Origin of the sequence: Streptomyces sp. NPDC002701, from assembly GCF_042889045.1 — a bacterium.
Classification (GTDB): domain Bacteria; phylum Actinomycetota; class Actinomycetes; order Streptomycetales; family Streptomycetaceae; genus Streptomyces.
Genome location: NZ_JBIAQL010000003.1, coordinates 802,927 through 859,417 on the forward strand (window position 1 = coordinate 802,927; position 56,491 = coordinate 859,417).

General features: G+C 71.2%; 47 protein-coding genes, 1 tRNA gene and 1 pseudogene (2 of these 49 running past the window's edge). 28 read left to right on the plus strand and 21 right to left on the minus strand.

Annotated elements, in window-relative coordinates; all coding sequences use genetic code 11:
- A protein-coding gene (locus tag ACFYXC_RS11960; RefSeq protein ID WP_389549762.1) for a 5-formyltetrahydrofolate cyclo-ligase crosses the window boundary here: on the plus strand, positions 1–530 show its 3' portion. 106 nt of this gene lie to the left of the window's left edge; the window shows 530 of its 636 coding nt (coding positions 107–636); the start codon falls outside the window, past its left edge; the stop codon is at positions 528–530.
- A 113-nt stretch (positions 531–643) separates the two neighbouring features.
- Here the strand turns inward: ACFYXC_RS11960 and ACFYXC_RS11965 are convergent, their stop codons facing one another.
- On the minus strand, positions 644–3,493 hold the full coding sequence (locus tag ACFYXC_RS11965; RefSeq protein WP_389549764.1) for a penicillin acylase family protein: 2,850 nt from the start codon (positions 3,491–3,493) through the stop codon (positions 644–646).
- Positions 3,494–3,824: 331 nt separating this feature from the next.
- On the opposite strand from ACFYXC_RS11965, the gene ACFYXC_RS11970 reads away from it, so the two are divergent.
- The 6 genes from ACFYXC_RS11970 (at position 3,825) to mscL (ending at position 9,591) form a co-directional block, all read left to right on the plus strand.
- Positions 3,825–5,330, plus strand: coding sequence for a potassium/proton antiporter (locus tag ACFYXC_RS11970; RefSeq protein WP_389550047.1), 1,506 nt, complete (start codon positions 3,825–3,827; stop codon positions 5,328–5,330).
- A 317-nt stretch (positions 5,331–5,647) separates the two neighbouring features.
- Positions 5,648–6,964 (plus strand): MFS transporter, encoded by a 1,317-nt coding sequence (locus ACFYXC_RS11975; RefSeq protein WP_389549767.1) that lies wholly within the window; start codon positions 5,648–5,650, stop codon positions 6,962–6,964.
- Positions 6,965–7,032: 68 nt separating this feature from the next.
- A complete protein-coding gene (locus ACFYXC_RS11980) occupies positions 7,033–7,383 on the plus strand; it encodes an FmdB family zinc ribbon protein (protein WP_389549770.1) in 351 nt (116 codons plus the stop codon).
- A 97-nt stretch (positions 7,384–7,480) separates the two neighbouring features.
- Complete coding sequence (locus ACFYXC_RS11985; protein WP_389549772.1) at positions 7,481–8,323, plus strand: S-methyl-5'-thioadenosine phosphorylase; 843 nt, start codon at positions 7,481–7,483, stop codon at positions 8,321–8,323.
- Between the two features lie 140 nt (positions 8,324–8,463).
- Positions 8,464–9,057, plus strand: coding sequence for a hypothetical protein (locus ACFYXC_RS11990; protein WP_389549774.1), 594 nt, complete (start codon positions 8,464–8,466; stop codon positions 9,055–9,057).
- 33 nt (positions 9,058–9,090) lie between these two features.
- Positions 9,091–9,591, plus strand: a complete 501-nt coding sequence (gene mscL, locus ACFYXC_RS11995) for a large conductance mechanosensitive channel protein MscL (RefSeq protein WP_389549777.1) — start codon at positions 9,091–9,093, stop codon at positions 9,589–9,591.
- Positions 9,592–9,633: 42 nt separating this feature from the next.
- On the opposite strand, the gene ACFYXC_RS12000 is transcribed toward mscL, so the two are convergent.
- The gene (locus ACFYXC_RS12000) at positions 9,634–9,819 is read right to left on the minus strand and encodes a hypothetical protein (RefSeq protein ID WP_389549780.1); all 186 of its coding nucleotides are present in this window, start codon (positions 9,817–9,819) and stop codon (positions 9,634–9,636) included.
- A 78-nt stretch (positions 9,820–9,897) separates the two neighbouring features.
- On the opposite strand from ACFYXC_RS12000, the gene ACFYXC_RS12005 reads away from it, so the two are divergent.
- The 3 genes from ACFYXC_RS12005 (at position 9,898) to ACFYXC_RS12015 (ending at position 13,242) form a co-directional block, all read left to right on the plus strand.
- Positions 9,898–10,926 (plus strand): P1 family peptidase, encoded by a 1,029-nt coding sequence (locus tag ACFYXC_RS12005; RefSeq protein WP_389549783.1) that lies wholly within the window; start codon positions 9,898–9,900, stop codon positions 10,924–10,926.
- A 194-nt stretch (positions 10,927–11,120) separates the two neighbouring features.
- Positions 11,121–12,338: an Ig-like domain-containing protein gene (locus tag ACFYXC_RS12010; protein WP_389549785.1), complete on the plus strand. Its 1,218-nt coding sequence runs from the start codon at positions 11,121–11,123 to the stop codon at positions 12,336–12,338.
- 157 nt (positions 12,339–12,495) lie between these two features.
- Positions 12,496–13,242: a DUF6227 family protein gene (locus tag ACFYXC_RS12015; protein WP_389549789.1), complete on the plus strand. Its 747-nt coding sequence runs from the start codon at positions 12,496–12,498 to the stop codon at positions 13,240–13,242.
- A 229-nt stretch (positions 13,243–13,471) separates the two neighbouring features.
- On the opposite strand, the gene ACFYXC_RS12020 is transcribed toward ACFYXC_RS12015, so the two are convergent.
- From ACFYXC_RS12020 to ACFYXC_RS12035, 4 genes are all read right to left on the minus strand, one after another.
- Entirely contained in the window at positions 13,472–15,661 is a 2,190-nt protein-coding gene (locus ACFYXC_RS12020; protein WP_389549792.1) for a fructose-specific PTS transporter subunit EIIC, read from the minus strand.
- Between the two features lie 148 nt (positions 15,662–15,809).
- Positions 15,810–16,757 carry a 1-phosphofructokinase gene (pfkB, locus tag ACFYXC_RS12025; RefSeq protein WP_389549795.1) on the minus strand — a complete coding sequence of 316 codons (948 nt, stop codon included), beginning with the start codon at positions 16,755–16,757 and terminating at the stop codon, positions 15,810–15,812.
- A 103-nt stretch (positions 16,758–16,860) separates the two neighbouring features.
- Positions 16,861–17,622, minus strand: a complete 762-nt coding sequence (locus ACFYXC_RS12030) for a DeoR/GlpR family DNA-binding transcription regulator (protein WP_388919017.1) — start codon at positions 17,620–17,622, stop codon at positions 16,861–16,863.
- A gap of 223 nt (positions 17,623–17,845) precedes the next feature.
- Positions 17,846–19,405, minus strand: a complete 1,560-nt coding sequence (locus ACFYXC_RS12035; RefSeq protein ID WP_389549799.1) for an MFS transporter — start codon at positions 19,403–19,405, stop codon at positions 17,846–17,848.
- A 130-nt stretch (positions 19,406–19,535) separates the two neighbouring features.
- Here ACFYXC_RS12035 and ACFYXC_RS12040 point away from each other — a divergent pair, with 130 nt between their 5' ends.
- On the plus strand, positions 19,536–20,501 hold the full coding sequence (locus ACFYXC_RS12040) for a helix-turn-helix transcriptional regulator (RefSeq protein ID WP_389549801.1): 966 nt from the start codon (positions 19,536–19,538) through the stop codon (positions 20,499–20,501).
- A gap of 996 nt (positions 20,502–21,497) precedes the next feature.
- On the opposite strand, the gene ACFYXC_RS12045 is transcribed toward ACFYXC_RS12040, so the two are convergent.
- A complete protein-coding gene (locus ACFYXC_RS12045; RefSeq protein ID WP_388919026.1) occupies positions 21,498–22,496 on the minus strand; it encodes an RNA polymerase sigma factor RpoD/SigA in 999 nt (332 codons plus the stop codon).
- Between the two features lie 181 nt (positions 22,497–22,677).
- On the opposite strand from ACFYXC_RS12045, the gene ACFYXC_RS12050 reads away from it, so the two are divergent.
- Complete coding sequence (locus ACFYXC_RS12050; protein WP_389549804.1) at positions 22,678–23,196, plus strand: GNAT family N-acetyltransferase; 519 nt, start codon at positions 22,678–22,680, stop codon at positions 23,194–23,196.
- 93 nt (positions 23,197–23,289) lie between these two features.
- Here the strand turns inward: ACFYXC_RS12050 and ACFYXC_RS12055 are convergent, their stop codons facing one another.
- Positions 23,290–24,051: a dioxygenase gene (locus ACFYXC_RS12055; protein WP_389550050.1), complete on the minus strand. Its 762-nt coding sequence runs from the start codon at positions 24,049–24,051 to the stop codon at positions 23,290–23,292.
- Between the two features lie 140 nt (positions 24,052–24,191).
- Here ACFYXC_RS12055 and ACFYXC_RS12060 point away from each other — a divergent pair, with 140 nt between their 5' ends.
- Complete coding sequence (locus ACFYXC_RS12060; protein WP_388919032.1) at positions 24,192–24,701, plus strand: MarR family winged helix-turn-helix transcriptional regulator; 510 nt, start codon at positions 24,192–24,194, stop codon at positions 24,699–24,701.
- A gap of 426 nt (positions 24,702–25,127) precedes the next feature.
- Here ACFYXC_RS12060 and ACFYXC_RS12065 read toward each other — a convergent pair whose 3' ends face one another.
- Positions 25,128–26,666: an MFS transporter gene (locus ACFYXC_RS12065; RefSeq protein WP_388919035.1), complete on the minus strand. Its 1,539-nt coding sequence runs from the start codon at positions 26,664–26,666 to the stop codon at positions 25,128–25,130.
- Positions 26,667–26,999: 333 nt separating this feature from the next.
- Positions 27,000–27,644: a TetR/AcrR family transcriptional regulator gene (locus ACFYXC_RS12070; protein WP_388919038.1), complete on the minus strand. Its 645-nt coding sequence runs from the start codon at positions 27,642–27,644 to the stop codon at positions 27,000–27,002.
- Between the two features lie 400 nt (positions 27,645–28,044).
- Between ACFYXC_RS12070 and ACFYXC_RS12075 the strand changes: the two genes are divergently transcribed.
- Together ACFYXC_RS12075 and ACFYXC_RS12080 are read left to right on the plus strand one after the other, a co-directional pair.
- Positions 28,045–29,343, plus strand: coding sequence for a M6 family metalloprotease domain-containing protein (locus tag ACFYXC_RS12075; RefSeq protein ID WP_389549808.1), 1,299 nt, complete (start codon positions 28,045–28,047; stop codon positions 29,341–29,343).
- Positions 29,344–29,567: 224 nt separating this feature from the next.
- A complete protein-coding gene (locus tag ACFYXC_RS12080; protein ID WP_389549811.1) occupies positions 29,568–31,352 on the plus strand; it encodes an IclR family transcriptional regulator C-terminal domain-containing protein in 1,785 nt (594 codons plus the stop codon).
- 191 nt (positions 31,353–31,543) lie between these two features.
- Here ACFYXC_RS12080 and ACFYXC_RS12085 read toward each other — a convergent pair whose 3' ends face one another.
- The 3 genes from ACFYXC_RS12085 to ACFYXC_RS12095 all read right to left on the minus strand — a co-directional run bounded on the left by ACFYXC_RS12085 (position 31,544) and on the right by ACFYXC_RS12095 (position 35,484).
- Positions 31,544–32,884 (minus strand): enolase C-terminal domain-like protein, encoded by a 1,341-nt coding sequence (locus ACFYXC_RS12085; RefSeq protein WP_389549814.1) that lies wholly within the window; start codon positions 32,882–32,884, stop codon positions 31,544–31,546.
- An 85-nt stretch (positions 32,885–32,969) separates the two neighbouring features.
- A complete protein-coding gene (locus ACFYXC_RS12090) occupies positions 32,970–34,307 on the minus strand; it encodes a gluconate:H+ symporter (protein WP_388913534.1) in 1,338 nt (445 codons plus the stop codon).
- Positions 34,308–34,506: 199 nt separating this feature from the next.
- Entirely contained in the window at positions 34,507–35,484 is a 978-nt protein-coding gene (locus tag ACFYXC_RS12095; protein WP_389549817.1) for a 5-dehydro-4-deoxyglucarate dehydratase, read from the minus strand.
- A 124-nt stretch (positions 35,485–35,608) separates the two neighbouring features.
- Between ACFYXC_RS12095 and ACFYXC_RS12100 the strand changes: the two genes are divergently transcribed.
- The 4 genes from ACFYXC_RS12100 to ACFYXC_RS12115 all read left to right on the plus strand — a co-directional run bounded on the left by ACFYXC_RS12100 (position 35,609) and on the right by ACFYXC_RS12115 (position 38,432).
- Complete coding sequence (locus tag ACFYXC_RS12100; RefSeq protein ID WP_389549820.1) at positions 35,609–36,406, plus strand: IclR family transcriptional regulator; 798 nt, start codon at positions 35,609–35,611, stop codon at positions 36,404–36,406.
- A 182-nt stretch (positions 36,407–36,588) separates the two neighbouring features.
- A tRNA-Arg gene (locus tag ACFYXC_RS12105) sits at positions 36,589–36,661 on the plus strand.
- A 484-nt stretch (positions 36,662–37,145) separates the two neighbouring features.
- Positions 37,146–37,712: a Uma2 family endonuclease gene (locus ACFYXC_RS12110; protein WP_389549822.1), complete on the plus strand. Its 567-nt coding sequence runs from the start codon at positions 37,146–37,148 to the stop codon at positions 37,710–37,712.
- Positions 37,713–38,033: 321 nt separating this feature from the next.
- Entirely contained in the window at positions 38,034–38,432 is a 399-nt protein-coding gene (locus tag ACFYXC_RS12115) for a hypothetical protein (protein ID WP_389549825.1), read from the plus strand.
- 98 nt (positions 38,433–38,530) lie between these two features.
- Here the strand turns inward: ACFYXC_RS12115 and ACFYXC_RS12120 are convergent.
- The 3 genes and pseudogenes from ACFYXC_RS12120 to ACFYXC_RS12130 form a co-directional block, all read right to left on the minus strand.
- Positions 38,531–38,794, minus strand: a pseudogene (locus ACFYXC_RS12120) (hypothetical protein); the annotation flags it as partial.
- 133 nt (positions 38,795–38,927) lie between these two features.
- The gene (locus ACFYXC_RS12125) at positions 38,928–39,113 is read right to left on the minus strand and encodes a DUF397 domain-containing protein (protein WP_389549827.1); all 186 of its coding nucleotides are present in this window, start codon (positions 39,111–39,113) and stop codon (positions 38,928–38,930) included.
- A 23-nt stretch (positions 39,114–39,136) separates the two neighbouring features.
- Positions 39,137–40,015: a helix-turn-helix domain-containing protein gene (locus ACFYXC_RS12130; RefSeq protein ID WP_389549830.1), complete on the minus strand. Its 879-nt coding sequence runs from the start codon at positions 40,013–40,015 to the stop codon at positions 39,137–39,139.
- A gap of 161 nt (positions 40,016–40,176) precedes the next feature.
- Here ACFYXC_RS12130 and ACFYXC_RS12135 point away from each other — a divergent pair, with 161 nt between their 5' ends.
- On the plus strand, positions 40,177–40,746 hold the full coding sequence (locus ACFYXC_RS12135; RefSeq protein ID WP_389549833.1) for an ATP-binding protein: 570 nt from the start codon (positions 40,177–40,179) through the stop codon (positions 40,744–40,746).
- A 52-nt stretch (positions 40,747–40,798) separates the two neighbouring features.
- Here ACFYXC_RS12135 and ACFYXC_RS12140 read toward each other — a convergent pair whose 3' ends face one another.
- Positions 40,799–41,638, minus strand: coding sequence for an SDR family oxidoreductase (locus ACFYXC_RS12140; protein ID WP_389550052.1), 840 nt, complete (start codon positions 41,636–41,638; stop codon positions 40,799–40,801).
- Positions 41,639–41,729: 91 nt separating this feature from the next.
- Here ACFYXC_RS12140 and ACFYXC_RS12145 point away from each other — a divergent pair, with 91 nt between their 5' ends.
- Both ACFYXC_RS12145 and ACFYXC_RS12150 read left to right on the plus strand, forming a co-directional pair.
- Positions 41,730–42,119, plus strand: coding sequence for a winged helix-turn-helix transcriptional regulator (locus tag ACFYXC_RS12145; protein WP_389549836.1), 390 nt, complete (start codon positions 41,730–41,732; stop codon positions 42,117–42,119).
- Positions 42,120–42,343: 224 nt separating this feature from the next.
- Entirely contained in the window at positions 42,344–42,709 is a 366-nt protein-coding gene (locus ACFYXC_RS12150) for a PH domain-containing protein (protein ID WP_388913491.1), read from the plus strand.
- Here ACFYXC_RS12150 and ACFYXC_RS12155 read toward each other — a convergent pair.
- A complete protein-coding gene (locus ACFYXC_RS12155; RefSeq protein WP_389549840.1) occupies positions 42,687–43,910 on the minus strand; it encodes an MFS transporter in 1,224 nt (407 codons plus the stop codon). The genes ACFYXC_RS12150 and ACFYXC_RS12155 overlap by 23 nt on opposite strands.
- A gap of 83 nt (positions 43,911–43,993) precedes the next feature.
- Between ACFYXC_RS12155 and ACFYXC_RS12160 the strand changes: the two genes are divergently transcribed.
- Both ACFYXC_RS12160 and ACFYXC_RS12165 read left to right on the plus strand, forming a co-directional pair.
- Complete coding sequence (locus ACFYXC_RS12160) at positions 43,994–45,181, plus strand: ArsR/SmtB family transcription factor (protein ID WP_389549843.1); 1,188 nt, start codon at positions 43,994–43,996, stop codon at positions 45,179–45,181.
- 9 nt (positions 45,182–45,190) lie between these two features.
- Positions 45,191–45,706 carry a glutathione peroxidase gene (locus tag ACFYXC_RS12165; protein ID WP_388913482.1) on the plus strand — a complete coding sequence of 172 codons (516 nt, stop codon included), beginning with the start codon at positions 45,191–45,193 and terminating at the stop codon, positions 45,704–45,706.
- Positions 45,707–45,778: 72 nt separating this feature from the next.
- On the opposite strand, the gene ACFYXC_RS12170 is transcribed toward ACFYXC_RS12165, so the two are convergent.
- Both ACFYXC_RS12170 and ACFYXC_RS12175 read right to left on the minus strand, forming a co-directional pair.
- Positions 45,779–47,812 (minus strand): MFS transporter, encoded by a 2,034-nt coding sequence (locus ACFYXC_RS12170; protein ID WP_389549847.1) that lies wholly within the window; start codon positions 47,810–47,812, stop codon positions 45,779–45,781.
- Between the two features lie 201 nt (positions 47,813–48,013).
- Positions 48,014–51,379: a D-alanyl-D-alanine carboxypeptidase gene (locus tag ACFYXC_RS12175; RefSeq protein WP_389549849.1), complete on the minus strand. Its 3,366-nt coding sequence runs from the start codon at positions 51,377–51,379 to the stop codon at positions 48,014–48,016.
- 249 nt (positions 51,380–51,628) lie between these two features.
- Here ACFYXC_RS12175 and ACFYXC_RS12180 point away from each other — a divergent pair, with 249 nt between their 5' ends.
- The 4 genes from ACFYXC_RS12180 to ACFYXC_RS12195 all read left to right on the plus strand — a co-directional run bounded on the left by ACFYXC_RS12180 (position 51,629) and on the right by ACFYXC_RS12195 (position 55,934).
- Positions 51,629–52,393: a GPP34 family phosphoprotein gene (locus ACFYXC_RS12180; RefSeq protein ID WP_389549851.1), complete on the plus strand. Its 765-nt coding sequence runs from the start codon at positions 51,629–51,631 to the stop codon at positions 52,391–52,393.
- Positions 52,394–52,901: 508 nt separating this feature from the next.
- The gene (locus tag ACFYXC_RS12185) at positions 52,902–53,759 is read left to right on the plus strand and encodes a helix-turn-helix domain-containing protein (RefSeq protein WP_388913470.1); all 858 of its coding nucleotides are present in this window, start codon (positions 52,902–52,904) and stop codon (positions 53,757–53,759) included.
- A gap of 268 nt (positions 53,760–54,027) precedes the next feature.
- The gene (locus ACFYXC_RS12190) at positions 54,028–54,228 is read left to right on the plus strand and encodes a DUF397 domain-containing protein (RefSeq protein WP_388913467.1); all 201 of its coding nucleotides are present in this window, start codon (positions 54,028–54,030) and stop codon (positions 54,226–54,228) included.
- 545 nt (positions 54,229–54,773) lie between these two features.
- A complete protein-coding gene (locus ACFYXC_RS12195; RefSeq protein WP_388913464.1) occupies positions 54,774–55,934 on the plus strand; it encodes an ADP-ribosylglycohydrolase family protein in 1,161 nt (386 codons plus the stop codon).
- 27 nt (positions 55,935–55,961) lie between these two features.
- On the opposite strand, the gene ACFYXC_RS12200 is transcribed toward ACFYXC_RS12195, so the two are convergent.
- Positions 55,962–56,491 carry the 3' portion of an ABC transporter permease gene (locus ACFYXC_RS12200; RefSeq protein WP_389549855.1) on the minus strand. 190 nt of this gene lie beyond the right edge of the window, so the window shows 530 of its 720 coding nt (coding positions 191–720); the start codon falls outside the window, past its right edge; its stop codon occupies positions 55,962–55,964.

Sequence of the window (56,491 nt, forward strand, 5' to 3'; positions counted from 1 at the left end):
CCTTGCTCGCCGCCCACGCCCTGGAGCTGCCCGAACTGGCGCACGCGCGCACGGTGGCGGCGTATGTCTCCGTCGGGAGTGAACCGGGTACGCGCGCGCTCCTCGACACGCTGCACACGCGGGGCGTGCGCGTCCTGCTCCCGGCGCTCCTCGCTGACAACGACCTCGACTGGGGCACGTACGACGGCCAGGACTCGCTGGTGCGCGTCCGGCACGGGGGCAGGACGGCCCTCCTGGAGCCCGCGGGCGGCCACCTGGGCCCGGAGGCCGTGCTGACGGCCGACGCCGTGCTGCTGCCGGGCCTGGCCGTGGACGGGCGCGGGATGCGGCTCGGCCGCGGCGGCGGATCGTACGACCGGGTGCTCGCCCGCCTGGAGCGGGCGGGCGCGGACCCGGCCCTGGTGGTGCTGCTGTACGACTCCGAGGTGGTCGACCGCGTCCCCGCGGAGCCGCACGACCGGCCGGTGCACGCGGCGGTGACCCCTTCGGGGGTACGCCGCTTCGGCCGGCCCTCTCCGGCCTCCGTGTAGGCGCTGCCCGGTCTTCTCCGTGGGCAGCCGGTACGCGGAACGGCCCTCCACGCGCGCGTGGAGGGCCGTTGTCCGTTGTCGCCCGTCGCCCGGGCGGGCGTGGCCGTCGGCTGCTATCGGGGCTTGAGCACCAGCGTGTCCGACGTGGCCTTGTCGACCGCCCGGTCCGAGGAGACCCACGGCAGCAGTTCGCCCTTGACCCACTTGCTCGTCTGGTCGATGTAGTGGGCGCTGTACGCGTGGCCGGAGGCCCCGGTGAGGTTGATCCACTTCGACTTGTCGAAGTCGTCGAGGTTCACCACCATGCGCATCGACGGCACCCAGACCACGGAGTAGCCGCCCGCCGCGTTCCAGCCGGTGGCGTTCACCGCCGCCTCGCCGCCGCCCAGGTTGTACGGGCCGCGGTTGAGCATGTACTGCAGGAAGCCGGGGCCCTGGGTGCCGAGGGTCTGGTTCTTCAGGTACAGCCGGTGCAGCCGGCCCCAGCTCCAGGTGTCGAGGTCCTTGCCGAGCTTGGCGGTCAGCTCCCAGCGGGCGTCCGCGAGGGCCCGTCCGAAGAGCTCGTCACGGGTGTCGACCGGGTTGTCGGGGTCGTCGGCGCGCGTCCTGGGCGTGGACCACCAGTCGTTGTCCTCGTCGTCGAGGATCTTGCGGACCACCTCGAACCAGCGGTCACCGCCGTCCGGCTGCGCGCTGTCGGCGTCACGCTGGCCGCACTCGCGCACCTTGTCGTCCTCGCCGTCGACGGGTCCGGTGGAGTCGGCCGGTTCGACGTACAGGCACTGGCCCTTGACCCGCAGTTCCTTCGGGAGCTTGTTGCCGAAGGTGAGCTTGAGGATGTTGCGCCAGGTCGCGTTGAAGTACGCGGCCGCGGCCGAGTCGGCGTCCTGGGTGTAGTTCCAGCCCTCCAGGAGCTTCTGCGCCTCGCGGACGTCCTTGTCGGCCACGTCGATCTTCAGCAGCTTGGGCACCAGCAGCTTAGCGATCTCGCTGCTGTTGTCGAGCTGCATCTGACGCATGTCGTCCGTCGAGATCTTGCCGCCGTTCTTCGTCTTCGACTCGATGAGGTCGGCGATCCGCTGGCTGCGGGTGCCGTAGCCCCAGTCCGTGGTGAGCGTGTACGGGTAGTCGTCCTTGTCGATCACGGCCTGGTTGGCGGTCACGATGTAACCGCGCTCCGGGTTGTACTCGTACGGGAGCTCGTCCTGGTCGATGTAGCCGTTCCAGCGGTACTCGGAGTCCCAGCCGGGCGACGGGAGCGAGCCGTCGCCCTTGCCGCGGGTCGGGATCCGGCCCGGCAGCTGGTAGCCGATGTTGCCCTCCCGGTCCGCGTAGACGAGGTTCTGCGAGGGCACGTCGAAGAGGGTGGCGGCCTTGCGGAAGCCCGTCCAGTCGGTGGCCCTGTTCATCGCGAAGACGGCGTCCATGGAGGTGCCCGGGTCCAGCGCGGTCCAGCGCAGCGCGATGCCGTAGCCGTCGCCGCGGTCGGGGGCCGCGCTGTCGACGCCGGCCTTCTTGCCGACCTTCACGAGTTCGTCGTTGCGGTCGGAGAGCAGCGGTCCGTTGTTGGTCTCCCGGACGACGATGGTCTTGCTCGCACCGCCCGCGACGTCGATCTTCTCCTTGCGGGTGGTGAAGGGCAGCACCTTGTCGTCGTACTCGTAGCCGTCCCCGGTGAGCTTCTCCAGGTACAGGTCGGTGACGTCGGCACCGGAGTTGGTCATGCCCCAGGAGATCTCCTGGTTGTGACCGATGATCACACCGGGCATGCCGGCGAAGGTGTATCCCGAGACGTCGTAACGGCACTTGTCGGAGACGCTCTTGCAGTGCAGGCCCATCTGGTACCAGACGGACGGGAGCGAGGCCGACAGGTGCGGGTCGTTGGCCAGCAGTGGCTTGCCGCTGATGGTGTGCTTGCCGCCGACGACCCAGGAGTTGGAGCCGATGCCGTTGCCGTTCACGCCGACGGCCTCGGGGACGTCGTCCAGCACCCTGTAGAGGCCCGACAGCTGGCTCTCCAGCCCCGCGGGGGTCTCGGCGCCGCCCGCGATCCCGGAACCGGCCGAGGACTGCGTACCGGCGGTGCCTGCGCCTGTACCGGTGCCAGTGCCTGTGCCAGTACCGGCTCCTGCGCCCGTTCCCGTGCCGGTCCCGGTTCCGGTTCCGGTGTCGTCGCCCTGCGTGTACGTCTCGGTGAAGCTGTCGTACTGGCCCTCCCGCACGATCGGCTTGTTCCGGTCGTACGGGTACTCCGGGTACAGGTCCGCGATCTGCTTGGGGCCGAGACGGCTGGTCATCAGGGAGCGGTCGATCTCGTCCTGCATGTTGCCGCGCAGGTCCCAGGCCATCGCCTTGAGCCAGGCCACGGAGTCGACCGGGGTCCACTTCGCGGGCCGGTAGTCGTTGAGGAAGCCGAGAGCCGCGTACTCCAGGGAGAGGTCGGCGCCCTCCTTGCCCTTCAGGTAGGCGTTGACCCCCTTGGCGTACGCCTGGAGGTACTTCTTCGTCTCGGCGGAGAGCTCGGTCCTGTACTCGCGCTCCGCGACCCGTTGCCAGCCGAGCGTGCGCAGGAACTCGTCCTCGTCGACCTGGTCCTTGCCGAACATCTCGGAGAGCCGGCCGGCCGTCATGTGGCGGCGGACGTCCATCTCGTAGAACCGGTCCTGCGCCTGGACGTAGCCCTGCGCCATGAACAGGTCCTCGTCGGTCGAGGCGTAGATCTGGGGGATCCCGTAACCGTCGCGTTTGACGTCCACGGGGCCCGACAGACCGTCGAGGGTGATGGAACCCTTGGTCTGCGGGAAGGAGGCGCGCACGGTGCTGATGCTCCAGAACGCCCCGTAGGCGACGCCGCCGATGATGGCCAGAACCAGGATGATCAGGACCAGACGGGCTCTGCGCCCCTTCTTCCTGCCGGACTTGCCGGGCTTTTGACCGGAAGATGCGGTGGTGTTGGGGGGCATCGCTGTCCTTGCTGTCCTCACGCGAGCGGCAGACGGGCTTGTCCAATTGACTGAGCGCTGGAGCAACCATAGGCGCAGGGCCAACCCGGACTTGACGCGGAGTCGGGTACCCGGCCGGACGGAAGTTCGATCTTGCCCCGACGAACGTCAAGAAAGCGTCAAGAGTTAGGTAAGGTAACGAAGTAGTCGGGCCAGCGAAACAGTGGAAAACGGTCGCAGTCGAACCTGTACGGCGACCTGAGCGGCCGGACCGGCCCCGCGGCCCGGCAGGTACCGGTGATCCGGCCGGTCGAACGCATCCACCAGGAACGGCGAGAAGGGAACAGAGCCGCTGACTGTCCACCACCTCAACCAGCTCTTGCTCGTCTGCTCGCTCGTTCTGCTCGTCGCGGTGGCAGCGGTTCGGATCTCCTCGCGCAGCGGGCTCCCCAGCCTGCTCGTCTACCTGGGCATCGGCGTCGCCATGGGCCAGGACGGCATCGGCGACGTCCACTTCGACAACGCCGAACTGACCCAGGTCATCGGGTACGCGGCCCTCGTCGTGATCCTCGCCGAGGGCGGTCTGGGCACGAAGTGGAAAGAGATCAGGCCGGGACTGCCGGCCGCCTCCTCGCTGGCCGTCGTCGGCGTCTCGGTCAGCGTCGGCGTCACCGCGACCGCGGCCCACCACCTGATCGGACTGGAGTGGCGCCAGGCACTGATCATCGGCGCGGTGGTGTCCTCGACGGACGCGGCGGCGGTCTTCTCGGTGCTCAGGAAGGTGCCCCTCCCCTCGCGGGTGACGGGCATCCTGGAGGCAGAGTCGGGCTTCAACGACGCCCCGGTCGTCATCCTCGTCGTCGCGTTCTCCACGGCGGGGCCGGTCGACCACTGGTACCACCTGTTCGCCGAGATAGCACTGGAGCTGAGCATCGGGGCGGCCATCGGGCTCGCGGTGGGCTTCCTGGGGGCGTTCGGGCTGCGGCACGTGGCGCTTCCCGCCTCCGGCCTCTACCCGATCGCGGTGATGGCCATCGCGGTCACGGCGTACGCGGCCGGGGCGCTCGCCCACGGCAGCGGCTTCCTCGCCGTCTATCTGGCGGCGATGGTGCTGGGCAACGCGAAGCTGCCGCACTGGCCCGCCACCCGCGGCTTCGCCGACGGGCTCGGCTGGATCGCCCAGATCGGCATGTTCGTGCTGCTCGGGCTGCTGGTCACCCCGCACGAGATGGGCGACGACATCTGGCCGGCGCTCGTCATCGGCCTGGTGCTCACCATGGTGGCGCGACCGCTGAGCGTCGTGGTCGCCCTGCTGCCGTTCCGGATGCCCTGGCAGGAGCAGGCCCTGATGTCCTGGGCCGGGCTGCGCGGCGCCGTGCCCATCATCCTGGCCACGATCCCGATGGTGAGCGGCATCGAGGAGAGCCGTCGGATCTTCAACATCGTCTTCGTCCTTGTCGTCGTCTACACGCTCGTCCAGGGCCCGACACTCCCCTGGCTGGCCCGCAGACTCGGCCTGGCGAACTCCTCGGAGACCGCGGACCTCGGGATCGAGTCGGCGCCGCTGGAGCGGCTGCGCGGGCACCTGTTGTCCGTCGCGATCCCGGACGGGTCGAAGATGCACGGCGTCGAGGTCGCCGAGCTGCGGCTGCCGGCGGGCGCCGCGGTCACCCTGGTCGTACGCGGCGGCGAATCGTTCGTTCCGCTGCCCTCGACCGTGCTGCGGCGCGGCGACGAGCTGCTCGTCGTCGCGACGGACCCGGTCCGGGACGCCGCCGAACGACGACTGCGCGCGGTGGGCCAGGGCGGCAAGCTCGCGGGGTGGCTGGGGACGGGCGGGAACGGCACCGGAGGCTGAAGTCCCCGGGGCGGCGCGGGATGGGGCCGGGCGAGATGGGGCGGGGCGCCTGGTGGGGGTCCCGGCGCCAGAACGAAGGCGTCGAGCGGGAGGGTGCTGGTTTTCACAGGTGCGCCCTCCTCAACCCCTGTATCATCAAGGAACACCTGATCGAACCACCTCTGCCTGACGCAGTGCTGGCGCGACCGTATGGCGGCCGCGGCGCCCCTCTCAGTGGGCGGCCCGGTATCTACCGCAGTTCCGCGCAAGAGGACAGCTCTCGGCGCCCCGCGCCCCACGAACGGGGCCGCGCTACCAGGCGGCAGAAAGGCACGGCCGTGGCATCCACGGTCACCCAGGAGACCACCGGGAACCCGGTCTCCCCCCGCCCGGGCTACGGGCAGCTGCTGCGTACCCGCGGCGCCTGGACGTTCCTGCTCCCCGGCTTCGCCGCACGCCAGCCGTTCGCGATGCTGACCCTCTCCATCGTGCTGCTCGTTCAGCACACCACCGGCTCGTACGGGGCCGCCGGCGCCGTCGCCGCCGTGACCGGTGTCGCCATGGCGCTGTTCGCGCCCTACACCGGCCGCCTCGCCGACCGGCACGGCCAGCGGGCCGTCCTGCTGCCCGGTGTGGTCGTGCACGCGCTGGCGGGCCTCTCGCTGACCGCGCTGGCACTCGCGGACGCGCCCCTGTGGGCGCTGTTCGCGGCCGCCGTGCCGACCGGTGCCTCCGTGCCGCAGGTCGGACCCATGGTGCGGGCCCGCTGGGGCGTCAAGCTCCAGGGCTCACCGCTCATGACGACCGCGGCGGCCTTCGAGTCCGTAACGGACGAACTGACCTTCGTCCTCGGACCGCTCCTGGCGACCGCCCTGTGCACCGCCGTCGACCCGGCCGCGGGGCTGCTCACGGAAGCCGCGCTGACCCTGGTCGGCGGTCTGCTGTTCGCCGCCCAGCGCGGCACGCAGCCGGCCGTCGGGGCGGACGCCGGTACGGAAGCCGCCGCCGGCGGCGGGCACGCGCGCGTGAGGCACGCTTCCGCGCTGTCCATCCCCGGCGTACGCGTCCTGGTCGTGGCCTTCCTCGGTATCGGTGCCGTCTTCGGCGGCATGCAGGTCTCGCTCGCCGCGTTCAGCGAGTCCATCGGCGAACCCGGCCTCAACGGTGTCCTGTACGGGACGTTCGCCGCGGGCAACATGCTCTCCGGCGTCGTCTGCGGCGCGATCGCCTGGAAGGTGGCCCCGCGCCGCCGCCTCGTCATCGGGTACGCGGCCCTCGCGCTGACCGCCTCGGGACTGTGGGCGGCCCAGTCCGTGGTCGTCCTCGCAGGGCTCGGTCTCCTCGTCGGCGTGTGCATCGCGCCCGCCCTGATCACCGGCTACACGATCGTCGAGAGCCTGGTGCCGGCGGGCGCCCGCACGGAAGCCTTCACCTGGCTGACCGGTGCGGTCGCGCTGGGTCAGGCGGCGGCCGTGATGGTCGCCGGGCAACTGGAGGACCGCTTCTGGGACGGGGCCGGTTTCCTCGTGCCGATGGGCGGCACCCTGCTCGCCCTGGCGACCCTCGTCGCCCTGCGTTCGCGGCTGGCTCCACCGCCCGTGAGCCGGACCGTCGCACGTGGCGTGGGTCACCGCGTGCCGGTGGCAGTGGACTGATCCCGAGGAATACGTCACTATGGACCGTCGTTAGCACTCACTGAGTGAGAGTGCCAGGAGGAAGACAAGTGCCGACCTATCAGTACCAGTGCACCGAGTGCGGCGAGGGCCTCGAGGCGGTGCAGAAGTTCACCGACGACGCCCTGACCGAGTGCCCCAACTGCAGTGGCCGCCTGAAGAAGGTGTTCTCCGCCGTAGGCATCGTCTTCAAGGGCAGCGGTTTCTACCGCAACGACAGCCGCGGGTCGTCGTCGAGCAGCAGCCCCGCCTCGGCGTCGTCGAAGTCCTCGGGCTCGTCGTCCGACGCGAAGTCGTCCGGCTCGTCGGACTCCGCGTCGTCCGGTTCGTCGAGTTCGTCGGGTTCCTCCGACGCGAAGTCGTCGTCCTCGAGTTCGTCCTCCGGCAGCAACGCCGCCTGACGCCTTCTCGCGCCTCTCTCCTTACGGGACCCTGTCACCGCGGACATCGCGGACGGCGGGGTCCTCGGCGTTTTCCCGCCCGGTTAGGGTGCCGTCCATGGCGAACACGGAGAACGTCGAGATCGGCGTCATCGGCGGGTCGGGCTTCTACTCATTCCTCGACGACGTGACCGAGATCCAGGTGGACACCCCCTACGGGCCGCCCAGCGACTCCCTCTTCCTCGGCGAGGTCGCCGGGCGGCGGGTCGCCTTCCTCCCCCGCCACGGCCGCGGCCACCATCTGCCGCCGCACCGCATCAACTACCGGGCCAACCTGTGGGCGCTGCGGTCCGTCGGTGTGCGCCAGGTGCTCGGGCCGTGCGCGGTGGGCGGGCTCCGACCCGAGTACGGGCCCGGGACGCTGCTCGTGCCGGACCAGTTCGTGGACCGTACGCAGTCCCGGGCGCAGTCGTACTTCGACGGGATGCCGCTGCGCGACGGCAGCACGCCGAACGTGGTGCACGTGTCGCTGGCCGATCCCTACTGCCCCACCGGGCGCGAGGTCGCGCTCGCGGCGGCGCGGGGGCGGGACTGGGAGGCGGTGGACGGCGGGACGCTGGTCGTGATCGAGGGGCCGCGGTTCTCCACCCGTGCGGAGTCCCTCTGGTACCGGGCGCAGGGGTGGTCCGTGGTGGGCATGACCGGGCATCCCGAGGCGGCGCTCGCCCGTGAACTGGAGCTCTGCTACACGTCGATGACGCTGGTCACCGACCTCGACGCGGGGGCCGCCGCCGGCGAGGGCGTCTCCCACGAAGAGGTGCTGGAGGTGTTCGCGGCGAACGTGGGGCGGCTGCGCGGGGTGCTGTTCGACGCGGTGGCCGGGTTGCCGGAGGGTGGGGCGCGGAGCTGTCCGTGTGCCTCGGCGCTGGGCGGGATGGATACGGGGGTCGTGCTGCCGTAGGGGGTTCGGCGTGGGGTGGTGCTGCGGGGGTCTGGGCCGTGCGGTCTCGGCTGCCAGGAGGCCGGGGCGTGGGCCCCTGTCGGGTGACGGGGTTTTCCACAACTGGGCGGTTGTCCACGGGGCGCGGCGGGGATCGGCGGATGCCTGCACGCTGGGTGCACGCCGATCTTCGAGTCCTGGTGGTGGTAGCCGTGTCGGAGTTGTCCTCCTTTTCGCGTCCGTCGGGTACGGACGTTCCTGCTGCGTGCGAGGTGCCGCACTTCGCTCCGGTGCGGGTGCGGGGCGGGTGGTGTCAGGTGCGGCGGCTGGTCCGGCACCGGAGGCGGGCCCTGGCGGCCGGTCTCGCCGTGACCGCGGCAGCGCTCGTCGCGGCCGGGCCGCGGGACGGGGCGGAGCGGGACACGGGGCCGCCGCCGGGGGTTCGTCCGGTGGTCGATGCCGTGCGGGAGCGGTCCCGGCCGGTCGAGATGGTGAGCGCGCCCGTGCGTATCGCCGACGGCGCGACCGTGCGACTGCTCAGCGCCGGGGACCGGGTCGACGTGGTCGCGGCGCAGCCGTCGGCGGGCGGCGGGGCACGGGTGGTGGCGCGTGGTGCGCGGGTGGCCGAGGTTCCCGAGTCCCCGGACAGCGTGGCCGAGGGGGGTGGCCTGGTCGTTCTGTCCGTGCCGCGCAGGACTGCGACGCAGCTTGCCGGGGCAGGCGCGACGTCACGGCTGGCGGTGACCTTGACGTAGGTTGCGGAGCTGTTCGTTCCACGATCTGTGCACATGAGAAAGGGCTCTTCGGTGAGCGAGAAGAAGCAGGAGCCGAGCGTCTGGGACGGCTTCAAGGCGTTCCTGATGCGCGGGAACGTCGTCGACCTGGCTGTCGCGGTGGTCATCGGTGCCGCCTTCACCAACATCGTCAACTCCCTGGTGAAGGGCGTGATCAATCCGCTGGTCGGCGCCTTCGGCACCAAGGACCTCGACAAGTACAGCTCGTGTCTGAGGGACCCCTGCACCTTCGACCAGGCGACGGGTACCGCGACGAGCGGTATCCCCATCATGTGGGGCACCGTCCTCAGCGCGACGCTCACCTTCGTGATCACCGCGGCCGTCGTCTACTTCCTGATGGTGCTGCCGATGTCCAAGTACCTCGCCCGGCACGCGGCCCGGCAGAAGCTGAAGGAGAACACGCAGGAACTGATCGAGGTGACCGAGCTGGAGGTGCTGAAGCAGATCCGAGACGAGCTGGTGGCGCAGCGCGGCTCCGGGCACGGCGAGCGGTAAGGGATCGCGCAGCAGGACGGCCGCGCCGCGGAGAGTGCCGGGTCAGATGTGGTGGGGCGGCTTCTCGTCCAGGAAACGGGCCAGGTCCGTGGCGCTGTCGCCGGTCGGCCGCTCGCCCCATCCGCGGTCCGTGTCGTCCGCGGACGGACGGCTCAGCGGGTCGTCGAAGACCAGCGCGGCCTTGGGGTCACGCGGTTCGCGCGGTTCGGGGGCGGGCGTGTCACTCATACGTCCAGGGTACGCGGCGTGCGCGGGGCAGGGATCGCGGTGCCGCACCGGGGTGGTACGGGGGCCGAGACTTGTGCCATGACAGTTGATGCTCTGACGGATGTGACCGGGCTGCGCGTGGGGCATGCCACGCGGATCGGCGACGGGTGGCTCACCGGCACGACAGTCGTCCTCGCGCCGGAGGGGGGCGCGGTCGCGGCCGTGGACGTGCGCGGTGGCGGGCCCGGCACCAAGGAGACCGACGCGCTCGATCCGCGCAATGTGGTGCGGACGGTCGAGGCGCTCGTACTGACCGGCGGCAGCGCGTACGGGCTGGACTCGGCGACCGGGGTGATGGCCTGGCTGGAGGAGCGGGGACGCGGGGTGCGGGTCGGTCCCGATCCACGCCATGTCGTGCCCGTCGTGCCGGCGGCCTGCGTCTTCGATCTGGGCCGGGGCGGCGATTTCCGGGCTCGGCCGGGCGCGGCGATGGGCCGGGAGGCGGTGGAGGCCGCCGCCGCGAGCGAGCTGGGAGCGGCCGTGGCGGAAGGGACCGTGGGCGCCGGGACCGGGGCCGCCGTCGGAATGATGAAGGGAGGGATCGGCACGGCGAGTGCCGTTCTCGGGTCGGGGGTCACGGTGGCGGCCCTGGTGGTGGCCAACGCGGCGGGGTCGGTGCTGGAGCCGGAGAAGGGGGCGCTCTACGGGGAGTTGGTCGAGGGGCGGGTGAGCTGTCCGCCCGCGGAGGTGCACGCGGCGGCGCGGGCGCGGCTGGCCGAGGCCGCGGCCGTGAACACCGTTCCGCCGCTCAACACCACGCTGGCGGTGGTCGCCACCGACGCCGCCCTGTCGAAGGCACAGGCCCAGAAGCTGGCGGGCACGGCGCACGACGGCATCGCACGCGCCGTCCGGCCGGTGCACCTGCTCAACGACGGCGACACGGTGTTCGCGCTGTCCACGGACACGCGCCCACTCCCCGCGGACAACCCCCTCGCGCTGAACGACATCCTCGCGGCAGGCGCGGACCTGGTGACCCGCGCGATCGTACGAGCGGTACGCACCGCCGAGTCGGCAAAGGGCCCAGGAGGAGTGTGGCGCTCGCACGGGGAGCTGTACGGGAGGGAGTAGGGGCAGGGGAAGGGGGCGGGCCCCCGGGAGGGCAAGCGGGGCTGGGGCAGAGGGGATTGTCCCGAGTTTGTCACGTCGTGGGGTTCGGGGTGGGGGGAGGGAACCCCGGGGGTCCGTGTGTGCCTCCTTGTTCATGGATCTTCTGCACGGACCCGAACAGACCGTCCCTCTTCCTGAGAAACCTGGAGCAGCCCGTGACAACGCCCGGCACGACAGCGAGGCGCACGCTGGTGGCCTGTGCCGCCCTGATGGTCGGCGCTCTGACCCTCACCGCGTGCGGCGGGGACGCCGAGGCCGACAACAGCAGCGACGACAAGGCCGGTGGGCCCAAGTCCTCGGGGCCGCGGATCGTGATCTCCGCGAAGGACGGTTCGGCGGGGGCGTCGATCAACTCGACCGGGGTGAAGGTCAGCGACGGAAAGCTGACCGAGGTGGCGATGACGGAGTCGGCGACGGGGGCGTCCGTACCGGGGTCGATCGCGGAGAACGGGAAGAGCTGGAAGCCCGAGGAGCGGCTGGAGCGGGGGACGAAGTACCGGATATCGGCCGCCGCCGAGGGCGGGGACGGAAAGGCGGCCGCCGCCAATTCCACGTTCACCACCGTGTCCACGGAGAACAGTTTCATCGGGACGTACACGCCGGACGACGGCACGAAGGTCGGCGTCGGGATGCCGGTGTCCTTCACCTTCGACAAGGCGATCAGCGACAAGAAGGCCGTCCAGTCGCACATCCGGGTCAGGTCCAGCAGCGGACAGAAGGTGGTCGGGCACTGGTTCGGCACGCAGCGGCTGGACTTCCGGCCCGAGACGTACTGGAAGGCCGGTTCCAAGGTCACGATGGACATCGACCTGGACGGCGTCGAGGGCGCGAACGGCGTCTACGGGGTGCAGGACAGGACCGTCACCTTCACCGTCGGGCGCTCCCAGGTGTCCACGGTCGATGTCGCCACGCAGACGATGAAGGTCGTGCGTGACGGGAAGACCGTCAGGACGATCCCGATCTCGTCGGGCAGCGCGGAGACCAGCACGTACAACGGCCGGATGGTGATCTCCGAGAAGTTCCGGCAGACGCGGATGAACGGGGCGACGGTCGGCCACGGCGGCGAGTACGACATCGAGGACGTGCCGAACGCGATGCGGCTGACGACTTCTGGGACGTTCATCCACGGCAACTACTGGTACAACAAGGGCAATCCGCCGTTCGGCAAGGAGGGCACGAGCCACGGCTGCGTCGGTCTCGCGGACGTGCGGGGCGCCGCGGGCGACACGAACGGCAAGTGGTTCTTCGACAACTCACTCGTCGGGGACGTCGTGACGGTGAAGAACTCCCCCGACAAGGCGGTCGCGCCGGACAACGGGCTCAACGGCTGGAACATGGCATGGAGTGCCTGGACCGCCGGAAGTGCCGTCTGACCAGAGGATTTTGAGGTTTTATCGGGCCGCGGGGGAACATCTCCCGCGGCCACGGCGTTTTCTGTGTGTACGTTTTCTCGGTTCCCGGACATGATGTCCGACCGAGGGGCTACGGTATGCACTCACCAGGTGACATGCAGCAACGCCGGGAGAAGCCTTGAGCGTTCCGTACGAGACGGCAGCGTACGAGCCACCCGAGTCGCCCGAGTCTCCGGAGGAGCATCTCGCGCGACTCCTCGGTCGCGCCATGAACTCCTTCGAGCTGGCGGACGACACGATACGGCGGCTCGACCGGGCGCTGGCCCACGACAGTTCACTGCACTCCGCGCACCACAGCGCGGGGCTGCACCGCGAGACGTACCGCCATACCTGGCTGCTCGCCGATGGGAGCGCGCTCACACTCTGGGAGCTCGTCCACAACACCGCGCCGAGCCGCGAGACGCAGCACGAGGTCTACGAGGACGAGGAGGAGCTGCGTACCGCGACCGTGCGTCTGCCGCTGCCCTCGGACGCCCCTGACTTCGAACTGCCGGTCTGGGTGCGGCTGTCGCCCCTTCCCGAGCCGTTGCACGCCTATGTCCTGGACAACTCGGCGGACCACGGCCGGCGATTACTTCGCCGCGCCGAGAACACGGACCGGCCGGGCGAGGACGTGGCCGCGCTGCTGCGCACGGCGTTCGCCCACCAGATCACCCAGGCTTTCGGCCCGCCCTGCCGGGCCGGCCGGGGCCGGCTGTGCTTCTCGCTCTACGAGCACGCGTTCCTGCTCGGGGACGGCCGCAGGCTCTCCCTGTGGGAGGTCGAGCACACGGCCACGCCGGACGGGCGGCACATGTGCGAGGTGTATCCGTCGGAGAAGGACGCCCGGGAGGCCATGGAGCGACGGGCCGCGAACCTGCGGTGAGCGCCGGTGGGGGACGTACGGACAGGGTGGTGGGGCGGGGCGGCGGCCCCGGGCCCCCCCCCCGCCCCGGCGCCCCGCCGCGCCCCCCCCGCCCCCCCCCCCGGCCCGGGCCCCGGGGGGCGCGGCGGCGGGCGGGGGGGGGGGGGGGGGGGGGGCCCCGCGGGCGGGGGGGGGGGGGGGGGCGGGCGCCCCGCCCCACCACCCTGTGCGCTCCTGACCGGAGCGCCGCCTACGCCGCGACCGGGTCCTTCCGCCGGGCGGCCGTCCCGGGTTCGGCCGCCTTCGTCGTGCCGCCGTCGGGGACCTGCTTGCGCAGGCCCTTCAGGACGATGACCAGGCCGGCCGTGACCGCCGTGCCGACCAGGATGGCCAGCAGGTAGAGGAACGGCTTGCCGATCAGGAAGGTGACCCAGACACCTCCGTGCGGGGCGCGCAGGGTCGAACCGAAGGCCATGGTCAGGGCGCCGGTGACCGCGCCGCCCGCCATCGATGCCGGGATGACCCGCAGTGGGTCGGCGGCCGCGAACGGGATGGCCCCCTCGGTGATGAAGGACGCGCCGAGAACCCAGGCGGCCTTGCCGTTCTCCTGCTCGGCCGGGGTGAAGAGCTTCTTGCGGAGGGTGGTCGCCAGCGCCATGCCGAGCGGCGGGACCATGCCCGCGGCCATCACGGCCGCCATGATCTTCATCGCCGAGTCGCTGGGGTCCTGCACGGCGATACCGGCCGTGGCGAAGGCGTACGCGACCTTGTTGACCGGGCCGCCGAGGTCGAAGCACATCATCAGGCCGAGCAGGACGCCGAGCAGGACCGCGTTCGTGCCGGAGAGGCCGCCGAGCCAGTCCGTCATGGCGTCCTGGGCCTCGGCGATGGGCTTGCCGATCACGATCAGCATCAGGAAGCCGACGACGATCGACGAGAGCAGCGGGATCACGACCACCGGCATGATGCCGCGCAGCACCGGCGGGATCCTGACCCGCTGGATGGCGAGGACCACCGCGCCCGCCAGCAGACCGGCGACCAGGCCGCCGAGGAAACCGGCGTTGATGTTGTAGGAGATCATGCCGCCGACGAAGCCCGGTACGAGGCCCGGCCGGTCCGCCATCCCGTAGGCGATGTAGCCGGCGAGGACCGGGATCAGGAAGCCGAAGGCGACGCCGCCGATCTGGAACAGCAGGGCACCCCAGCTGTCGACCTGGCCCCAGTCGAACACCTCGGTGACCGGCTTGGCGTCAGAGATCCGGTAACCGCCGATGGCGAATCCGAGTGCGATCAGCAGACCGCCCGCGGCCACGAAGGGGACCATGTAACTCACGCCGGTCATCAGCCACTTGCGGAGTCTGGTGCCGTAGCCGTCCTCGGGTTCGCCCGCACGGTCGACCGGTGTGCCGCCGGAGCGGGCGGCCGATGTGCTCTCGCCGCGCTCCGCCCTGCCGCGTACGTCCGCGATCAGTTCGGCGGCCCTGCTGATGCCCGCCTTCACACCGACGTCCACGGTGGGCTTGCCTGCGAACCGGTCCTTCTCCCGTACGGGCACGTCGTGCGCGAAGATCACGCCGTCCGCCGCGGCGATGACGGCGGGGTCGAGCCGGGTGAAGCCGGCCGAGCCCTGCGTCTCGACGACGACCTCGACGTCGCCGGCCTCACGGCCCGCGTTCTCCAGCGACTCGGCGGCCATGTAGGTGTGCGCGATGCCGGTGGGGCAGGAGGTGACGGCGACGATCCGGAACGGGCGCCCGGGCGCCGCGCTCGCGGGCGCCGCACTCCCGGCCGCTGCACTCCCGGCCTCGGACCCGGACCCGGCCTCGGTCTCGGTCTCGGACCCAGTTACGGGGCCGGTGGCGGTGTCGTCCCGCACCTGCGGCGCCGGGGCAGGTGCCGCCGCAGAGACAGGGGCGGGGCCAGCTTCCGGGGCAGATGGCGTTTCGGTCGCCGGGGTCGCTGCGGCCTCCGCGGGCTGCGTGCCGGCCGCCCCGGGTGCCGCGTCGCCGCGGATGAGGGCCGCCGCGGCCGTCGCGTCGTCCACCGACCGCAGCGCGGACGTGAACTGGGCGTTCATCAGCTGCCGGGCCAGCGACGACAGGATGGTGAGGTGGGCGTCGTCCGCTCCGGCCGGGGCGGCGATCAGGAAGATCAGGTCGGCGGGACCGTCCGGCGCGCCGAAGTCGATGCCGGCGGGGCTGCGTCCGAAGGCCAGGGTCGGCTCGGTGACGTGCTCGCTGCGGCAGTGCGGGATGCCGATGCCGCCGTCGAGGCCGGTCGGCATCTGGGCCTCGCGGGCGGCCACGTCGGCGAGGAATCCGTCCAGGTCGGTCACCCGCCCCAGGGACACCATGCGCTCGGCGAGGGCACGCGCCGCCGCTTCCTTCGTATCGGCGGACAGGTCGAGATCGACCAGGTCCGCGGTGATCATCTCGCTCATCGCGGGCTCCTTCGCACGCGTATCGCCCGGGGACAGTGCTGGGCGAGGGTGGGGACGGACGTGGGGACAGACGGGGGGACGGGGGTGGGAACTCGGGGCTCGCGGCGGGGGGAGCCGCGACCGAGGGCGGTGGGCGGGCGGTGGGTTCTCATGACGCCGGCTCCGTCAGTACGCGGTCGGCCGGGATGTCCGCGGTGACCGTCACCGCGGAGGGATCGAGGTTCGCCGGGCCCGGCATCACGCTGCCCGGCAACTGGACGGCCGCCGCCCCGTGGGCCACGGCGGAAGCGAGCGCGCCGGGTCCGCCGCCGCCGGCGACGAGGAAGCCGGCGAGGGAGGAGTCGCCGGCGCCCACGTTGCTGCGTACGGTATCGACGCGTGCGCTCGCGAACCACGCGCCCTCCTCGCCGACGAGGAGCTGGCCGTCCGCGCCGAGGGAGGCCAGCACGGTCCGGGCGCCCAGCGCGCGGAGCTCTTCGGCGGCCTTGACCGCGTCGCCCACCGTGGTGAGCGGGCGGCCGACGGCCTCGGCGAGTTCCTCGGCGTTCGGCTTGACGACGTCGGGCCGTTCCCGCAGGGCCGCGAGCAGCGCCGGTCCCGAGGTGTCCAGCGCGATCCGGGTGCCTGCCCGGTGGGCGCGGGCGACCAGTTCGGCGTACCAGGAGGGTGCGAGGCCGCGGGGCAGGCTGCCGCAGCAGGCGATCCAGTCGGCGTCGCGGGACTGCTCACGCACGGTTTCCAGGAGTGACTCCTGCTCGGCGGCGGTGAGTTCGGGCCCGGGTGCGTTGATCTTCGTGAGGACGCCGTCCGCTTCGGCGAGGGCGATGTTCGAGCGGGTCGCCCCGGCGACCGGGACCGGCGCGACCTCGATGCCCTGCGCGTCGAGCAGTGTGGCGACGAGGGCGCCCGGTGCGCCGCCGAGCGGGAGGACGGCGACGGTGCGCCGGCCGGCCGCGGCGACGGCCCGGGAGACGTTGACGCCCTTGCCGCCCGGGTCCATGCGTTCGCCGGTGGCCCGGATGACCTCGCCGCGGTCCAGCGAGGGGACCTCGTACGTGCGGTCGAGGGACGGGTTCGGGGTGACGGTGAGGATCATGCGCACTCGTTTCTGGCCACACGGCACTTCTTCGCCGGACACGCGGCGTTGCGGTCGCCGCACGCGCAGCGGTTCGGCCGCTGGACGTACAGCACTCGGGCGGCTACACGCACAGCACCTCGGTGCCGCCGCGCTCGATGGCGGTGACGTCGTGCGGGCTCAGCCCGCTGTCGGTGATCAACAGGTCCACTTCGTCGAGGCCGCCGAAGCGCGCGAAATGCTCCTGGCCGTGCTTGGCCGAGTCGGCGAGCAGCACGACGCGGCGGGCCGCGGCGAGGGCGGCGCGTTTCACGGCGGCCTCGGCGAGGTCCGGGGTGGTCAGGCCGTGTTCGGCGGAGAAGCCGTTCGCCGCGAGGAAGGCCACGTCCGCGCGGATCTCCCCGTACGCCCGCAGCGCCCAGGCGTCGACCGCCGCGCGCGTACGGTGCCGGACGCGGCCTCCGATGAGATGGAGCTGCATGCCGGGGTGGTCGGCGAGGCGGGCCGCGATGGGGAGGCTGTGGGTCACGACGGTGAGCGTCGCCTCCAGCGGGAGGGCTCCGGCGAGGCGGGCGACGGTCGTGCCGGCGTCGAGGATCATCGTGCCCTGGTCGGGCAGTTCGGCGAGGGCCGCCTTGGCGATGCGGTCCTTCTCGTCCGCGGCGGTGCTCTCGCGTTCGGCGAGGTCGGGCTCGAAGTCGAGCCGTCCGGCCGGTATGGCGCCGCCGTGGACCCGGCGCAGCAGACCCGCGCGGTCGAGGGCTTTCAGGTCCCGCCGGATGGTCTCGGCGGTGACCTGGAACTCCTCCGCCAGTGACACCACGTCCACCCGTCCGCCGTCACGTGCGAGCCGGAGGATCTCCTGCTGTCGCTCAGGTGCATACATGCCCGTTCGCCTCCGCTCTGTGCCCGAACCTGTGGTTTCACCGGCAGGCTACGCCTGCATTTCGGCAAAGTAAACAGGTTCGGGCACGGAGGTGGGCATGAACGGACATGCGGCACGGACCCTCGCGGTCAGCGGACGAGCTCGTAGTCAGGGGACGAGCTCGTAGTCAGGGGACGAGCTGGCGGTCAGCGGACGACTGGCGGTCGAGCCGCCGAGTTCGCGGTCAGCCGACGAGTTCGCGCTCCGACTCCTCGGTGGAGGCCGCCGAGCCGGACCCGGAGGCGGTGTCGGCGTCAGGCGTGGCGTCCGCCGCGTCGGCTCCTTCCACGTGCTGGGCGGGACGCTTCGGGAGGGCGAACATCAGGAGGAAGATGACCGTCATCACCACGGCGACCCAGAGCAGCGCCTGCTGGAAGGCGTCGACGAAGGCGGGACCCACCTCCGGCGGTGCCAGCCGGTCGGACATCGCGCCGAAGAAGACGACGGAGACCAGGCCGAGGCCGAGGGCGTTGCCCATCTGCTGGACGGTGTTGATCAGGCCGGACGCCGAGCCGGAGTGCTCACGCGGGACGCCGGAGAGGATCGCGTCGGTCAGCGGGGCGACGATCAGGCCCATGCCGACACCCATGACGACCAGCGGAAGGGCCATCTGCCAGGAGGCGATGGACAGGCCGTAGCGCTCCGACTCCCAGATGTAGAGCAGGACGCCCGCGGCCATGGTGAGCGCGCCCGTCTGCAGCACCGCGCGGCCGAACCGCGGCACCAGTTTCTGTACCGACAGGCCGGCCGCCACCGACACCGCGATGGAGAAGGGCACGCCCGTCAGGCCCGCCCGGAGCGGGCTCCAGCCCAGACCGGTCTGCATGTAGAGCGTCCAGACCAGGAAGAAGATGCCGAGGCCGATCCCGAAGACGGTCTGTACGGCGATACCCGCGGCGAAGCTCTTGACCTTGAACAGCGAGAGCTCGACGAGGGGGGAACCGTCGCGCGCCGCCTTCCTCTTCTCGTACGCCACCAGCGCCGCGAAGACGACGAGGGAGCCGCCCATCGACACGAATCCCCACGTCGGCCAGTCCAGCTCGCGGCCGCGGATGAGCGGGTAGAGCAGCATCAGCAGACCCAGGGTGACCAGCGCGACGCCGACCAGGTCGAGCTTGAGGGCGCGCGGGGCCTTGGACTCGGTGATGAACTTCCGGCCCAGGAGCAGGCCCGCGATGCCCACCGGGAGGTTGATGAGGAAGATCGGCCGCCACTCCAGGCCGAACAGGTTCCACTCGGTGAGCAGGGCGCCGAAGAGGGGGCCGGAGACCGCGCCCAGGCCGACGATCGCGCCGAACAGGCCGAAGACCTTGCCGCGTTCGTGCGCGGGGAACGTGGCGTGCACGATCGACAGGACCTGCGGCACCATCAGCGCGGCCATGGCGCCCTGGAGGATGCGGGAGGCGACCAGCATGTCCGGGTTCACGGCGAAGCCGCAGAGCGCGGACGCGAGGGTGAAGCCTCCGATGCCGATGAGGAAGAGGCGCTTGCGTCCGTGGATGTCTCCGAGCCGCCCGCCGGTGATCAGACCCGCGGCGAAGGCGAGCGCGTAGCCCGCCGTGATCCATTGGATCTGGCTGAAGGACGCACCGGCCTCCCGCTGGATCGACGGGATCGCGATGTTGACGATCGTGACGTCGACCAGGTCCATGAAGGCCGCGGTCATGACGATGGCCAGCGCGTACCAGCGTCGGCGGTCCGCCTCCGGCCGAGGGCTTGCGAGTGTGCCGCTTGAAGAGGTCATGTCGTGAAGGTAGGAGGGATGTAGGTCAGTTCATGTCCTAGTTCTGCGGCATCCTCGGAGCAGTGACGAAGACAGAGAGATTGCGCGGTTCCCCGCTCCTCCGGGCGCGGTTTCACCTCAGGGAGGCCCCATGAGTACGGACACTCCGGCGCGGCTGCTTCAGTTGTTGTCCCTTCTTCAGACTCCGCGGGAGTGGCCCGGCGGGGAGCTCTCGGACCGGCTCGGGGTGTCGCGGCGGACCGTGCGGCGGGATGTCGACCGGTTGCGGGAGCTGGGCTATCCCGTGCAGGCGACCAAGGGGACGGACGGCGGCTATCGGCTGGTCGCGGGGAAGGCCATGCCGCCGTTGGTCCTCGACGACGAGGAGGCGGTGGCGATCGCGGTGGGTCTGCGGGCCGGTGCGGGGCACGCCGTCGAGGGGGTCGACGAAGCCTCGGTCCGGGCGCTGGCCAAACTCGAACAGGTCCTGCCCAGCCGTCTCCGCCATCGTGTCGCCACCCTGCAGGCCGCCACCACTCCCCTGACGACGGGCGACGGCGCGAGCATCGCGCCCGAGACGCTGACCGTGATGGCCTCGACGATCGCGGGGCGGGAGCGGCTGCGGTTCGCGTACCGCGCTAAGGACGGGGCGGACAGCCGGCGGCAGACCGAGCCGTACCGGCTGGTGTCGACGGGGCGGCGCTGGTACCTCGTCGCGTACGACCTCGGCCGCGAGGACTGGCGGACGTTCCGTGTCGACCGGGTGTCCGACCCTTTCGCCACCGGGGCCCGCTTCACCCCGCGTGAGCTGCCGACGGGGGACGCGGCCGAGTATCTGCGGCAGTCGATGTACCGGCGGCAGGAGACGTACGAGTTCGACGTGACGTTCCTCGCGCCCGCGGACTTCATCGCGGCGCGGCTGCCCGCGTGGCTGGGGACGCCCGAACCGGTGGACGACCAGCGGTGCCGGTTGCGTGCCTCGACCGGTGACGCGGTGGAGTGGATGGCGGTGCGGCTCGCGATGGCGGACTGCGAGTTCACCGTGCACGGGCCCCCGGAACTCGTCCGCTGCGTACGGGACCTGGGAGGCCGGCTGAGCCGGGCCGCCGGGGGCTGAGGGGGCGAGGTGTAGGCGGGGGCGTCGGCGGGGGCATCGGCGGGATTGTCGACGAGGGCGTCGGTGACGGTGACGGTGGCGGTGGCGGTGGCGGTGCACTGATCGGCAGGATGTGCCCGCGTGACACAATGTGCCACCTGGGTCACCCCGGGGTTCAGGTTCGGGGTGGCCCAGCTCTCGTGCCCGGACCGACGACGGACGCCCGGCGTGCACTCCTGTACGGCCTCGCGCGCCCCCCGGATGCGCGCCCCCGGATACAGCCGAGCCCCGGCGCCAGGGGGGGGAGGCGCCGGAGCTCGGCTCTGGAAGAGTCCCGGCACCGGGGGGAGTGCGTCGGGACTCGGCTTTGGGGGCCCTGGAGTTTTGTGCCCCGGGACCGCTCTCTTGAAGCGACTGTAAACGGACTTCTGTGCGACCCGATGAGCGTTGACCAGCCAAAGCCGTACGGCTCGACCGGCGCTCCACCCGTCAGCGGGGACCGCGGTAGGGTCGCCTGCCCCCGGAACGCGAACCCAATCCTCTCGGCGAGCACGAGTTTCTCTCACCCGATCGGCGAGGTGGGCGTCGACGCGGCCGGGCGTGGCGAGGGCTGTGGCGAGGGCGGTCCCCTTCGCGTCGGGCGTCGCGGCGCGGTCGGCGTCGCGGGCACCGGCGCGGAGGGCTTTGCAGGCACCGGCGCGGCGAGCGCTGTCACCCCACGGGCCCGGTCGCCAGGGCCATCCTCTATCCGCCGCCCGAGCCGTCCGCCGTCCGAGGCGTCCGCAGTCCGTCGCCCGGGCTGTCCGTCGCCCGCGCTGTCCGCCTTTCGTCGGCCGTCCGTCGGCCGGGGCGGCGCCTGTCCGTCGGCCGGGGCGGCACCACGGCGGCGGGGCCGCCGACCCCGCTCCGCATCCAACGGCTCTGGCCCGGCCCCCGATCCCCGGCCCCCGGTCCCCGGCCCGGCGCCGGACGAACCGGCGCCCTCGGGCCGGGCAGGGCCGCCCGAAGGGCCTACGCCTACGCCGCGGCGTCGAAGCCCGTGGAGCGGGCCAGCTTCTTCAGTTCCATCAGGGCGTGCTTCTCGATCTGGCGGATGCGCTCACGGGTGAGGCCGTGCTCCTTGCCGACCTCCGTCAGCGTGCGCTCGCGGCCGTCCTCGATCCCGTACCGCATCTTGATGATCGAGGCCGTGCGCTGGTCGAGGCGGCCGATCAGGTCGTCCAGCTCCTCGCTGCGCAGCAGCGTCATCACGGACTGCTCGGGGGAGACGGCGGAGGTGTCCTCCAGCAGGTCACCGAACTGGGTGTCGCCCTCGTCGTCCACCGCCATGTTCAGCGAGACCGGGTCGCGGGCCCAGTCGAGCACGTCGACGACGCGCTCCGGGTTGGACCCCAGCTCCGCGGCGATCTCCGCGGGCTCCGGGTCGCGGCCGTGCTCGCGGTTGAACTCGCGCTGCACTCGGCGGATCCGGCCCAGCTCCTCCACCAGGTGGACGGGGAGCCGGATGGTGCGGGACTGGTCGGCGATGGACCGGGTGATGGCCTGACGGATCCACCAGGTCGCGTACGTCGAGAACTTGAAGCCCTTGCGGTAGTCGAACTTCTCGACCGCGCGGACCAGGCCGGCGTTGCCCTCCTGGATCAGGTCCAGCAGGGGCAGGCCGCTGCGCGGGTAGCGTCGCGCGACCGCGACGACCAGGCGGAGGTTCGAGCGGATGAAGACGTCCTTGGCCCGCTCGGCGGCGGCGACCAGCGCTTCCAGCTCCTCGCGGGAGGCCCGCACCTTCGTCTCGGTGGCCTCACCGTCCAGGAGCTGTCGCGCGTACACACCGGCCTCGATGGTCTGGGACAGCTCGACCTCCTTGGCGGCGTCGAGCAGTGGCGTACGCGCGATCTCGTCGAGATACATGCCGACCAGGTCGCGGTCGGCGATCTCGCCGCCTACGACGCGAACACTGCGTGCCGCGTCGGTCTCGCCGGAGGCGGACTTACGACGGGCGACGGCACGGGTTGCCATGCGTGCTCCCTTGCGATGGTGGGCTTGCGGGTACTGGTAGTGGTGGCTGTGGTGGCTCGGACACTCTCCCGAGTGCCCTGCATCCGATGGAAACAACGACTGGAATCCGGACAGAATTCCCCACCCGATCCTCGATTTTTCTGATCTTGCAGTACCCTGTGCCGCCCCAAAAGGAGGCGCGGTGCCAGCGGAACGCACAGAGGTGCAGGTCAGGCCAGGAGTCGCGGGTGACCTCGACGCCCTCACGGACATCTACAACCACTACGTACGTGAGACGCCGATCACGTTCGACACCGTGGCCTTCACGCCGGAGGAGCGCCGCCCCTGGCTGCTCTCTCACCCTGAAGACGGCCCGCACCGGCTGATGGTTGCCGTGGAGGGGGACGCACAGCGGATTCTGGGGTACGCCACCTCGAGCGCGTTCCGGCCGAAGCCCGCGTACGGGACGTCGGTGGAGGTGACGGTCTACCTCGCCCCGGACGCGGGCGGCCGGGGTGTCGGCACGCTTCTCTACCGAGCCCTGTTCGAGGCGCTCGCGGGCGAGGACCTGCACCGGGCGTACGCGGGGATCGCGCAGCCCAACGAGGCGTCGGCGCGGCTGCACGAGCGGTTCGGCTTCCGGTACGTCGGCACGTATCGGGAGGTGGGCCGGAAGTTCGGGCGGTACTGGGATGTGGCGTGGTACGAGAAGGAACTCTGAGGGCGGGTGGGCTAGGCCACGGCGGGCGGAGCGGGCACAACCGTGTTGGCAGGGCAGGGCCTGCTCGGGGTGCGGGGCCTGCGCGGGGTGTGGCTAGCCGAACTGGACCGACCGCTTGGCCAGGCCCAGCCAGAAGCCGTCGATCACGGAGCGCTGGTCGGCCAGGTCACCGGCGGCGTCCGCCGCGCCCATGGTGACGAACAGCGGGGCGAAGTGCTCGGTGCGCGGGTGGGCCAGCTGCCCGGCCGGGGACTTCCGGAGGAAGTCGAGGAGGCCGTCCACGTCCGCGGAGTCGAGGGCCTGCCGGCCCCAGGCGTCGAACTCGGCCGACCAGCCGGGAACGCCGCCCTGCCGGAGCGCCGCCAGGTTGTGGGTGAAGAAGCCGGAACCCACGATGAGCACGCCCTCGTCGCGCAGGGGCGCCAGCTTGCGGCCGATGTCCATGAGGCGGGCGGGGTCCAGGGTGGGCATGGAGACCTGCAGGACCGGGATGTCGGCGTCCGGGAACATCTCCACGAGCGGGACGTACGCGCCGTGGTCGAGGCCGCGGTCCGGGATGTCCTGGACCGGCGTACCGGGGGCGCGCAGCAGCTTGCGGACGGACTCGGCGAGGGCGGGGGCGCCCGGGGCGTCGTACCGCACCTTGTAGTAGTGCTCGGGGAAGCCCCAGAAGTCGTACACCAGCGGGACGGGCGTGGTGGCGCCGAGGGCGAGCGGGGCCTCCTCCCAGTGCGCGGAGACCATCAGGATCGCCTTGGGGCGCGGGAGGCCGGCGGACCAGGCGGCGAGCTGGCCGGGCCAGACCGGGTCGTCGGCCAGGGGCGGGGCGCCGTGCGAGAGGTAGAGGGCGGGCATGCGCTCCGCGGCGGGGTGTTCCTCGGTGGCTGCGGTCATGGCTGCGGCTCCCTCTCCTACTGCTTGAAGTATCAAGCTTTTGAGGCGGAGCGTACCGCTTACTTGTTTAAGATTCAAGAAGGGCCTCGTACAGTAGGTGTATGAACACCGCATCCGCATCGGCTGACGAGCCGCGCTGGCTCAGTGACGAGGAACAGCGCACCTGGCGTGCGTTCATGCACGCGACCACGCTTCTCGAGGACCATCTCGACCGACAGTTGCAGCGTGACGCGGGCATGCCCCACATCTATTACGGGCTGCTCGTGCAGTTGGTCGAGGCTCCGGGCCGGCGGCTGCGGATGACCGAGCTGGCGATGAAGGCGAAGATCACGCGGTCCCGGCTGTCCCACGCGATCGCGCGGCTGGAGAAGAACGGGTGGGTGCGGCGGGAGGACTGTCCGTCGGACAAGCGGGGGCAGTTCGCCGTCCTGACGGACGAGGGGTACGGGGTGTTGGAGCGGGTCGCTCCCGGACACGTGGCCGCGGTTCGTCAGGCGCTGTTCGACCGCCTCTCGCCCGAGCAGCAGAAGGCGCTGGGGGAGGCGATGCGGCTCATCGCGGAGGGGCTTCAGCCGGAGGGCACGGGGGCGGACCTGCCCTGGCTCCGCTAGTCCGACCGCCTCCGCCGGTCGGCTCCGCGGGTCGGCTCCGCGGGTCGGCTCCGCGGGTCGGCTCCGCCGGGCATGGGGTCGCTGGCCGTCCGCAGCCCGGACGTGGCTGGTCGCGCCGTTCCCCGCGCCCCTGACGGGGCACACCCAGCCCAGCCCCCGCAGGGGCGCGGGGAACTGCGCGACCAGCCACCACCGGCCCGCAGCCAAACCCCGACAACCAACCCCACCCCCCAAGGGGCGCGAGGAACTGCGCGACCAGCCACCACGCACCCGCAGCCCTCGGCAGAGACATCGCATGGATCTGCCCCGGCTCCGGTGCAACGCACCAAAGCCGGGGCAGATCAGGATCGTACGTACGAAGGCGTCCCCACCCCTGCGTACGTACGAGGTCAGTGGGTGACCTCCCGGAGCCGCTCCGCGGAGCGGCTAGTGGGCGATGACCGGGACCTTCAGGTCGTCCTCGGCCCCGTCGACCGCCCCGGCGGCCGCGGTGGCGTCCGGGCTGCCCGCGTTGACGAGGGTGAAGACGATCGCCGCGGCGGCGACGAGGATGCCGACGGCGAACCAGATCGCGTTGGTGTAGCCGTGCACCTGGGCCTGCAGCTGGACGAGCTGCTGCTGGGACTGGGTGGTGGCACCGCCGATGTGGTCCTTGACGTACGCCGTGGTGGCCGAAGCGGCGATCGTGTTCAGCAGAGCCGTACCGATCGCGCCACCCACCTGCTGCGAGGTGTTGACCATCGCGGAGGCGACACCGGAGTCACGCGGCTCGACGCCCAGCGTGGCCAGGGACATGGCCGGCATGAACGCCGTACCCATGCCGAGGCCGAGCAGCAGCATCGCCGGCAGCAGCAGGGTCGCGTACGAGGAGCCGATCTCCATCCGGGTCAGCAGCAGCATGCCGAGCGCGGCGACCAGGAAGCCGGGGCCCATCAGCAGCCGCGCCGGAACGCGGTTCATCAGCCGGGCGCCGATCTGCGTGGAGCCCGTGATCATGCCCGCGATCATCGGCAGGAAGGCGAAGCCGGTCTTGACCGGCGTGTAGCCCTTCACGATCTGCAGGTAGTACGTCAGGAAGAGGAACAGGCCGAACATCGCGATGATCGCGAGACCGAGCGAGAGGTAGACACCGCCACGGTTGCGCTCGGTGATGACGCGCAGGGGCAGCAGCGGGGCCTTGACCTTGGACTCGACGACGACGAAGGCCGCGAGGAGCAGCACGGAGACGACGAACAGGCCGATCGTCATCGAGTCGCTCCAGCCCTCGGACTCGGCCCGCGTGAAGCCGTAGACGAGGGAGACCAGACCGAGGGTGGACAGGACGACACCCGGGATGTCGAGCGGCGAGCGGTTGCGGCTGCCGGCCGGCTCACGGATGACGAAGTACGCGCCGGCGGCGGCGATGACCGCGAACGGGATGTTCACGAAGAACGTCCAGCGCCAGTTCAGGTACTCGGTGAGGAAGCCGCCGAGGATGAGGCCCACGGCGCCACCGCCACCGGCGATCGCCCCGTAGATGCCGAACGCCTTGGCGCGTTCCTTGGAGTCGGTGAACATCACCGCGAGCAGCGAGAGCGCGGCGGGCGCGAGCAGTGCGCCGAAGGCACCCTGCAGGGCGCGGGAGCCAAGGAGCATCGCCTCGTTCGTCGCGGCGCCGCCCAGCGCGGACGCGCCGGCGAAGCCGATCAGACCGGCGACGAAGGTGCGCTTGCGGCCCCACAGGTCGGCTATGCGGCCGCCGAACAGGAGCAGTCCGCCGAAGGCGAGGGCGTAGGCCGTGATGACCCACTGCCGGTTGCCGTCGGAGATGCCGAGGTCCTGCTGGGCCGAGGGCAGGGCGATGTTCACGATGGTCGCGTCGAGCACGACCATCAGCTGGGCGAGCGCGATGAAGACGAGCGCTTTCCAGCGGTTGGAGTCGGGAGCCGGTGCCTTGGCGGCGGCGGCCTGAGCTGTTTCAGACATGGGAGTACCCACTTCAGGACTTCGTGACGAAAAAGGTGACGGAAGGGACGGCTCGTCGCCGGTGACGTCTTCGTCGACTACGTTGTCGACGCCCTCCTCGACGTCCTTGTCGGTGACGACCGGTGGCTGTAGGCGACTGCCGGCGGTGTACTGCCGGCGGCCGGGTGGGACGGGAGTGGTGACTCTCGAACGTCGCGAATCTGATCGGTCGACCGGCGGTCGGCCGGTTGTCGCTCGCTCAGTCACCCGGTTGGTCGACCGGTGGTCGTTCGGTGGTCGATCGCTCGTGCGGCGTGGGTCCGAGGGCTGTGGCCCGACGGTCGGGCTAGTCGGTCATGCTCGTCGCAGGTCCTCCATGGTCGCGGCCGCGCCGGGCAGTTCGGAGCGGGCGGGTGCCCGCAGTCCGTCCAGGAACAGCTGCAGGTGGCGGTGTACGAAGCGGTCCATGTTCGGGCACGCGGTGCCCGGCAGGGGCCGGGTGAGCTGGCTGATGGCGACCATGAGGTCCCCGACGGCGACGTCGGAGCGGAGCTGGCCCGCCTGGCGGGCCCGCTCCATGAGCGTCTCGATCAGCTCCTCGACCCGCTCGCGCGAGGCGACCAGGTCGGGGTGGTGCGCGTCGAAGGTCTCGGAGAGCATCGGGCACAGGGCGCCGATCCGCTCGTCGGCCGACGTGTGCACGAACCGCGAGAGGGTCTCGAAAGCATCTCCGGTCTCGGCGAGCATCTGCTCGACCTGTTCCGAGACACGGTCCATGACCGAGCAGACGACCTCGCGCTGGAGGGCCGCCCGGTCCGGGAAGTTGCGGTACAGCGTGGCGTTGCCGATGCCCGCCCGGCGGGCGATCTCGTCGAGCGGCACCTCGGCGCCGAACTCGACGAACATCTCTCGTCCGGCGGCGACGATCCGCTCCCGGTTGCGCAGAGCATCGGCCCGCGGGCGGGGCATTTTGCGCTGTGCGGCGGTTGCGGTCTCCACGACGTACTCCTTCGAGTTTCGAGTCTCTCCCGGTGGGTCTCTGCCGTCCTGGCGATCCGGGGACGCTCTCCCCGGTTCGTGCGGACACAGGGCTAAACGGGGAAACGGTCCCCGGTTATTTCCCGATCCTGAAGAACTTCACTGTGACCTGAGTCACATCTGAGTCGGGCCTCTTCGGCGGGCTTCGAGGGCTGTCCCCGAGGGGCGGCGGGGGCCGTCCCTGGGGGCGGCGAGAGCGGCACTCGGGGGCGGCGGCAGGGACCGGCGGAGTACGGCCGTCCTCCCGGCCCCCTCCCACGATCGGTCTCCTCCAGCGCGCGCCCGCGCATTCGGCGGCACAGGGTGATCGGACAGGGTGCAGCCAGAAACGGGTCGGCTGCCTGGAGCGAGAGGCTTCTGCATGCAGCCGACCAGCCGTCGGATACGCCCGCGCCGCCGTGCCGCAGCCCTCGCCTCGGTCACCGTCCTCACCCTCGCGGTCAGCACCTCCGCGGGATCCGGACGCCTGACGGCCGGCTCGACCTCGGCGGCGGGCCCCGTCGCACCGGTCCGGTCCTCCCCGCTCGGCCCCTGCATGATCAGCGGCTCGGCGGGCGTGCAGATGTCGGAAGGCATCCCCACCCCCGCGGGTTACGCCCGCTCCACCGGCACCGTCCGCGCCCTGAACCTGATGGTCGACTTCTCCGACGCGCCCGGCCAGGGCAGCGCGCTCGACCGCTTCGGCGAGTTCTTCCCGCAGACCACGGACTGGTTCCGCACCAGTTCGTACGGCCGCCTCGACTACCGTCCGCAGGCCCCCATGACCGACTGGCTGCGGATGCCCAAGCCTTTCAAGGAGTACGGGATAGAACGCGGCGCGCCCTTCGACCCCGGCTACCGCGAACTCGTCCAGGACATCGTGAGCACCGCCGACCCCAAGGTGGACTTCCGGGACTACGACCTGCTGAATGTCCTGATCACCCCGAACGCCGGCCCCTCCGCGCTCGACACCGTCCTCTCCGTCACCTTCGCCGGCAACACCGAGGCGCCGGTCGCGGACGGGGTGCCCGTCGCCAACGCGTCGTTCGTCTACAGCCGCCAGGACGACGGGTCGGGCTCGTACGCCGAGACCGGTTACCGCGTGCTCCCCCACGAGAACGGCCATGTCTTCGGTCTGCCCGACCTCTACACCCAGGACGGGGGCGGCGCCGTCGGGCACTGGGACATCATGAGCGAGGACTGGGGCGCCGACAACGACCTGCTGGGCTGGCACAAGTGGAAGCTCGGCTGGCTCGACGACTCGCAGGTGGGCTGCGCGGCCGGGTCCGGTACGACCGAGCACGTGCTGACCCCGCTGGCGGAGCGCGGCACCGGCGGCAAACTGGTCTTCGTCCCCCTGGACGCGACGACGGGGTACGCCGTCGAGCTGCGTACCCAGGCGGGCAACGACGAGTCGGTCTGCAAGGCGGGGGTCCTCATCTACCGGGTCGACGCGAAGGTCGACACGGGGCACGGCCCGGTCTCGGTCGTCGACTCCACGAAGGACAGCGGCGGCTGCACGCGCAGCCCGAACGTCCACGCGGAACTCTCCGACGCCGCGTTCTCCCCCGGCCAGTACTTCAAGGACCTCAAGTCGGGCATCCGCGTCACAGTCGCCGGCACGGACCCGACAGGCAACCACCGCATATACGTAACCCGAGAAACCCCCACCCAGGACTAACCGGCGCGCAACACGAAACACCGCAACCTTCCGCCCCCAGGGGGCGCGGGGAACGGCGCAGTCTTTCAGGGGCGCGGGGAACGGCGCAGTCGTCTCAGGGGCGCGGGGAACGGCGCAATCTGCAAGGGGCGCGGGGAACGGCGCAACCAGCCCCCACCCACCCGCACGCTTCCAACCGCCACCCCGCGGAGCATTACCGTGGACGCACACCACATTGGGGAGCCATGCCACCGCCACCATCACCGCCCCACCTCACACCGGCCGGGCCCGCCACAGTCACCCCCGCCCCCGGCCCCGCCTTGGCCCCCGCTCCCGCTCCCGTTCCCGTTCCCGTTCCTGAGGAAGCCGTGACCCCCCTGATGCGCGGCATCACGGTCCTCCACCGCCTCACCGAAGCCGGCGGCACGCAGAGCCTCAGCGCCCTGGAGAAGACCACCGGCCTCGCCAGATCCACCGTGGACCGCATCGCCGCGACCCTGTCCCGCATGGGCTACCTCCGCCTGGACGGCCGCGACGCCGTACTCGCCCCCCGGCTCATGGAACTGGGCAACGCCTACCTCGCCGCGCTGCGCCTCCCCCGCCTCCTGGACACCCGCGCCGACGAACTCGCGGACGAACTGGACGAGTCGGTGTCCCTCGCGGTCGCCGACCGGGACGGCATCCGCTTCATCCACCAGGCCACCCGGCGCCGCGCGATGTCGCTGAGTTTCCGCATCGGCGACCTGCTGCCCGCCGAACGCACCGCACCGGGCCCGCTGTTCGCGACCGAGTGGACCCCCGAGGACTGGACGCGCTGGCGGGACCGCCGGGCAGCGGACCCGCGGGACCACGGCTTCCCGGCGATCCCCCCACGCGAACACCGCACGCCGACACCGGAGTCCGCTGCCCTCGACGCCCCCGATGCCCCCAACGCCCTCGACGCCGTCGACGCCTTCGAGGAACGCACCCGGCGGGCGGCCCAGCAGGGCTGGGCCGTCGACGACCAGTTGATCGAGCCGGGTCTCGTCGCCGTCTCGGTGCCCGTACGGGACCGTGGCGGGCGCGTCGCCTGTGTGGTGAGCGTGGTGAGCCACACCAGCCGGCACAGCGCGGACTCGCTGCGGGACGCCGTGCTGCCCAGGCTGCGGGCGACCGTACACGCCATGGAACGGGACCTGCGCGAGGCCCCCGCCCGGCCGCCGGCGTCCCCCGCCGGACTCGCCACCTGGACCGGCGCGTCGAAACAGGAACTGGGCCGGGAGTTCATCGAGTCGCTGGCCCGGGGGCTGACCGTGATCACGGCGTTCGGGGAGGGGCGGGCGGAGCTGACGCTCACCGAGGTGGCGCAGGCGACCGGCCTCGCACGGGCGACGGCGCGGCGGGCGCTGATCACCCTGGAACACCTCGGGCACGTCACGGCCCGCGGCCGGACCTTCACCCTCACGCCCCGCGTCCTGGCTCTCGGCTTCCCGCCCCTGTCCCGTACGACGCTGCCGCAGATCGCGGCCCCGCACCTCGCCGATCTCGTGGCCCGGCTGCACGACTCGGCGTCCCTCGCGGTGCTGACGGGCGAGGAGGTCCAGTACACGGCGCGCGTCGCCACCAGCCGCATCATGAGCGTCAACATCACGGTGGGTACGCGACTTCCGGCGTACGCGACCTCGCTGGGGCGGGTGATGGTGGCCGGCCTGTCCCCGGCCGAGCGGGAGCCGTTCCTGACCGGCCTGCGCGCGCTGACCCCGCACACGGTCACGGACCCGGCCGTCCTCGCGACCGTCCTGGACCGTGTACGGGATGCCGGTTACGCGCTGGTCGACGGTGAGTTGGAGGAGGGACTGCGGTCGATCGCGGCCCCGGTCCGGGACCGTACGGGGAGGGTCGTGGCGGCGGTGAACGTGGCGATGCACAGTTCGCGGCGGACGGTCGAGCAGTGCGTGGACGAGGTGCTGCCGCACCTGTCGGCGACAGCCGGCGCGATAGAAGCGGACCTCCGCGTGGCAGGCCGCTTCACCCAAATCCCCTCCACCTGACCACAGCCCCCTAGTTCTTGAGAACGCGGGCAACAGCGTCCTTGCTATGAGGCTTTTAGGAGCGCGGGCAACAGGCGACCTCGCTTTTAGGCTTTTAGGGGCGCGGGGAACTGCGCGACCAGCCCCCACCCACCCGCACCATCACACGAACTCCAACCAGGACAACCGACACCCGCCAACCGCCCGGAGGGCTAACGCACGAGACAAGGCCGCTTCCCGTCAAACCGCCACCCCGGCACCAGATACTGCATCCCCACCGCATCGTCCCGGCCACCCCCCAGACCCCCCGAAGCCTTCTCCAGATACAGCTCGTGCGCCGCGAGCAACCGCTCCATGTCCAGCTCCACCCCCAGCCCACCCCCCTCGGGCACGGCGATCTCCCCGTCCACGATCCGCGGCGGCGTCACCGTGAGCCGCTCCAGCCCTTCCTGCCAGATCCAGTGCGTGTCCAGCGCGTTGTACTCCCCCGGCGCCGCCGCCCCGCAGTGCGTGACCATGGCGAGGGAGATGTCGAAGTGGTTGTTGGAGTGACAACCCCAGGTCAGCCCCATCGCGTTGCACAGCTGGGCCACCCGCACGGACCCCTGCATCGTCCAGAAGTGCGGATCGGCGAGCGGTATGGAGATTGACTGGAGAGCCAGCGCGTGCGTCATCTGACGCCAGTCCGTGGCGATCATGTTGGTGGCCGTGGGCAGCCCGGTCGCCCGCCGGAACTCCGCCAGGATCTCGCGCCCCGAGTAACCTCCCTCGGCCCCGCAGGGATCCTCGGCGTAGGCGAGCGTACCGACCAGCGGTCCGCACAGCTCGACGGCCTCGCGCAGCGACCACGCCCCGTTCGGGTCGAGGGTGATCCGCGCCTGCGGGAAGCGGTCCTTGAGGGCCCGTACGGCCTCGACCTCCTCCGGGCCGGCCAGGACACCGCCCTTGAGCTTGAAGTCCCGGAAGCCGTAGAGGTCGTACGCGGTCTCGGCCTGCCGGACGATCGCCTCCGGCGTGAGCGCCTCCTCGTGCCGGACGCGGTACCAGTCGACGTCCGCGTCGGGCTCACGGACGTACTCGAGATCGGTGCGGCCGGGGTCACCGACGTAGAAGAGGTAGCCCAACACCCGTACCGACGTACGTTGTTGGCCGTCCCCGAGAAGGGCGGCGACGGGTACGTCGAGGTGCTGGCCCAGCAGGTCGAGCAGCGCCGACTCGACGGCCGTGACGGCGTGCACGGTGGTGCGCAGGTCGAAGGTCTGGGCGCCCCGGCCGCCGGAGTCCCGGTCGGCGAAGCGCTCCCCGACGGCGCGCAGGACCCGCTTGTAGTCGCCCACCTTCGCGCCGAGGACCAGGGAGCGGGCGTCCCGTAGTGTCTGGGTGATCTTCTCGCCGCCGGGCACCTCACCGAGTCCCGTACGGCCGTCGGAGTCCTTGAGGACCACGATGTTGCGGGTGAAGTAGGGGCCGTGCGCGCCGGAGAGGTTCAGCTCCATGGAGTCGCGCCCGGCGACGGGGTAGACGGCGAACTCGGTGACGGTCGGCTGACTCATGCGTATCGATGTCCTTGACTCAGAGGGTGTCGGGTTCGGGGCCGGCGCGAACGGGAAGCCGCAAGCGCCGAAGGCGTCACAGGCGTCACAGGCTGAGGACGTCGAGCGCCCACTCCATCGCAAGGACCCCGCCGAGGCCGAGGATGGCAAGGACCGTCGTATAGGTGGTACGAACCTTGATCGCTTCGACGACCGAGAGGTTGAAGTACTCCTTGAACAGCCAGAATCCGGGGTCGTTGACGTGGGAGAAGGCGATCGACCCGCAGGACACGGCGAGCACCATGATCTCGGGGTGGATCCCGCTGCCCGCGAGGAGCGGCAGCACCACGCCCGAGGCGGTGACTACGGCGACGGTCGCCGAGCCGAGCGCGACCCGCAGGATGACCGCGATGAGCCACGCCAGGACGATCGGCGAGATGGACCAGCTGTCGGTGGTGTCCGCGATGTAGTCGGAGATGCCTCCTTCGACGAGGACGTTCTTGAAGGCGCCCCCCGCGCCGATCACGAGGAGGATCATCGCCATCGACTGGGCCGCGGAGGTGCAGGACGCGTTGACGTCGGCCAGGCTGCGGCCGATACGCGGTCCGAAGGCCCAGATGGCGAGGACCAGGGTCAGCAGGAGCGCGATCGGCGCGGAGCCGATGAAGGCGACGAAGTGCAGGAGCGGGCTGTCGCCCGGCGCCGCCATGTCGATCACGGCGGCGCCGGCGATCAGCACGACGGGGAAGAGCGCGACGAACAGCGACCAGCCGAGCCCCGGCATCTCCTCGTCCCCGAACTCGCGCTCGGTGACCAGGCCCTTGGGGATGGACGGGTCCATGGCCCTGATGAACGGCAGCCGCGGCCACAGCAGCGCGATGAGCGCGCCCGCCGGTACGGCGATGAACAGGCCGTAGAACAGGGTGTGTCCGACGGAGGCGTGGAAGGTCGCGGCCACGGCGGTGGGGCCGGGGTGCGGCGGCAGGAAGCTGTGCATCGTGGACAGGGCGATCGACATCGGCAGGCCGACCCACAGCAGTTTCGCGCCGGTGACCCTGACGAGGGTGAACGCGATGGGCACGATGATGATGAACGCGACCTCGTAGAACATGGTCACGCCGATCAGCATGGACGTGACCACCATGGCGACCTGGACCCAGCGCGGCCCGAAGGCGTCCAGCAGCTTGTCGGCTATCCGCTGGGCGGCCCCGGAGTCCCCCATCACGCGGCCGACCATGGCACCGAGGCCGATGACGAGCATCGTGTCCCCGATCTGGCCCCCGATGCCCTCCGAGAGGACGTCCGGGATGTCGGCCACCGGGATGCCCCGGACGAGGGCGACGCCCACCGCCACGAGCAGGAGCGCGGCGAAGCCGTTGAGTTTCGTCCGGGTCATCAGGAACAGCAGCACCAGAACGCTGATCCCGACTACGAGCAGAGGCATGCAGTTCCCCTTTGAACTGGCCGTAGGTCAGGCGGATGGGCCGGGCGATGTGCGGTGTGTCGATGTGTGATGTGCGGTGTGTTGATGCGCGGTGTACGACGGGCGATGTACGCGGTGCCGACGGCCGATGTACGCCGTACCGATGGGCGATGCACGCCGGACCGACGGCCGAGTGCGCGCCGTGCCGATGGGCGACGGGTCAGTCGGTGGGGCGGCGGCGGGGCGCTCCGACGAGGGCGAGGCCGGCGTCGAGGACCGCCTCCAGCTCGGCGAGATCGGCTTCGCCGGGATCGGTGAGCGGGGCCCGTACGAGGCCGACGGGAAGGCCACGCAGCCGGGCGGCGGCCTTGACGAGGGAGACGGCGTACCCCGGGACGCGGTCGCGCAGTTCGACGAGCGGCACGTAGAAATCGCGCAGCAGCTGGGTGAGCGTGGCCTCGTCGTCCGCGCGCAGGGCGGCGAAGAAGGCGCCGGCGATCTCGGGGGCGAAGGCGTGGACGGCCGACGAGTAGGCGGGGACGCCGACGGTCGCGTAGGCGCGGGCCTGGATCTCGGCGGTGGAGGCACCGTTGAAGAAGAGGAAACCGTCGGGGGCGGCGAGGGTGAGCCGCTGCAGCCGGTCGAGGTCGCTGTGCCCGTCCTTCAGGCCGATGACCGTGGGGATCTCCGCGATGCGGCGCAGGCTGCCGGCGGTGAAGGCGACCTGCCCGCGCTGGTACGCGATGAGCGGCAGCCGGGTCCCGGCGGCGATCCGGCGCAGTTGCTCGACCAGGCCGTCCTGCGGGGCGCCGACGAGGTAGTGGGGCAGTACGAGGAGGGCGTCCGCGCCGGCTTCCTCGGCGATGCGGGCGAACCGCAGGGCCTGTGCCCAGCCGTAGCCGATGCCGGCGACGACGGGCAGCCGGCCGTCGGCGACCTCGACCGTGGCCCGGACGACCTCGCGGTACTCGTCCTCGTCGAGCGAGAAGAACTCACCGGTTCCGCAGGCGGGAAAGACGGCGCCGGGCCCGGTCGTGTCCGGTCCGCCGGCCAACTGGGCGGCGAGGTAGACCCGGTACGCCTCGACGTCGAGGCCGCCGTCGTCGCCGAAGCTGGTGAGGGGAAAGGACAGCACCCCGCCGACCATGCCCTCACGCAGCCGCCGCACGACGGCGTCGGCATCCGTGTCAGACCGCATCGCAACTCCACTCCCCATCTCGTACATCTCCATATGCAGATGGCGTACATGTATGAGAACGGAGGTTAGGTCGGTGAACCGGACGTGGTCAATGGGTGCGGCACGGCGGATTTACGATGAGGCCATGCCGGAGAGCAGCGGGGCCCGCGGAGTCCGCGGCGTGAAATCGGCGGCCCGCACGGTCGCCCTGCTGGAACTGCTGGCCGCCCGCGGCGACCGCCCCGCCCGCCTGGACGAACTGGCCGAGGAACTGGGCGTACCGCGCAGCAGCATGTACCAGCTGTTGCAGACCCTGATCGACTGCGGCTGGGTGCGTTCGGACACGACGGGATCGCTTTACGGCATCGGTATCCACGCGCTGCTCACGGGCACGAGCTATCTCGACAGCGATCCGCATGTGCGGGTGGTGCGGCCCTACCTCGACGAGGCGTCGGACGCGCTCGGCGAGACGATCCACCTGGCCCGGCTCGACGGCCCGGACGTCGTGTACCTGGCGACGCGCGAGTCCCACGAGTACCTGCGGACGATCAGCAGGGTCGGCCGCCGCGTCCCGGCCCACGCGGGCGCGCTCGGCAAGGCCCTCCTGGCCGAACGCCCCGACGCCGAACTCCCGCTCCCGCCCGACCCGTTGCCGGCCCTGACGGCGAACACCCACACCAGCCGGACGACCCTGCTCGCGGATCTGGCGGAGGTCCGTGTCCGCGGCCACTCGATCGACCGCGAGGAAACGGTCGCGGGAATCGCCGGCTACGGCTTCGCCCTGCGCTACGCCTCCCCACCCACGGACGCCATCAGCTGCTCGATCCCGGTGACCCGCCTCACGAGCGCACACGAGGCCCAGGTGATCGCGATCATGCAGGAAACCCGCGCAAAGATAGAAAGGACGCTCCCTTCACCCCCGGGCTCGGTGGACTGGCGATGAGGGCGGACGAGCAGCAGGTGAGAAGCCACCGAGAACTCAAGAGCCACCGCGACCCCCGTCCCGCCACCGCCGCACCGGCCCACCCCTGATCCGGTACGCTGTGACCGAGCGTCCCTGACGGACGCTGCGGCGTACCAAGGGCCCCACCCTCACACCGCAGCAACCACCACCGGCACGCTCACGCCTTCGTAGCTCAGGGGATAGAGCACCGCTCTCCTAAAGCGGGTGTCGCAGGTTCGAATCCTGCCGGGGGCACAAGCCGCACGGCCCCGGACTCCTCGTCCGGGGCCGTGCGGAATTGACCTCCCCTAGTGGCGCCCAGCGGATCAGCGGCATCCGGCACGGACCCAGGCCGGGCACCCAGTCCTCGGCACGCTTCGGCTCCGATGGGCGGGCGTTGCCAAAGACGGCGTCGGCGTGCGGTACAAGCCAGCCGACGACCTGCGGCCTCGGTGATCGCCCCTTCGGGCAACAGACGCGTACCGAACAGGACAAGCCCCCCCGCCTCATCCCCCTCAGCAGTACCGCGGCGGCTGCCGCACTGGGTCAGCGGTACGGCAACCCTGTCCGCTCCCGGTGACGAGGCCGCCGCGCCGGTGCCTCGCTCTTGCCGTGAGCGCGCTGGTCGGATGGCGGCCGACGAAGAGAGTGCTGAGCGGGACAAACGTGCCAGACAGGGGCAGACAGTACGCTGACCCCAGTGGGATCGAGCCCGCAGCACAGTGTTCGGGGGTGCTTCATGACGGCCGAGATGATGGCTCCGGCGTGGATGCATGAGCAGATCACGGCGGAGGACTATGAGTCCTGGTCCGAGGAGCAGTGCGCCGGCATCGAGATCGTGGACGGGATGGTCGCCGTGAGTCCCCGTACGTCCAAGCGGCACAACCGGCTGGCCCGGATGGTGGCGAACGCCCTGGATGTCGCCGCGGGTGCCGAGTGGAACGCCGACACGGACTTCGATGTTCGACTTCAGGACGTCCCGCTCACCAACCGGCGACCGGACGTCGTCGTGTACCGCGCAGACACGACCGACATCACCCCCACCCGCCCCGAGCACGTACTGCTGGTCGCGGAGGTGGTGTCGCCGGGCTCGGAGACCACTGACCGGATCGTGAAGGTCGACCAGTACGCCAAGGCAGGCATCGGCTTCTACTGGCGGATCGAGCAGGCCGTGACAGGCGTTCCTCTCGTGTACACCTACGTTCTCGACCCCGCCACGAAGACCTACCGGGACGGAGACGTGTTCACCGGCGTCCTCAAGGCAGCGGCTCCCTTCCCCGTGGAGATCGACCTCAGCCAGATCTGAGCCACGCGGTGCTCAGCAATCGGCAGCGCGTGAGCGATGCGTGAGCGGACTGCTCGACACAGGACGGCAGCGCCCGGCGCCACCCGGTATGGACTCGATCCCCCTCCTGAAGCGGATGTCGCAGGTTCGAATTGTGCCGGGGCGCCGCAGTTATGGGCCGGTTCGAAGAATTACGCGATGGCAGACGCGCGGACGCGGCGAAGGGACATTCGCTGCCGGGACGGTCATACGTCGAGGTGCCACGTTCCGTCTGTGGGGCGGAAACGGATGCCGCCGGGGCGCCGGCGACGGGCCCGGTGCCCGCCTGATGAGGAGTCCATCATGTTCAAGCGCCGTGCGCGTCTCACCGCCGTCGGTCTCGCGGTCGGTACCGCCCTCACCCTGTTCGGCGGGGCCGGTGCCACCCAGGCGGCCAGCGCCTCAGGGGTGGCTCGCAGTACCGTCCAGTCCTCCCCGATCCTGCAGCCGAACAGCAACATCAGGACCGGACCCGGTACGTCGTACAGGATCCTCAACACCAGCGGGCCGGAGGGAGCCACCGGCGTGGTGAAGTGCTACGCGCGCGGTGAACGCGTCACGGCCGGCGACTACACCACGGACGTCTGGTACCAGGTCACCGTCCACTTGCCCGGGCATACGTACCACTTCGTGTGGGCCTGGGGCGGCAACGTCAACGTCGGCGCCGACCCCGCCCCCGGCGTCGAGGTCTGCCCTTCCTGACCTCACTCCGCCCTGAACAGGGCGTCCTGTGCTGCGGGCACGTCACATGGTGGGCGTGCCCGCGGTGTACGAGGGGAGATCGTGGTTACGCGGAGCGGTTACGCCTGTCCGGAACCCAGCGCCGTTTCCGCGTCCCGGCCGCCCCAGCTGTCGCGGGTACGCCACAGGACGTGTACCCCGAAGACGCCGTAGAGGGCATCGACCGACCAGTCCTCGGCGGGCGGTTCGGAGAGCACGAGGTACAGACGGTCGGCAGGGGCGGGCAGGGTGTGGTTGATCTCCAGCAGGCGGGTGGCTCCCGAGCGGAGGTCGTCGTAGGCGGAGCGGCCCACGCCCAGAACCTCGTAGAGAAAGTGGCCGTCCTCCGCGGAGATGTGAAGTAGCGCGGCCGGTCCGGTACTTCAGTCGCGTTGTGGCATCGTCGAGCCGACAGGTATCGAGGGTGCCCAACCGCCTGTGCGGGTGGGCACCCCACAGGGGTGACGAACGTACGGCTCAGACGATCCGGTCGGTGGCCAGCCGGACGAGTCCGGCCCACGCGTCGGGGGTGACCGTCAGGACCGGCCCGGATCGGATCTTCGAGTCCCGGATGTGTACGGCCCCAGAAGCCTCGGCGAACTCGACGCATTCGCCACCGTTGCCCGTGCTGTAACTGCTCTTGAACCAAGCGGCTTCCGGCACAGCCACCCTGTTGCGCTGTACGTTCATGCCTCTCCCATCAGTTGCTCGATGAACGCCGATGACTCGCTCGGGGTCAGCGCCTGTGACCGGAGGATGCCATAGCGGGCTTCCAGCGTACGGACGTACGAGACATCGGTGTAGAGACGACTGTCGTCCTGGACCTCCGCGTAGGCGATCCGGTGTCCCTTGTCGGTGTCGATCAATGTGAAGGGGCCGGCGAGCGCGGCGTGATCCTCGCACTTGATCGGCATGACCTGCACTTCCACATTCCTCGACTGCCCCGTGAGCAGGATCTGTTCCAGGGTCCCGCGCATGGCTTGCGGGCCACCGAGCTGCCTGCGCAGCACCGCTTCCTCGATGACGAAACTCATCAAAGGGGCCGGGCGACGGGTGAGGACGCTCTGCCGCACCATACGGGCCTCCAAGTGCTGCTCGATCACCTCGTCCTCCAGCAGTGGACGCTGCATCTGGAAGACAGCCCGTGCGTAGTCAGCCGTCTGCAACAGGCCGGGGACGGCATACACGGCGTACACGTTCAACGCCGTTGCCCGCGCCTCCAAGCGCGCCGCGTCCCGGAAGAACGCCGGATACTGCGCCCGCCCCATCTCCTCCTTCAGCGCCTTCAGGACGCCCCCGGCGTCCAGTACCTCGTCCGCGCGGTCGATGAACCGGGGTGAGGGAATCCGCCGCCCCTGCTCGAAGGAGGCGATCGACTGGGCCGCGTACCCCGTGAGCTGTCCGAACTCCGGGCGTTCCAGGCCCGCCCGGACCCGCAGCAGCTTCAGCTGGCGCCCGAACGCCGTCACCACACCCGAACCCGTTTCGTCGTCCGGCCTCGGCCCGGCGTCCTCCCGTTCGGGCCGGCACTCGCTCCGACTGCCGCCCTGCTCCACCGAATCCATCGGCTCCACCGCCTCCCCGGTCCAGTTCCCCGGCCCAACGCGCCCGCCCTGAACCGGTCACGCGGCGCGCCCCGTACACCTGCCGCTTCCTCACGTACAACTGGAACGTGACGGTGCGTCACCACTGGTCGCGCTACGCCAACACCGGGAGCGTTCAGGGCGTGAACAGTGAGACCGCTCCGCCCGAGCACAACCCCCAGCCCGTCAGTTCCCCCAACCGCACCAGCGCCTTCGCGATGTGCTTCAGCTGCACGCCGCGCGGTGCCCGGCTCGCCCGGCGGCTTGCCGGGCAGCAGTTCGACGCGTGGGGCGTCCCCTACGACTGCGACACGCACCACGTGCTGACGCTGATCGTCGCCGAGCTCGCCGCCAACGCCGTCCGGCACGGCCGGGTCCCGGGCCGCGACTTCCACCTCGCGTTGACCTGCGACGCCACGACCGTACGGATCGAGGTCACCGACACCCGCACCGAGGGCGTACCGGTCGCAGCGGCGCCCACGGGCCTCCATGACGCCGGCCGCGGCCTGCTGTTGGTGGAGCACCTGGCCGACCGCTGGGACTGGCATCCGCGCCCCGGCGGTCCCGGCAAGACGGTCTGGGCGGAGTACGTCCTGCCGACGGGAGGCGGGCCGGCCGCCGCGCCCACCCGCCCGTCGTCCGCCGCCGTATCCGCATCCACGCCGTGTCGCACCGCGACCGCTGGACGACGGATCGACGCAGCGGTCACTTGACCCCTCACGCGCCCCGAGCACCCAAGGACAGCCGCGGCGGTGCCGGCCGGGCTCAGCGGAACGCTGTCACGTGGCGTGCGGCCCAGTCCGCGAAGGGGCGTGGGGCGCGGCCGAGGACTCGCTGGACGTCCGGGCTGACGCGCAGTTCGGCCGGGTTCGGGGAGCCGAGGATGTCCAGGGTGTCGTCGGCGAGTTCCGCCGGCATGCTCCGGGTCATGGCGGCTTTGGCCTCGTCGCGGGTGAGTTCGTGGAACCTCACCGGTGAGCCCAGCGCGGCGGCGATGGCCCCTGCCTGCTGCCGCGGAGTGATCACCTCCGGGCCGGTCAGTTCGTACACACCGCCGGTGTGCCGCTCGTCCGACAGACAGGCCGCCGCGACCGCGGCGATGTCCGCCGGGTCGACGACCGGCACTCCGATGTCGCCGAAGGGCGCGGCGACGACCTGCCGCGTACGGACGGACTCGGCCCACCACAGGGCGTTGGAGGCGAAGCCGCCCGGCCGCAGGACGGTCCAGTCCAGGCCGGACTCGCGCAGCGTGTCCTCCAGTGCGCGCATCGCGATGCGCGTCGGGCCGAAGGGCCTGGTCACCACGCCCAGAGTGGAGAGCAGGACGACCCGGCGGACCCCGCCGGCCACGGCTTCGCCGATGATGTCGGCGGGGTTGGCCGCAGTGCCGTGCAGGTCGCCCGAGAGCAGCAGGAACAGCGCCTTCGCGCCTGCCAACACGGGCTTGAGGCCGGCCGGCTCGGCCAGGTCGGCCACCACGTGGCGGACGCCGTCCGGCACCGCCGTCGTGTGCCGCGACACAGCCGTCACCTGATGGTCCGCCCTGGCCAGTGCCTGCGTCAACGGCCGGCCGATGTTCCCGGTAGCCCCTGTCACGACGATCATGTTCAGCTCCTCGTAGATGTTCTTCGAGGGCGTCACGTTAGGAGCGCGGGCTAACTTTTGGTAAGGACATACCCTGAGGTAAGTTCCTGACATGGCGGAAGGTACGCAGTACAGACGGACCGAGCAAGGGGAGCGGTATGACGTGTTTCACACCGACTGCCCCGCGCGGGACATGGTCGACCACGTCACCAGCAGGTGGGGCGTCTGGGTGCTGATCGCCCTGCGGAAGAACAGCCTTCGGTTCTACGAGCTGCGCGAGAGCATCCAGGGCATCAGCGAGAAGATGCTCTCCCAGACCCTGCGCGCACTGGTCCAGGACGGCCTGGTCTGGCGGGAGGTCGAGCCGACGGCACCGCCTCAGGTCACCTACGGACTGACCGGGTTCGGCCAGGAGGTGGGTGAGCCGTTGACGGAGTTGTTCGACCGGATCACACGAAGTCTGTCGTCGCGCGGCGAGGGACAACGGCGCGGTGAGGGATGACGGCGCCGTGAGGGATACGGCGCGAGGGCTGCGCGCATCCGCCACGCGGTGAGGGCTGCGCGCATCCGTTACGCGGTGAGCGGTGACGTGCACGAAATACAAGGACGAGCCCGCCTGTGTCACCGCTCGGTCGCACCCTCGGGACAGTCGGGGAACAGGGCATTGCCCGCTTGTACCCGTGGTGCGAGGATCTTGGGAATTCACGCATCTCATGGGGGTTCGTCATGGCGCTGTTCGGAAATGCCCATACCGTCGATCCTGGCAAGGCCCAGCACGACTACGCGCGGCTGCTCGGGCACAACGAGCAGGTGCACGCCGCCTTTCAGCTGATACGCGACACCATCCTCTTCACCGACCGGCGTCTCATCCTGGTCGACAAGCAGGGCATCACCGGTAAGAAGACGGAGTACCACTCCGTTCCGTACCGCAGCATCACGCACTTCTCCGTCGAGACCGCCGGGACCTTCGACCTCGACGCCGAGCTGAAGATCTGGATCTCCGGCACGCCCACGCCCATCGAGAAGACCTTCACCAAGGGCGTCGACATCTACGAGGTCCAGGCGATCCTCACCCAGTTCGTGGCGCGGTAGGCGCACCAGGGGCGCCGGGCGGGGTGGGTGCGGAGGGCCGCGGGTTCGTCGGTCTCAGGCTGCGTGCCAGGACGAGCGTGACCGCTGTCGACGCCGCCGCCATGGCCGCCGTCGCCGCCGCCGGTGACGTCAGTTGAGCCGTCGCGCCGGCCAGCGCAGCGCACACTCCCTGTGCCGTCAGCATTCCGGACGAGTGCAGACCCAGTGCGTGACCCGCCAGTTCGGGTGGCGTGAGCGCCATGAGGCGTTCCTGCTGGAGGAGGCTCGCGCCGAAACCGACGGACGCCAGCGCCGCCAGCGCCGCCGCCAGGGACGGGCGGGGGTGGAAGGCGAAGAGCAGGTACGGGGCTGCCAGGAGCAGGAGCAGGGGGACCCCGAGGCGGGCGCGCAGGGCGGGGCCGGCCAGGCGGGCCACCGCCACGTCCCCGGTCAGCATGCCCAGCGCCGCGCAGGCGAAGAGCAGGCCCGCGTGCTCGGGAGCGTAGGAGACGTAGAGCGACTCGCAGCCGACGATCAGGCCGTTGGGGAGCCACAGGGCCAGGTACAGGTGGCGGCGGGGACCCGAGGAGAGCAGGGTCCGGTTCGTGTGCCAGGTCGCCCGTATCGACGGGCGGCCCGCGCTTCTCGGCGGGCGCGCGGTCAGGGTGAGGCGCGCGACCGCCGCGGCCGTCGCGTACAGGGCCGCCGCCGTCAGCAGGGTGCCGCGCGGGGACAGGAGCGCGATCAGTACGCCGCCGGCGGCGTACCCCGCGATCTGTGTGACGCCGTTCATCATGTTGAAGACCGAACGGCCCAGGATGTAGCCGTCCTTGGGCAGGATCTCGTTCAGCAGGCCCCAGCGGACGCCGCCGCCCAGGGAGGCCACCAGGCCGAGGGCGAGGACCAGGGCGAAGAGCGTCCAGAGCGGGGCCGGGAGCGCCAGGAGTGCCGTGCCTGCCGCGAAAACCAGTGCGGTGCCCGTCATCGTGGCGCGGGGCGGCAGTCGGTCGGCCGCCGACAGGAGCGTGGTCGCGCCCAGGACCTGGGCGAGCGACGGGCCGAACATGCTCAAGGCCGACAGGAGGGGCGAGTCCGTGGCCCGGTAGACCAGCGTGCCGAGCGCGAGACCGCTCATCGTCTGGGCCGCCACCTGTGCCCCGGAGGTGAGGAAGAGGGGCGTGAACTCCGGGATACGGAAGAGGGACCGGTACGTCGTTCGCATGGCCCGGAGTCTCGGACCGGCGCCGCGGCGGGCGTTAGAGTTTCGCGTCTGCGCGAAACGAACACGCCGGGGAGGTCGCGGGCATGGGCTGGTGGCAGGTCAGCGCCGACACCCTGGCCGGCAGCCGCTTCGTGCTCTCACCGCTCGCCGAGACCTTCGCGTGCCTGAAGACGCTGCACACCGGGACGGCCGCCCATCCCGGCGAACGTGCCTGGCTGCGTACCCATCTGCCGCCCTACCGGCGGCTGTTGGCGTCCGATCCCGTCACCGCCGCGCTCGTCCGTGCCGGGCTGGGCGTCGAGTGGATCGCGGACTTCCTCACGCCCGCCCCACGCGGCGAGGAGGACTTCGCGACGGAGGTCGCCCGGGTGCGCGACGCCTCCCCCGAGGCCGCCCGAGCCCACCTCACCACGGCGCTGCGCGGTCCGCTCCCCGCGATCCTCCGCGACCGTGACGACCTTCCGGAGCGCGCCGCAGACCTGCTCACCCACGTCTGGACCGAGACCGTACGCCCCGACTGGCCCCGGCGCCGCCAGGTGCTGGAAGCGGACGTCGTGGCCCGTACCTCCCGGTTGAGCCAGGAGGGCTGGGCCGCCGCGCTCGGTTCGCTGCGGCCCGGGATGCGCTGGCTCGGAGAGAACCGGCTGCAGGTCAACCTGCACGAGTATCCGCCTCGCGAGATCTCCGGCGCCGGCATCGTCTTCGTACCGGTGACGCCGCAGCGGCGCGGATGGGTGTCGTGGGAGGAGCCCGACCGGTACGCGGTCGTGTATCCCTGCTCGGGTGTGCTCGCGCATGCCGAACAGCGAGCCGAGCCGCAGACCGGAGGGAGGAACCGCTCGCGGAACGGAGCGCCGAACAGCTCACGGGATGGATTGCGGAACGGATCGCGGGACGGATCGCTGTCCGCGTACTCGGACGTGGGCGCGGGCGCGGGCACGGGCACGGGCTCGTTCGTGTCCGGGGCCGGGTCCGCGGCCGCAGCCCCGGCCTCCGCCTCGGCCGGCGCTCCCGCGAGTCTCGTCCGGCTGCTCGGCGGGGGCCGGGCCGGTGTGCTCGCGCTCCTCGACTCCCCCATGAGTACGAGCCAGCTGGTCGCCGTCACCGGTCAGGGACTCGGCTCGGTCGGCCGCCATCTGAAGGTCCTGCTCGACGCCCGGCTGGTGTGGCGGCGACGCTCGGGGCGTTCCGTCCTCTACTACCGGACGGCCGCGGGGGAGGTTCTCGTGCGGGCCCAGGGTGCCGCCCCCTCGCAGGCGGAGCGGAGTTAGCATCCGTTCATGACTACTGACACCACCGGTACCTCCGGCGCCTCCGCTCTCGACGTCGACATCGATGCGCTGCAGGGCGGATCCGCGGATCTCGGCCAGTACAAGGGCCAAGCCGTGCTCGTCGTCAACGTGGCGTCCAAGTGCGGGCTCACCCCGCAGTACGCGGGCCTGGAGCGACTGCACGAGCGGTACGCGGCGCGGGGTTTCACCGTGCTCGGGGTGCCCTGCAACCAGTTCCTGGGGCAGGAGCCCGGCTCGTCCGAGGAGATCGCGGAGTTCTGCTCGGCGACGTACGGCGTGACCTTCCCGATGACCGAGAAGGTCGACGTGAACGGCGACGGTCGGCACACCCTGTACGAGCGGCTCACCGGCTTCGCGGACGGCGAGGGGCACAGCGGTGACATCCGCTGGAACTTCGAGAAGTTCCTGATCGGCCGGGACGGCACGGTGGTCGCCCGCTTCTCGCCGCAGACCGAGCCGGAGTCGGCCGAGGTCGTGTCGGCGGTCGAGGCGCAGCTCGGCTGAGCGCTCCGGGGGGTGCGAGGGCCCTGAGCCCTGAAGCCCGGGGTTCCGAGGCCCCCAGGGGCCGGGGGGCGCCTACTCTCCGTTCCCCCGTACCTCCTCGCGCAGTTCCTCGGGGCACCCCGTGCCCCGGGGCAGCTGGTAGGGCGCCGCCAGGCGGTACGTGCCCGCGCGCGGCGCCAGCAGTTCCGTCCACTGGTCGCCCTGGGCGTCCTTCTCCGTCTCCATCAGGCAGCCGTTGACGTTCTCGTACGTCTTGGGCTCCCCGTCCTCCCGCCGCTCGGACTCCTCGGTCTCCTGCGGCGGCTTCAGGCTCTTGCCCTTCTCGTCGACGAGGCCGAGCCACGGCGAGTACGGGATCCGGATCAGCACCCGGCCCGCCCGCTCGACCTCCAGCGTCACCTCGCCCTGCTCGGCGCGGGTGACGACGGCGGGCGGGTCCGCCATCGGCGTGGGGTCGGTGACCTTGAACAGCTGCCAGTTGGCATCGCCCCAGATCTGCTTCAGGTACGGCATCCCGCGCTGGACCAACTCGCGTTCGCGTTCGCCCCCGTCGCCGTCGGGCTCGCCCTTGGGGACGACGACGTAGTGGACGGCCCAGCGCTGCAGCCACTCGTGGTAGTTCGCGGAGTTGAGGGTGTCGTCGTAGAAGAGGGGGTTGCGTTCCATGTCCGCCTGGCGGTTCCAGCCGCGGGCGAGGTTGACGTACGGGGCCAGCGCGGACGCCTCCCGGTGGGAGCGGGCCGGTACGACCTCGACGCGGCCCTTCTCGGCGCCAGCCTCCTGGAGCTGGTTGACGAGCGGGGCCAGTTCGCGGGCCCAGGACGCCTCGGGTGTCGTGTGCACCACGTCGTCCACGGCCTTGAAGCCGATCCAGGCGTTCATGCCGATGAAGGCCACGACGATCGCGTACCACTTGCGTGAGCGCGGCACCGTGAAGGGCAGCGCGGCGATCAGCGCGACCCCCGCGAACAGCATCGGCAGGCGGCTGATGTTCGAGCCGATCTGCGAGTTGATCAGCCAGACGAGGAGGACGGCCAGGCCGTACACCGCCGACGTGATCCGGACCGTCTTCCACTCCTTGGGGACCAGGAAGAAGACGATCACCGCGTAGGCGAAGGGCAGCAGGACCGACGCGAACAGCATCGGCTGCGTACCGGAGAAGGGGAACATCCAGGCCGAGACGCCCACGACGGCGGCGGGCGCGAGACCCAGCGCGTACGCGCCCGGGCGGCGTTTCTGCAGGAAGAGCGCCACCGCGACGAACCCCACGAAGAGCCCGGCCACCGGGGACGCGGCGGTCGCGATCGCGGCGAGGGGGGCGGCGCACAGGGCCTTGGCCCAGCGCTTGTAGCGCCAGCGGTACGGCCAGCAGAAGACGACGGCGGTCGCGCCGAGCGCGAAGACCATGCCGAGGCCGAAGGTGACCCGGCCCGAGGCCGCGTTGCACAGGAGCGCGAACACTCCGGCGAGGGCCGGCCACACGGGATTCCGTACGGCACCCCTGCTGCGCATCAGCACGAGCGTGAGCAGCCCGGCGGAGAGCGTGCCGGCGATCATCATCGTCGTCCGCACACCGAGCACGGCCATCAGGTACGGGGACACCACGCTGTACGAGACCGGGTGCATGCCGCCGTACCAGGCCAGGTTGTACGCCGAACCCGGGTTCCGCCCGACGAACTCGGCCCACGCGTCCTGTGCCGCCAGGTCGCCGCCACTGTTCGCGAACGTGAAGAACCAGATGATGTGGAGCACCCCGGCGAGGGCCGTGGCGAGGACCGCGGGGTGCCGGACGAAGCGGCGGAGCCTGGTGTCCTCGCGGCCGTCGGCCGGGGCGCGCTTCGAGGGCTCGGGCGCGGGCGCAGACGCGGCGGAACCCTTGCGGGGGCCGGCCGCCGCGTCGGGCGGCCCGGCTGTGGCCGGTGGTGCGGCCGCATCCGGTGGTCCGGCCGTGTCAGGGTGCCCGGCCATTTCAGGTGCTCCGGCCGTGTCGGGCTGCCCGGCTGTGCTGCCGGGGCTCTCGACGCGCCGTGTGTCAACGCGTATTCGCGGGCCGGCCCCTCGGCTCGGCTCGGCGTCGTCGGCGTGCGTCGGCTCCGCTGTCGCCACGTGCTGGACTCCTGTGTCCCGTTGTTCCACTCTCGGCCGGGCCCCGCGGCGGGCGACCTGCCCCATCCTGGCGACGCTAGCACGCACCCCGCCGGCGGGCTCCCGGGTGGGGCTCCGTCGGCGGGGGCGTGCGGTGCGTCGGCTCGGTCGCCCGGTCCGCCGGGGCGCTGCTCGGGGCGTACCCCCGTCAGCTCACCCCCGTCAGCTCACCCGGGTCAGCTTGGCGCCGTATCCCGGTTCGGTGAGGTCCGACTGGAGCGCGACCGGAACCTCGACCGCGTCGCCCGTCGCACCGCCGCCGACGCTCAGCGAGCCGACCACGGTGCCCGCCTTCGCCTCGTGCGGCAGGGAGCGGCCGTCCTCGCCCAGCTTCAGCTTGACGGTCTGTCCCGCCCAGCCCACCGCGGAGACGTCCTTGGTGGCGACGACCGGCGTGTGACCGCCGAGCCCGTCGTCCACGTACCCCACGACGTCACCCTTCTTCAGGATCTTCCGCGAGGTCAGCGCCTCCTGGGCGGCGATCATCGCCGTCTTGCTGACCGCGTTGACCGTGTCGATGATCGGCGGCGTGTGCTGGCCGAGGATCGCGCCGACGACGATGACGTTCTCGCCGCCGACCTCCTGGGTGGCGGCGAACAGCAGGTTGCCGCCGGCCTTGGTGGTGGAGCCGGTCTTGATGCCGATGGCGTTGTTGTACGGCACGAGGCGGTTGTAGTTGTCCCACTTCTTGCCGGACGGGTCCACCCAGCTCGGCAGCTTGGTGATGTCGACCAGGGCCTTGATCCGGACCAGTTCGTTGCCGAGCTTCACCTGGTCCTCGGCGGTGGAGACCGTGCTCTCCTTCAGGCCCGAGGCGTCGGTGTACTTCGTGTTCTTCATCCCGAGGTCCTTGGCGGCGGCGTTCATCTTGTCGATGAACTTCGCCTCGGAGCCGTCCGAGTCCCAACGGGCCAGCAGGCGGGCCACGTTGTTCGCGGAGGGGATCATGATGGCCGCGATGGCGTCCTTCTGGGTGAGGGTGTCGCCGTCCTTGATGGTGTTGAGCGTCGACTCACCCTGCGCGTCGTAGCCGCCCTCCTCCTCCGCCTTCGCGTCGACGGGGATCTTGGGGCCGTCCTCGCCGGCCTTCAGCGGGTGCTCCTTGAGGATCACGTACGCCGTCATGGCCTTGGCGACCGAGCCGATCGCGACGGGTTTCTGCTCCCCGAACGAGTCGACCGTGCCGATGCCGTTGACGTCCATCCAGCCCTGGCCCTCGTCGGGCCAGGGCAGGGACGCCTTGTCGCCCTCGAAGGCGTACGACTCGTCGGCCGTCAGCGCGAGGGTCGGGGCCGGCAGAGGGCGTACGACCTGTACGACTGCAAAGACAACGATCAGGAGGAGGACGAGCGGCGTCCAGATCTTGACGCGCCGCACGATCGTTCGCACGGGCGTCTGGCGGGGCGGCGGGGTGTTTGTCAGCTCCGCCAGCAGGTCCAGCGGGGGCCTCGGCGGGAGGGGCTGCTGAGTCGTCCGCTCGGGGCCGACCTGCGGGACCACGGCGGTCTCGGAGGCCGGCGGGACGGCGGGCTTCGCCTTGGGCGCCGGGGGCTCGTCGAGCGGCTTGAGCGCGACGAACTTACTGGTGCGCTCGACCTCGCCTTCGGCCTTGACCCCGGGCCCGGCGTCGGCCCCGGCTTCGGCCTTGGCCCCGGCCTCGGCTTCGGACTGGGCGGGGGCCTTGTCGTCGGCCTCGGGGGTGGCGGCCTGGCTCGGTGCGGCGGCCTTCGCGGGGTCGGCGGCCTTGTCCGAACCGGCGTCCGGCTCGGCGCCGGTCGCGGGAACCGCGCCGGCCCCGGCCGCGGGCTTCCCGGCGGCCGGTTCGGCGCCGCCGAACTTCAGCATGGTCGTGGGCTGATCGACGGCGGACGGCCGCTTGAAGATGGCGGTGGCCTGGTCGACGGGAGGCTCGGGCGTGCCGTGGGCGGCGGGGGCGGTATCGGTGGGGGCCGGTGCCGGGTCGCCGTCGACGGCGGGGGTCACGCCGGCGACGTCCGACTTCGAGCCGGGCTTCGCGTCCGCCGCAGGGGCCGACTTGGCGGCGGCACCCCGGCCCGCCGCCTGATCCGCCGCGCCGTCCTGCCGCACGGCGGCGTCCGGCTTCGAGCCGGGCTTCGCGTCCGCCGCAGGGGCCGACTTGGCGGCGGCACCCTGGTCTGCCGCCTGATCCGCCGCGCCGTCCTGCCGCACGGCGGCGTCCGACTTCGAGGCGGGCTTCGCGTCCGCCACGGGGGCCGACTTGGCGGCGGCACCCCGGCCTGCGGCGCTGTCCCGCTGCGCGGCGTCCTCGACGGCGGCGGCGTCCGGCTCGGCGGCAGCGGGGGCCGCGTCGGCGGAGCCCGCGTCCGCGGCGGTTTTCGACGCGAGGGCCCCGCCCTCGTGGGCTGCCGTTTCACGGTCGCTCGCCGGGCGCTTCGCGTCCGCCTTCGCGGCGTCGCGGCTCTCGTCGGCGGCACGGGTCACGCCCTCGGGCAGGGCGTCGGCGTCCGAGGTGGCGCCGGTCTGCGGGACGGCGTCCTCGGGCGACGCCTCCGCCGAGGTGGTGTCCTCCGGAGCCGCCTTCGCCGGGATGGCATCCCGGGGTTCGCTCTTCACCTTCGCGACCGCGGCCCCACCGGCAGCCGCGGCTCCGGCTCCGGCTCCGGCGTCAGCCTTCGACTCGGACTTCGCCGCGTCCGTCGGCTTACGCCCAGGCTTCCGCCTGGGCTTTCGCCCGGCGCCGGTGCCGGCCCCGGCAGCGGCTTCGCCACCGAGCTCCGTACCGGTGCCGGCCTCGGCGTCCTGCACGTCGGCGACCGGCGCGCCGCCAGGCGAGGCGTCGCCGGTGCCGGGCTTCCGCGCGGCGGCGCCATCGTCGGCGTCCCGCGAGGTGCTGCCGGCAGCGTCGGCCTTCGCCGGGGCGTCCGCGGGAGCGGCGTCCTCCAGCTCGGAGGCCGAGTCCACAGCCGCATCCCCAGATGCATCCGCATCCGCACGGTCGTCCGCGTCCGCGAGCGCGCTGTCGGCGTCGGGCACCGCGCCCGGGTCGCCCCCGGTCGAACCGTCCCTGCCTGCGCCCGAAGCCTCCGGCTTCGCGTCCTCGCCGTCGCCGTCCTGCCCGCTCTCGGCCCCGGCCGAGCCCTCGCCCGCGCTCGGAGCCCTCGATTCCGTGGCGTCCGCAGAAGCGCCCTCAGGGGTCTTCTCGTCCGCCGTGGCCACCCAGGCCGCCACCGCGCTCCGCAGGCGCGCGTCGCCGCCGCCAGTGGCCTTCCCGGCCTCCCCGGCGGCCGTCTCCGGCTCCGCAGAACCGTCACTCCCCTGGGAACTCCCGGCAGCCGCCCCCTCGGCACCGCCGGAACCCGCGGAACCCGAAGAACCCGCGGAGCGCTTCGTCGAGAAGATCGCCGTCGCCGTGTCCGTCCGGGCGACCGTCGGGACGGTCTCCCGGGCCACCGCCAGACGCGGATCCGGAACCGGAGCCTTGCTCCCCGACGTCGGTTCTGCCGACGACTCATGCTGCTTCGACCTGTCGGGGGACTCGCCCGCCACCGATGCCTCCTCCGTGCGCCACACCGTGCGCCCAACCGAACCATGAACCCGAAACGAACCAGAAAAACAGTGCACGCGCGGCCCGGAAACCCGTGTCCGAACCATGTACCAGTGTCCTGTGTGCGGGATTGACCCCTGCGGTAGACGAGAACGACATATCTACTGGTTCCACAACGAACCGGTCACGTGCTCTCGACAGACCAATGTGAGAGGGGTCACCCTGTCATTCATCCACGCGGGGAGGCATGGATGGGCAGGAGCCGCAGAACAATTCCGGAGGAGCTTCTGTTGCTGGCGCTGGACCCGACCACGGGTACCACCGCACAGCCGCAGTCGCTCGACCTCGGTCTGGCCGGAGCACAGCTAGTGGAGCTGGCGCTGGCCGGACGGATAGCCCCAGACGGGGATCGTATCGCCGTGGTGGCACCACGGCCGACCGGAGATCCGACCTTGGACTGTGCGCTGGAACTACTCCGCAGGCGGGGTGCTCCAGTACGCGCTGTGAACTGGATCGGCGGGCCCCGACTGGGGTTGCGCCAGACATATCTCTCGCATCTGGAGCGATGCGGCATGGTGCATGCCGTGGCGGGACAGATGTGCGGGGTGCTTCCGACGACTCGCTACCAAGCGACGGACACGGAGATCAGCCGGGAGATCAGGGCCCGGCTGGACAGCGCGATCCGCACCGGCGTCCCGCCGGACCCGCGGACCGCCGCACTGGCCGCGCTGGCGCACGCCGTCGGCCTGGGCAAGCACCTCTACCCAGGGAACGAAGGGCGTTCGTCGCGCTCCCGCCTCCGGGATCTGATCAGGCACGACCCCATGGGCGGCCTCGTGGCACACGCCGTGATGGACGTCCAGAACGGTGTGGCCGCTCAGCCGCGCCGCAGCCCGGCACCACCGGCACCGGCCGGCCGTCAGGCCGCCCCCGGGGCCAGGCCCGCACCGGAGCCCGCCAGGGGCGTTCCGATGCAACCGCACCGCGGTTCGATGGCACGCGCCGTGGCTCACTGAGCCGCTGGTCCACGGCACCCCACCGGCACGACCGCAGCGCGACAACGGCACGACCGCACCACCCGCTCCACAGCAGCACCCGTAGAACCGCAGCATCCGTAACACCGCAAAACCCGCAGCAACTCCGCAGGACCCACCGTGCACCACGCCTCGCGCGTCACGCACGAACAGCGCCGCACCGCAGTCCCCAAGGCCCGGTTCGGGAGCCGCTGGGCAGCGCGGGGCGACGGGCCGTACGTCCGGACGACGACACGGCCCGCCGCCCCGCGCTACCGCTCTCCATGGCCACGCGCCGTCATACCCATGGACACGGCAGCTCGCCGTCGTCCCAGGGTCGCGCGTCGCCGTACGGACCGCCATATGGCGCGAAGTGGCGAGGGGTGGCGGCAAGTGGCGCGTACGCACCGCATATCCGCTGTTTCCCAGCGGTAGCAAGCACCTTGGTGGCAATCTGCTCAACAGCAGATACGCAAAGTACAGGCAGCCCGCAGCCGGAGGTGCACGTCCCGTGGCGTCCAACGTCAATCCCACCGTCAGGCGACGCCGGTTGGGCCAGGAGCTGCGACGGCTCCGGGAGCTCAAGGGCATGACCGCCGAAGAGGTGGCCGAGCGGCTGCTCGTCTCGCAGTCGAAGATCAGCCGTCTGGAGAACGGGCGGCGCAGCATCAGCCAGCGCGACGTACGTGATCTCTGCGGGGTCTACGAGGTCGAGGACGTCCGGATCGTCGACTCGCTGATGCAGATGGCCAAGGACTCGCGTCAGCAGGGCTGGTGGCACTCCTTCGGCGACATTCCCTACAGCGTCTACATCGGTCTGGAGACCGACGCGGCGAGCCTGCGCGTGTACGACCCGCTGGTCGTGCCGGGCCTGCTGCAGACCCGTCCGTACGCCGAGTCGCTGATCCAGGGCGCGCTCCCGGAGGCGGCGGCCGGCGACATCGACAAGCGCGTGCAGGTGCGGCTGCGCCGACAGGAACGTATCTCCGACCTGGAGAACCCGCTGCGGCTGTGGGCCGTCCTCGACGAGGCCGCGCTGCGCAGGACCGTCGGCAACAAGCAGGTGATGATCGAGCAGTTGGAGCATCTCGTCGAGATGTCGCACGTCCCGCACGTGACGGTTCAGGTCATTCCGTTCACGATGGGCGCGCATCCGGGGGTGAGCGGCCAGTACGCGATCCTGGAGTTCCCCGACGCGGCCGACTCCAGCGTGGTCTACATCGAGGGCGTCACCAGCGACCTGTACCTCGAAAAGGCGAACGACGTCCAGAAGTACAGCGTCATGTACGAGCATCTGCGGGCCCAGGCGCTCAACGCGGACCAGTCCCGCGAGTTCATCGCGGACGTCGCGAAGGACTACGCGCACTGACGCGGAGGACTCCGCCGGTGAGGTGAGCGGGCCGATTCTGAGCGGTTCGGCGAGAAGCGGGCGGACAATACACCCTCGGCCTATCACAACGGAAGACTCGGCTGGTATATGCCACCCGGTCGAGTGAATAGTCGCTTCGTACGCCGATGTTGCCGGGTAGCGTCGATCACGCCAAGGAGCTACAACCTTGGCGCAATCCGAACCGTGGGTTCCGGAAGGAACCCGCCACTCGGTGACAGCAACTCAGAAACCGGCTACCGGAGCGAACATGGCAATCAAGCAGGGCGCCACGGACACGTGGACGAAGTCTTCCTACTCCCAGGGAAACGGCGCGTGCGTCGAGGTCAAGTCCCCTGTCCTGGCGGCGATGGCCGTCCGCGACTCCAAGGTCGTCGAAGGCCCCGCGCTGGCCTTCCCGGCGGAGTCCTGGAACGCCTTCGTGACAGAAGTGAGCCGGGGCACCGTCTGACATCGACGGACGCCTCGCACAGGGCTTCCGGCAGGCATACCGGCCGGAGCGCTGACGACCGCTTCTCCTACTGGATCAGCGAGTTCATCGACAACCGCTGGGACAAGTTCAGCGACCGTGTCGAGAACCGCGTCGACAACCGCATACGCACCTGAAAGAGCCCTCTCGACTGGTCCGCCGTCCTGGCCGAGGGGGCTCGGCCATGTCCGCGTCTCTCGCCCCGTTCCCTTCGGGCCCCGCCCCGCCTCACCCCCCGCCTCGCCCCACCTCTCTCCGCTTCAAAGATCCTCCCGTAAATGTGCGCATGCTGCGCAGGTATCGCGGACAAAAGTCGTCGCTCTCCGGGCGGACCGGCCTTTTCGCCGTGCTGCCGCGGCGGCCCGCGAGCGAGGCCGCACGGAAATGCATGGCGATCGCCGACAAACATGATCAGTCGCCCCACGGCTCGCATACCGTTCCGGCCCTCAACCGACCGTTCCCGTTCGATTACAGTGCTGAGTTGTCGACCGTGCGTACGGAATCAGATCGGGATCTCAGGAGGCTCGGTGGGTGCGACAGCCGGTGCCGTCTGGGGCCGTGCCGAACAGCAGGATTTCCGCAGCCGGGTACGCGGCACGCTCCTCGGCGCGGCGGTGGGCGACACGCTCGGTTCGCCCGTCGGCGGCCTCTCCACGGAACAGATCCGCGCGGCACACGGCGCGGAGGGGCTGACCGATCTGGCCCACGGGTACGGCAGGCGCGGAGCCGTCTCGCATCTCACCCAGCTCACCCTGTTCTCGCTCGACGGGCTGATACGGGCCCAGGTGCGGCGCGACACCGGTGCCTGGCACCCGCCCACCGATCTGCACCGGGCGTACCTGCGGTGGGCCGCGACCCAGCGCGACTGGGGCCCGGACGAGCGGCGCAAGGAGGACGGGTGGCTGGCCCGCGAGGAGTGGCTGTACGCCCGCCGTGACCCCGCGCGCGCCTGTCTGCTCGGTCTCGGCGACGAGCTGATGGGCACCCTGGACGCGCCCAAGAACCCCGACGAGCGGGGTGTCGAGGCGGCGGCCCGCTCCGCGCCGTTCGGACTGCTCGTCGGCTGGGAGCCGCAGCTCGTCCTGCAGCTCGCGGTGGAGTGCGCGGCGCAGACGCACGGCCATCCGCTGGCCTACCTGTCGGCGGGGGCGTACGCCGTCATCGTCCACGGTCTCGCGCGCGGGGAGAGCCTGGACACCGCCGTCCAGCGAGCCTTGCAGCTGCTGGCCGCGCGCCCCGGGCAGCAGCCCGTCGCCGAGGCGCTGCAGCGGGCGCTGGGAGCGGTCCGGCAGGGCATGCCGACCCCTGCCCGGGTCGAGGACCTGGCGGGGAACGGCACGGCCGAGGGGCTGTTGTCGGTGGCCGTGTACTGCGCGCTGGTCGGCGAGGACACCCGGCACGGGCTGTGCCTGTCGGTGAACCACGGCGGCGCGTCGGGCGCCACCGGTGCGCTGACCGGCGCGCTGCTCGGCGCGCTGCACGGCGAGACGGCCCTGCCGCCGTCCTGGCTGGCGGAGCTGGAGGGCCGGCCGACCATGCTCGTCCTGGCGGACGACTTCGCGATGGAGATGACCCAGGGCCCGGCCCTGCACGGCCCGGCGGGCTCCTCCCCGGGCTGGCTGGCCCGGTATCCGCGCGGGTACGCGGCCCTGTCGGGGGTGGGTGCCACGCCGGTCACGGCGGGCTGACCGGGGCGGACCCGCCCGGCGCCGGTGTCACCGGCGTGGTTCCCAGCGGAAGAGGCGGGCGGCCAGCGCGACGGAGACGAGGACCCAGGCGAGCGTGGGGGCCAGCAGGAGCAGGGAGTCCGTGACGGCGACGCCGCCCTCCCAGGCGTCGACGACCAGCTCGGTCGCCGAGCCGCCGGGCAGCAGCCGCTTGAGCAGGGTGAGGTCCTCGGTCCCGGCGAGTCCCACCCAGCTGGCCACCGCGATGGTGCCGACGCTGACGGGCAGCGTGGTCACCTGGGCGTGCTCGGGCGAGTTCGTCAGTCCGGCCGTGGCCAGTCCCAGGCCGAGCATCATGACCACCGTCGCGAGGACCGCCGCCGCCAGCAGGAGGACGTCGGCCGGCCGGCCGGTGACCGCGGCCAGCACCACGAGGATCACGGTCACCTGGACCAGCGCGAGGACGGTGACCGGCAGCATCAGCCCGGTGAGGATGGCGGCGTCACCGGCCGGGGTGGAGCGCAGGCGCTTGAGGAAGAGGTTCTGGCGGCGTGAGGCCAGCGTGGTCACCGTGGTGG

What these genes read in the sequence shown, in the direction of transcription:
- ACFYXC_RS11965 (WP_389549764.1), bottom strand. Translation starts at nt 3,493, where the DNA reads ATGCCCCCCAACACCACCGCATCTTCCGGTCAAAAGCCCGGCAAGTCC.
- ACFYXC_RS11985 (WP_389549772.1), top strand. Translation starts at nt 7,481, where the DNA reads ATGGCGAACACGGAGAACGTCGAGATCGGCGTCATCGGCGGGTCGGGC.
- ACFYXC_RS11990 (WP_389549774.1), top strand. Translation starts at nt 8,464, where the DNA reads ATGCCTGCACGCTGGGTGCACGCCGATCTTCGAGTCCTGGTGGTGGTA.
- mscL (WP_389549777.1), top strand. Translation starts at nt 9,091, where the DNA reads ATGAGAAAGGGCTCTTCGGTGAGCGAGAAGAAGCAGGAGCCGAGCGTC.
- ACFYXC_RS12000 (WP_389549780.1), bottom strand. Translation starts at nt 9,819, where the DNA reads ATGAGTGACACGCCCGCCCCCGAACCGCGCGAACCGCGTGACCCCAAG.
- ACFYXC_RS12005 (WP_389549783.1), top strand. Translation starts at nt 9,898, where the DNA reads ATGACAGTTGATGCTCTGACGGATGTGACCGGGCTGCGCGTGGGGCAT.
- ACFYXC_RS12020 (WP_389549792.1), bottom strand. Translation starts at nt 15,661, where the DNA reads ATGAGCGAGATGATCACCGCGGACCTGGTCGATCTCGACCTGTCCGCC.
- pfkB (WP_389549795.1), bottom strand. Translation starts at nt 16,757, where the DNA reads ATGATCCTCACCGTCACCCCGAACCCGTCCCTCGACCGCACGTACGAG.
- ACFYXC_RS12030 (WP_388919017.1), bottom strand. Translation starts at nt 17,622, where the DNA reads ATGTATGCACCTGAGCGACAGCAGGAGATCCTCCGGCTCGCACGTGAC.
- ACFYXC_RS12035 (WP_389549799.1), bottom strand. Translation starts at nt 19,405, where the DNA reads ATGACCTCTTCAAGCGGCACACTCGCAAGCCCTCGGCCGGAGGCGGAC.
- ACFYXC_RS12040 (WP_389549801.1), top strand. Translation starts at nt 19,536, where the DNA reads ATGAGTACGGACACTCCGGCGCGGCTGCTTCAGTTGTTGTCCCTTCTT.
- ACFYXC_RS12045 (WP_388919026.1), bottom strand. Translation starts at nt 22,496, where the DNA reads ATGGCAACCCGTGCCGTCGCCCGTCGTAAGTCCGCCTCCGGCGAGACC.
- ACFYXC_RS12055 (WP_389550050.1), bottom strand. Translation starts at nt 24,051, where the DNA reads ATGCCCGCCCTCTACCTCTCGCACGGCGCCCCGCCCCTGGCCGACGAC.
- ACFYXC_RS12060 (WP_388919032.1), top strand. Translation starts at nt 24,192, where the DNA reads ATGAACACCGCATCCGCATCGGCTGACGAGCCGCGCTGGCTCAGTGAC.
- ACFYXC_RS12065 (WP_388919035.1), bottom strand. Translation starts at nt 26,666, where the DNA reads ATGTCTGAAACAGCTCAGGCCGCCGCCGCCAAGGCACCGGCTCCCGAC.
- ACFYXC_RS12075 (WP_389549808.1), top strand. Translation starts at nt 28,045, where the DNA reads ATGCAGCCGACCAGCCGTCGGATACGCCCGCGCCGCCGTGCCGCAGCC.
- ACFYXC_RS12080 (WP_389549811.1), top strand. Translation starts at nt 29,568, where the DNA reads ATGCCACCGCCACCATCACCGCCCCACCTCACACCGGCCGGGCCCGCC.
- ACFYXC_RS12085 (WP_389549814.1), bottom strand. Translation starts at nt 32,884, where the DNA reads ATGAGTCAGCCGACCGTCACCGAGTTCGCCGTCTACCCCGTCGCCGGG.
- ACFYXC_RS12090 (WP_388913534.1), bottom strand. Translation starts at nt 34,307, where the DNA reads ATGCCTCTGCTCGTAGTCGGGATCAGCGTTCTGGTGCTGCTGTTCCTG.
- ACFYXC_RS12095 (WP_389549817.1), bottom strand. Translation starts at nt 35,484, where the DNA reads ATGCGGTCTGACACGGATGCCGACGCCGTCGTGCGGCGGCTGCGTGAG.
- ACFYXC_RS12100 (WP_389549820.1), top strand. Translation starts at nt 35,609, where the DNA reads ATGCCGGAGAGCAGCGGGGCCCGCGGAGTCCGCGGCGTGAAATCGGCG.
- ACFYXC_RS12110 (WP_389549822.1), top strand. Translation starts at nt 37,146, where the DNA reads ATGACGGCCGAGATGATGGCTCCGGCGTGGATGCATGAGCAGATCACG.
- ACFYXC_RS12115 (WP_389549825.1), top strand. Translation starts at nt 38,034, where the DNA reads ATGTTCAAGCGCCGTGCGCGTCTCACCGCCGTCGGTCTCGCGGTCGGT.
- ACFYXC_RS12130 (WP_389549830.1), bottom strand. Translation starts at nt 40,015, where the DNA reads ATGGATTCGGTGGAGCAGGGCGGCAGTCGGAGCGAGTGCCGGCCCGAA.
- ACFYXC_RS12140 (WP_389550052.1), bottom strand. Translation starts at nt 41,638, where the DNA reads ATGATCGTCGTGACAGGGGCTACCGGGAACATCGGCCGGCCGTTGACG.
- ACFYXC_RS12145 (WP_389549836.1), top strand. Translation starts at nt 41,730, where the DNA reads ATGGCGGAAGGTACGCAGTACAGACGGACCGAGCAAGGGGAGCGGTAT.
- ACFYXC_RS12150 (WP_388913491.1), top strand. Translation starts at nt 42,344, where the DNA reads ATGGCGCTGTTCGGAAATGCCCATACCGTCGATCCTGGCAAGGCCCAG.
- ACFYXC_RS12155 (WP_389549840.1), bottom strand. Translation starts at nt 43,910, where the DNA reads ATGCGAACGACGTACCGGTCCCTCTTCCGTATCCCGGAGTTCACGCCC.
- ACFYXC_RS12160 (WP_389549843.1), top strand. Translation starts at nt 43,994, where the DNA reads ATGGGCTGGTGGCAGGTCAGCGCCGACACCCTGGCCGGCAGCCGCTTC.
- ACFYXC_RS12165 (WP_388913482.1), top strand. Translation starts at nt 45,191, where the DNA reads ATGACTACTGACACCACCGGTACCTCCGGCGCCTCCGCTCTCGACGTC.
- ACFYXC_RS12180 (WP_389549851.1), top strand. Translation starts at nt 51,629, where the DNA reads ATGGGCAGGAGCCGCAGAACAATTCCGGAGGAGCTTCTGTTGCTGGCG.
- ACFYXC_RS12190 (WP_388913467.1), top strand. Translation starts at nt 54,028, where the DNA reads ATGGCAATCAAGCAGGGCGCCACGGACACGTGGACGAAGTCTTCCTAC.